Origin of the sequence: Georgenia subflava (assembly GCF_009193155.1) — a bacterium.
Classification (GTDB): domain Bacteria; phylum Actinomycetota; class Actinomycetes; order Actinomycetales; family Actinomycetaceae; genus Georgenia; species Georgenia subflava.
In genome coordinates, this window is sequence record NZ_VUKD01000006.1 from 1 (window position 1) to 55,639 (window position 55,639).

Annotated in this window: 55 protein-coding genes (1 of these 55 cut by a window edge); 32 read left to right on the forward strand and 23 right to left on the reverse strand. The window is 73.4% G+C overall.

Going from position 1 to position 55,639, the window contains the following annotated elements:
* Positions 1 to 450: 450 nt before the first annotated feature.
* Positions 451 to 828, forward strand: a complete 378-nt coding sequence (locus GD748_RS17315) for a VOC family protein (protein WP_152196500.1) — start codon at positions 451 to 453, stop codon at positions 826 to 828.
* Between the two features lie 82 nt (positions 829 to 910).
* Here GD748_RS17315 and GD748_RS17320 read toward each other — a convergent pair whose 3' ends face one another.
* Both GD748_RS17320 and GD748_RS17325 read right to left on the reverse strand, forming a co-directional pair.
* Positions 911 to 1,342 carry a type II toxin-antitoxin system VapC family toxin gene (locus GD748_RS17320; RefSeq protein ID WP_152196501.1) on the reverse strand — a complete coding sequence of 144 codons (432 nt, stop codon included), beginning with the start codon at positions 1,340 to 1,342 and terminating at the stop codon, positions 911 to 913.
* Positions 1,343 to 1,349: 7 nt separating this feature from the next.
* On the reverse strand, positions 1,350 to 1,607 hold the full coding sequence (locus GD748_RS17325) for an antitoxin (protein ID WP_152196502.1): 258 nt from the start codon (positions 1,605 to 1,607) through the stop codon (positions 1,350 to 1,352).
* Here GD748_RS17325 and GD748_RS17330 point away from each other — a divergent pair.
* Positions 1,600 to 2,112 (forward strand): hypothetical protein, encoded by a 513-nt coding sequence (locus GD748_RS17330; protein WP_152196503.1) that lies wholly within the window; start codon positions 1,600 to 1,602, stop codon positions 2,110 to 2,112. The two genes, GD748_RS17325 and GD748_RS17330, sit on opposite strands and share 8 nt — an antisense overlap.
* Positions 2,113 to 2,182: 70 nt before the next feature.
* On the opposite strand, the gene GD748_RS17335 is transcribed toward GD748_RS17330, so the two are convergent.
* Positions 2,183 to 3,046, reverse strand: a complete 864-nt coding sequence (locus tag GD748_RS17335) for an Fpg/Nei family DNA glycosylase (protein ID WP_152196504.1) — start codon at positions 3,044 to 3,046, stop codon at positions 2,183 to 2,185.
* Positions 3,047 to 3,128: 82 nt separating this feature from the next.
* Here GD748_RS17335 and GD748_RS17340 point away from each other — a divergent pair, with 82 nt between their 5' ends.
* The gene (locus tag GD748_RS17340; protein WP_152196505.1) at positions 3,129 to 4,931 is read left to right on the forward strand and encodes a proline--tRNA ligase; all 1,803 of its coding nucleotides are present in this window, start codon (positions 3,129 to 3,131) and stop codon (positions 4,929 to 4,931) included.
* 5 nt (positions 4,932 to 4,936) lie between these two features.
* On the opposite strand, the gene GD748_RS17345 is transcribed toward GD748_RS17340, so the two are convergent.
* On the reverse strand, positions 4,937 to 5,947 hold the full coding sequence (locus GD748_RS17345) for a DUF4439 domain-containing protein (protein ID WP_152196506.1): 1,011 nt from the start codon (positions 5,945 to 5,947) through the stop codon (positions 4,937 to 4,939).
* A 101-nt stretch (positions 5,948 to 6,048) separates the two neighbouring features.
* Here GD748_RS17345 and GD748_RS17350 point away from each other — a divergent pair, with 101 nt between their 5' ends.
* From GD748_RS17350 to GD748_RS17400, 10 genes are all read left to right on the forward strand, one after another.
* Complete coding sequence (locus tag GD748_RS17350; protein ID WP_152196507.1) at positions 6,049 to 6,534, forward strand: ribosome maturation factor RimP; 486 nt, start codon at positions 6,049 to 6,051, stop codon at positions 6,532 to 6,534.
* A 10-nt stretch (positions 6,535 to 6,544) separates the two neighbouring features.
* Positions 6,545 to 7,588, forward strand: a complete 1,044-nt coding sequence (nusA, locus tag GD748_RS17355; RefSeq protein WP_152196508.1) for a transcription termination factor NusA — start codon at positions 6,545 to 6,547, stop codon at positions 7,586 to 7,588.
* A 32-nt stretch (positions 7,589 to 7,620) separates the two neighbouring features.
* Positions 7,621 to 7,986, forward strand: coding sequence for a YlxR family protein (locus GD748_RS17360; RefSeq protein ID WP_152196509.1), 366 nt, complete (start codon positions 7,621 to 7,623; stop codon positions 7,984 to 7,986).
* Between the two features lie 70 nt (positions 7,987 to 8,056).
* Complete coding sequence (gene infB / locus GD748_RS17370; RefSeq protein ID WP_152196510.1) at positions 8,057 to 10,936, forward strand: translation initiation factor IF-2; 2,880 nt, start codon at positions 8,057 to 8,059, stop codon at positions 10,934 to 10,936.
* Between the two features lie 90 nt (positions 10,937 to 11,026).
* Positions 11,027 to 11,551: a 30S ribosome-binding factor RbfA gene (gene rbfA / locus GD748_RS17375; RefSeq protein ID WP_152196511.1), complete on the forward strand. Its 525-nt coding sequence runs from the start codon at positions 11,027 to 11,029 to the stop codon at positions 11,549 to 11,551.
* Positions 11,548 to 12,570, forward strand: a complete 1,023-nt coding sequence (truB, locus tag GD748_RS17380; protein ID WP_152196512.1) for a tRNA pseudouridine(55) synthase TruB — start codon at positions 11,548 to 11,550, stop codon at positions 12,568 to 12,570. The genes rbfA and truB overlap by 4 nt, the downstream gene beginning before the upstream one ends.
* Before the next feature lie 76 nt (positions 12,571 to 12,646).
* Entirely contained in the window at positions 12,647 to 13,645 is a 999-nt protein-coding gene (locus GD748_RS17385; RefSeq protein ID WP_152196513.1) for a bifunctional riboflavin kinase/FAD synthetase, read from the forward strand.
* 203 nt (positions 13,646 to 13,848) lie between these two features.
* Complete coding sequence (gene rpsO, locus GD748_RS17390; protein WP_152196514.1) at positions 13,849 to 14,118, forward strand: 30S ribosomal protein S15; 270 nt, start codon at positions 13,849 to 13,851, stop codon at positions 14,116 to 14,118.
* A gap of 227 nt (positions 14,119 to 14,345) precedes the next feature.
* Positions 14,346 to 16,691: a polyribonucleotide nucleotidyltransferase gene (locus GD748_RS17395; RefSeq protein WP_152196515.1), complete on the forward strand. Its 2,346-nt coding sequence runs from the start codon at positions 14,346 to 14,348 to the stop codon at positions 16,689 to 16,691.
* Between the two features lie 2 nt (positions 16,692 to 16,693).
* On the forward strand, positions 16,694 to 18,109 hold the full coding sequence (locus tag GD748_RS17400; RefSeq protein ID WP_152196516.1) for a M16 family metallopeptidase: 1,416 nt from the start codon (positions 16,694 to 16,696) through the stop codon (positions 18,107 to 18,109).
* A 270-nt stretch (positions 18,110 to 18,379) separates the two neighbouring features.
* On the opposite strand, the gene GD748_RS17405 is transcribed toward GD748_RS17400, so the two are convergent.
* The 3 genes from GD748_RS17405 to GD748_RS17415 are packed head-to-tail and all read right to left on the reverse strand — an operon-like array spanning position 18,380 to position 19,677.
* Entirely contained in the window at positions 18,380 to 18,994 is a 615-nt protein-coding gene (locus GD748_RS17405; protein WP_152196517.1) for an alpha/beta hydrolase family protein, read from the reverse strand.
* Between the two features lie 30 nt (positions 18,995 to 19,024).
* Positions 19,025 to 19,435, reverse strand: a complete 411-nt coding sequence (locus GD748_RS17410; RefSeq protein WP_152196518.1) for a PIN domain-containing protein — start codon at positions 19,433 to 19,435, stop codon at positions 19,025 to 19,027.
* Complete coding sequence (locus GD748_RS17415) at positions 19,432 to 19,677, reverse strand: AbrB/MazE/SpoVT family DNA-binding domain-containing protein (RefSeq protein ID WP_152196519.1); 246 nt, start codon at positions 19,675 to 19,677, stop codon at positions 19,432 to 19,434. Before GD748_RS17415 ends, GD748_RS17410 begins: the two co-directional genes overlap by 4 nt.
* A gap of 81 nt (positions 19,678 to 19,758) precedes the next feature.
* On the opposite strand from GD748_RS17415, the gene dapB reads away from it, so the two are divergent.
* Complete coding sequence (dapB, locus tag GD748_RS17420; RefSeq protein WP_152196520.1) at positions 19,759 to 20,526, forward strand: 4-hydroxy-tetrahydrodipicolinate reductase; 768 nt, start codon at positions 19,759 to 19,761, stop codon at positions 20,524 to 20,526.
* 95 nt (positions 20,527 to 20,621) lie between these two features.
* Here dapB and GD748_RS17425 read toward each other — a convergent pair whose 3' ends face one another.
* Positions 20,622 to 21,488 carry a GNAT family N-acetyltransferase gene (locus GD748_RS17425; RefSeq protein ID WP_152196521.1) on the reverse strand — a complete coding sequence of 289 codons (867 nt, stop codon included), beginning with the start codon at positions 21,486 to 21,488 and terminating at the stop codon, positions 20,622 to 20,624.
* A 71-nt stretch (positions 21,489 to 21,559) separates the two neighbouring features.
* Here GD748_RS17425 and dapA point away from each other — a divergent pair, with 71 nt between their 5' ends.
* The 3 genes from dapA to GD748_RS17440 all read left to right on the forward strand — a co-directional run bounded on the left by dapA (position 21,560) and on the right by GD748_RS17440 (position 24,640).
* Positions 21,560 to 22,477 carry a 4-hydroxy-tetrahydrodipicolinate synthase gene (gene dapA / locus GD748_RS17430; protein ID WP_152196522.1) on the forward strand — a complete coding sequence of 306 codons (918 nt, stop codon included), beginning with the start codon at positions 21,560 to 21,562 and terminating at the stop codon, positions 22,475 to 22,477.
* A gap of 84 nt (positions 22,478 to 22,561) precedes the next feature.
* Positions 22,562 to 24,247, forward strand: coding sequence for a ribonuclease J (locus GD748_RS17435; protein WP_152196523.1), 1,686 nt, complete (start codon positions 22,562 to 22,564; stop codon positions 24,245 to 24,247).
* Between the two features lie 15 nt (positions 24,248 to 24,262).
* Positions 24,263 to 24,640, forward strand: coding sequence for a DUF5655 domain-containing protein (locus GD748_RS17440; RefSeq protein WP_226921565.1), 378 nt, complete (start codon positions 24,263 to 24,265; stop codon positions 24,638 to 24,640).
* A 150-nt stretch (positions 24,641 to 24,790) separates the two neighbouring features.
* On the opposite strand, the gene GD748_RS17445 is transcribed toward GD748_RS17440, so the two are convergent.
* Entirely contained in the window at positions 24,791 to 25,408 is a 618-nt protein-coding gene (locus GD748_RS17445; RefSeq protein WP_152196525.1) for a TetR-like C-terminal domain-containing protein, read from the reverse strand.
* Between the two features lie 76 nt (positions 25,409 to 25,484).
* Between GD748_RS17445 and GD748_RS17450 the strand changes: the two genes are divergently transcribed.
* Both GD748_RS17450 and GD748_RS17455 read left to right on the forward strand, forming a co-directional pair.
* Positions 25,485 to 25,895 carry a hypothetical protein gene (locus GD748_RS17450; RefSeq protein WP_152196526.1) on the forward strand — a complete coding sequence of 137 codons (411 nt, stop codon included), beginning with the start codon at positions 25,485 to 25,487 and terminating at the stop codon, positions 25,893 to 25,895.
* A 366-nt stretch (positions 25,896 to 26,261) separates the two neighbouring features.
* Complete coding sequence (locus GD748_RS17455; RefSeq protein WP_226921568.1) at positions 26,262 to 28,835, forward strand: DNA translocase FtsK; 2,574 nt, start codon at positions 26,262 to 26,264, stop codon at positions 28,833 to 28,835.
* Between the two features lie 3 nt (positions 28,836 to 28,838).
* Here GD748_RS17455 and GD748_RS17460 read toward each other — a convergent pair whose 3' ends face one another.
* Positions 28,839 to 30,152 carry a CapA family protein gene (locus tag GD748_RS17460; protein WP_152196528.1) on the reverse strand — a complete coding sequence of 438 codons (1,314 nt, stop codon included), beginning with the start codon at positions 30,150 to 30,152 and terminating at the stop codon, positions 28,839 to 28,841.
* Between the two features lie 116 nt (positions 30,153 to 30,268).
* Here GD748_RS17460 and pgsA point away from each other — a divergent pair, with 116 nt between their 5' ends.
* The 3 genes from pgsA to GD748_RS17475 all read left to right on the forward strand — a co-directional run bounded on the left by pgsA (position 30,269) and on the right by GD748_RS17475 (position 31,940).
* Positions 30,269 to 30,913 (forward strand): CDP-diacylglycerol--glycerol-3-phosphate 3-phosphatidyltransferase, encoded by a 645-nt coding sequence (gene pgsA / locus GD748_RS17465; RefSeq protein WP_226921570.1) that lies wholly within the window; start codon positions 30,269 to 30,271, stop codon positions 30,911 to 30,913.
* 17 nt (positions 30,914 to 30,930) lie between these two features.
* Positions 30,931 to 31,482: a CinA family protein gene (locus GD748_RS17470; RefSeq protein ID WP_319593323.1), complete on the forward strand. Its 552-nt coding sequence runs from the start codon at positions 30,931 to 30,933 to the stop codon at positions 31,480 to 31,482.
* 152 nt (positions 31,483 to 31,634) lie between these two features.
* A complete protein-coding gene (locus GD748_RS17475; protein ID WP_152196529.1) occupies positions 31,635 to 31,940 on the forward strand; it encodes a helix-turn-helix domain-containing protein in 306 nt (101 codons plus the stop codon).
* An 89-nt stretch (positions 31,941 to 32,029) separates the two neighbouring features.
* Here GD748_RS17475 and GD748_RS17480 read toward each other — a convergent pair whose 3' ends face one another.
* The 4 genes from GD748_RS17480 to GD748_RS17495 form a co-directional block, all read right to left on the reverse strand.
* Positions 32,030 to 32,833: an Fpg/Nei family DNA glycosylase gene (locus GD748_RS17480; RefSeq protein ID WP_152196530.1), complete on the reverse strand. Its 804-nt coding sequence runs from the start codon at positions 32,831 to 32,833 to the stop codon at positions 32,030 to 32,032.
* A complete protein-coding gene (locus GD748_RS17485; protein WP_226921572.1) occupies positions 32,826 to 34,088 on the reverse strand; it encodes an MFS transporter in 1,263 nt (420 codons plus the stop codon). The genes GD748_RS17480 and GD748_RS17485 overlap by 8 nt, the downstream gene beginning before the upstream one ends.
* Entirely contained in the window at positions 34,085 to 34,648 is a 564-nt protein-coding gene (locus tag GD748_RS17490; RefSeq protein ID WP_226921573.1) for a winged helix-turn-helix domain-containing protein, read from the reverse strand. The genes GD748_RS17485 and GD748_RS17490 overlap by 4 nt, the downstream gene beginning before the upstream one ends.
* 79 nt (positions 34,649 to 34,727) lie before the next feature.
* Positions 34,728 to 35,126: a DUF5997 family protein gene (locus GD748_RS17495; protein WP_152196531.1), complete on the reverse strand. Its 399-nt coding sequence runs from the start codon at positions 35,124 to 35,126 to the stop codon at positions 34,728 to 34,730.
* Between the two features lie 164 nt (positions 35,127 to 35,290).
* Here GD748_RS17495 and GD748_RS17500 point away from each other — a divergent pair, with 164 nt between their 5' ends.
* Positions 35,291 to 35,998, forward strand: a complete 708-nt coding sequence (locus tag GD748_RS17500; protein WP_152196532.1) for a LysR family substrate-binding domain-containing protein — start codon at positions 35,291 to 35,293, stop codon at positions 35,996 to 35,998.
* Positions 35,999 to 36,138: 140 nt separating this feature from the next.
* Here GD748_RS17500 and GD748_RS17505 read toward each other — a convergent pair whose 3' ends face one another.
* Complete coding sequence (locus GD748_RS17505) at positions 36,139 to 36,441, reverse strand: hypothetical protein (protein ID WP_152196533.1); 303 nt, start codon at positions 36,439 to 36,441, stop codon at positions 36,139 to 36,141.
* Positions 36,442 to 36,533: 92 nt separating this feature from the next.
* Here GD748_RS17505 and GD748_RS17510 point away from each other — a divergent pair, with 92 nt between their 5' ends.
* A complete protein-coding gene (locus GD748_RS17510) occupies positions 36,534 to 36,839 on the forward strand; it encodes a hypothetical protein (RefSeq protein ID WP_152196534.1) in 306 nt (101 codons plus the stop codon).
* 65 nt (positions 36,840 to 36,904) lie between these two features.
* Here the strand turns inward: GD748_RS17510 and GD748_RS17515 are convergent, their stop codons facing one another.
* Complete coding sequence (locus tag GD748_RS17515; RefSeq protein WP_152196618.1) at positions 36,905 to 41,755, reverse strand: ATP-dependent helicase; 4,851 nt, start codon at positions 41,753 to 41,755, stop codon at positions 36,905 to 36,907.
* Positions 41,756 to 41,834: 79 nt separating this feature from the next.
* On the opposite strand from GD748_RS17515, the gene GD748_RS17520 reads away from it, so the two are divergent.
* The 3 genes from GD748_RS17520 (at position 41,835) to GD748_RS17530 (ending at position 44,208) form a co-directional block, all read left to right on the forward strand.
* A complete protein-coding gene (locus GD748_RS17520; RefSeq protein ID WP_152196535.1) occupies positions 41,835 to 42,077 on the forward strand; it encodes a DUF3046 domain-containing protein in 243 nt (80 codons plus the stop codon).
* A gap of 449 nt (positions 42,078 to 42,526) precedes the next feature.
* Positions 42,527 to 43,585 (forward strand): recombinase RecA, encoded by a 1,059-nt coding sequence (gene recA / locus GD748_RS17525; protein WP_152196536.1) that lies wholly within the window; start codon positions 42,527 to 42,529, stop codon positions 43,583 to 43,585.
* An 8-nt stretch (positions 43,586 to 43,593) separates the two neighbouring features.
* Positions 43,594 to 44,208 carry a regulatory protein RecX gene (locus GD748_RS17530; RefSeq protein WP_152196537.1) on the forward strand — a complete coding sequence of 205 codons (615 nt, stop codon included), beginning with the start codon at positions 43,594 to 43,596 and terminating at the stop codon, positions 44,206 to 44,208.
* Between the two features lie 91 nt (positions 44,209 to 44,299).
* Here the strand turns inward: GD748_RS17530 and GD748_RS17535 are convergent, their stop codons facing one another.
* From GD748_RS17535 to GD748_RS17550, 4 genes are all read right to left on the reverse strand, one after another.
* Entirely contained in the window at positions 44,300 to 45,157 is an 858-nt protein-coding gene (locus GD748_RS17535) for an amino acid ABC transporter permease (RefSeq protein WP_152196538.1), read from the reverse strand.
* Positions 45,154 to 45,837: an amino acid ABC transporter permease gene (locus tag GD748_RS17540; RefSeq protein ID WP_152196619.1), complete on the reverse strand. Its 684-nt coding sequence runs from the start codon at positions 45,835 to 45,837 to the stop codon at positions 45,154 to 45,156. Before GD748_RS17540 ends, GD748_RS17535 begins: the two co-directional genes overlap by 4 nt.
* Before the next feature lie 104 nt (positions 45,838 to 45,941).
* Entirely contained in the window at positions 45,942 to 46,811 is an 870-nt protein-coding gene (locus tag GD748_RS17545) for a glutamate ABC transporter substrate-binding protein (RefSeq protein WP_152196539.1), read from the reverse strand.
* Between the two features lie 71 nt (positions 46,812 to 46,882).
* On the reverse strand, positions 46,883 to 47,686 hold the full coding sequence (locus GD748_RS17550) for an amino acid ABC transporter ATP-binding protein (RefSeq protein WP_152196540.1): 804 nt from the start codon (positions 47,684 to 47,686) through the stop codon (positions 46,883 to 46,885).
* Between the two features lie 221 nt (positions 47,687 to 47,907).
* Here GD748_RS17550 and miaB point away from each other — a divergent pair, with 221 nt between their 5' ends.
* Positions 47,908 to 49,470 carry a tRNA (N6-isopentenyl adenosine(37)-C2)-methylthiotransferase MiaB gene (miaB, locus tag GD748_RS17555; RefSeq protein WP_152196541.1) on the forward strand — a complete coding sequence of 521 codons (1,563 nt, stop codon included), beginning with the start codon at positions 47,908 to 47,910 and terminating at the stop codon, positions 49,468 to 49,470.
* 51 nt (positions 49,471 to 49,521) lie between these two features.
* Here the strand turns inward: miaB and GD748_RS17560 are convergent, their stop codons facing one another.
* A complete protein-coding gene (locus GD748_RS17560; RefSeq protein ID WP_152196542.1) occupies positions 49,522 to 50,085 on the reverse strand; it encodes a type III secretion system chaperone family protein in 564 nt (187 codons plus the stop codon).
* Positions 50,082 to 50,618, reverse strand: coding sequence for a type III secretion system chaperone family protein (locus GD748_RS17565; protein WP_152196543.1), 537 nt, complete (start codon positions 50,616 to 50,618; stop codon positions 50,082 to 50,084). The genes GD748_RS17560 and GD748_RS17565 overlap by 4 nt, the downstream gene beginning before the upstream one ends.
* A gap of 110 nt (positions 50,619 to 50,728) precedes the next feature.
* Here GD748_RS17565 and miaA point away from each other — a divergent pair, with 110 nt between their 5' ends.
* Positions 50,729 to 51,613, forward strand: a complete 885-nt coding sequence (gene miaA, locus GD748_RS17570) for a tRNA (adenosine(37)-N6)-dimethylallyltransferase MiaA (protein ID WP_152815436.1) — start codon at positions 50,729 to 50,731, stop codon at positions 51,611 to 51,613.
* Positions 51,610 to 52,533, forward strand: a complete 924-nt coding sequence (gene dapF, locus GD748_RS17575; RefSeq protein WP_152196544.1) for a diaminopimelate epimerase — start codon at positions 51,610 to 51,612, stop codon at positions 52,531 to 52,533. The genes miaA and dapF overlap by 4 nt, the downstream gene beginning before the upstream one ends.
* 67 nt (positions 52,534 to 52,600) lie before the next feature.
* On the opposite strand, the gene GD748_RS17580 is transcribed toward dapF, so the two are convergent.
* A complete protein-coding gene (locus GD748_RS17580) occupies positions 52,601 to 53,218 on the reverse strand; it encodes a class I SAM-dependent methyltransferase (RefSeq protein WP_152196545.1) in 618 nt (205 codons plus the stop codon).
* 243 nt (positions 53,219 to 53,461) lie between these two features.
* Here GD748_RS17580 and hflX point away from each other — a divergent pair, with 243 nt between their 5' ends.
* Both hflX and GD748_RS17590 read left to right on the forward strand, forming a co-directional pair.
* Positions 53,462 to 55,036 (forward strand): GTPase HflX, encoded by a 1,575-nt coding sequence (gene hflX, locus GD748_RS17585; RefSeq protein ID WP_152196546.1) that lies wholly within the window; start codon positions 53,462 to 53,464, stop codon positions 55,034 to 55,036.
* Positions 55,036 to 55,639: the start of an ATP-dependent DNA helicase gene (locus GD748_RS17590; RefSeq protein ID WP_152196547.1), read on the forward strand. Its footprint extends 1,427 nt past the window's final position; 604 of the gene's 2,031 nt are visible here — the first part of the coding sequence; the start codon lies at positions 55,036 to 55,038; its stop codon lies beyond the right edge, outside the window. Before hflX ends, GD748_RS17590 begins: the two co-directional genes overlap by 1 nt.

Here is a 55,639-nt window from a genome sequence, read left to right on the forward strand (position 1 = left end):
GCGGCCGTCATAGTGATTGATCCCGTCCCGGTCGAACCTGCGAACCCCATCATGCCGCCCCTTCGCTCACTAACACTTTCACGCGAGGGGAACACCGGCGAAGGGATGACCGAGCAGCCCCCCGGGGCCTGCACACCCGCCCACAAACGGCGCTGATGAGCGAAACTGACACAACCCCCGGAACCACCAACACCTGGGAGCACACACCCGTTGAGCTTCTCCGCTGGTTGAACATCGTGGCCCGGCACGGCGCCGGCCTCAAGGCCCTACGGCCGCTGCGCGGTCGCGCTCCGCGCGAGCCTTGACCCCGACGCCTCAACCGAGCACACCCAAAACCCAGCCGGACAAGCAAAAAACAAGCCCAAGCAGACTCACCACACCCCCTTGACTCACCACCGCTCCTTCAGGGATGTCGCTCGGCGATGGGACGACCAGCGAGGAGGCGAGTCGATGAGTGACGAGGCGCGGACCGACGTCGTGGCGTGGTTCGACATCCCGGTGACCGATCTCGACCGTGCCACCGCCTTCTACGGGGCGATCCTGCAGGCCGAGCTCACCCGCTACAGCGCGCCGGGCATCGAGGGCGCGTTGTTCCCCACCACCGGGCTGAGCGGGACACTGCTCAAGGGCGAGGGCTTCGTGCCCAGCCACGCCGGCTCCGTGGTGTACCTCGACGGCGGAGACGATCTCAGCACGGTTCTGGACCGGGTCGAGGCGGCGGGCGGGACGGTGCTGCTCCCCAAGCGCGAGATCGGTGGCGGTCGCGGCTACTTCGCCTACTTCCAGGACACGGAGGGCAACCGGATCGGCCTGCACTCCGCCGGCTGAGCCCACGCTGAGCCATGTGCACACGGCTCACCGAGCCTGCTGAGTTCACCCCGACCTCGAGCCCACCGTATGGGGAGTTGTGTCACGTCGTGGCCAGCAGGGTGTGCGGCACGGTCGGGAACCGGGCGAAGTCGTGGTCGAGCGTCGCCACCGTGGCGCTGTGTTCGGCGGCGAGCGCAGCGATCACGGCGTCGGGGACGAGATCGCCGACCGCGCTGCCCTCGTCGCACAGCTGCCGAAGGAGTGTGAGGTGTCGGGGGCCGGGGTCCAGCCGCAGACAATGGGGCTGTGCGAGTACCGCATCGATGAATGCGAATGCCTCGGGACGAGGCGTCGGGACTGCGAATATCCGACGATTCGTAGCCAGGCGCAGGAACGATGCCCACACGCCGGTCGGGACACCGAAGGCCTGTTCGCGGGCAAGGACCTCGTCGAACCAGCGACGTACCGCCTGATGCTGAGGGTGGTCGTCGCGGTGCGCGGCGAGGACGACATTCACGTCGAACAGCAGCACGGGTACCTCACCGCAACGCGTCGAGCTCGACGCCGTCGTCGAGCGCCTCGTGAAGAGCCCGGCTGGAGGTCAGGTCGATACCCGGACGCGGCCCGGTGCCACCGCGGAACACGGGGACCGGTGGAGGCGCCGCGCCGGGCTCGGTATCGGTCAGCTCTCGGCGCAGCGCGGCGTCGACTATGGCTCCGAGCGTGACGCCGCGCTCGTGGGCGCGACGTTTCGCTGCAAGGAGCAGCTCGTCCGATATCGTGACCGTGGTGCGCATGATGACCAGATTAGTGCATCACCCGCATCACGGCTCGGCCGATCTCGCCCGACCAGGTGGCAGCGACGTGCAGGTTCGCTGCGGAGGTTGTGACGATGTGATGAAGTCACCGACATGTGGTTGCCCCGCACATATACCGTCGGCGGGAACTAGTCGATCAACAAGGCAGGCGGACGGGATGAACAGTGCGAGACGGCTCGTGACAGGCGGCCTCATCGGCGCGGTCCTGACTGTGCCTCTGACGGGATGCAGTGACCGTGGTGACCTGTCCATCAGCAACGACAGCCCCGACGACGTGACCGTTGTGACAGGAGACGAAGAGGTCACCGTCGACGCCGGGGGCGGAGTCGCCCTGCTCGACTACGGCTGCACGCCCGGTGATGTCACCGTCAGGTTCGCCTCGCGCCCTGAGGTAGTGCTGCCCGGGCCGGTGTGCCCGGACCAGCGGATCGTCGTCGGCGACGGTACGGCCGCCTTGGAACCCGTCCCCGCGAACGCCACCTGAGCGATCGGCGGGCGACTACCGCGGGAGGGAGCATGGCGCGGCCCTCGGCGCTCGGCCCACCTGCACCTGCTCAGCGGAGGAGCTTGGACATCCGCCGGTCGGCGAGTATCTTGCCGCCGGTCTGGCAGGTCGGGCAGTACTGCAGGGAGGAGTCCGCGAACGAGACCTCCCGCACGGTGTCCCCGCACACCGGGCAGGCCTGCCCGGCGCGGCCGTGCACCTTCATGCTGCGACGCTTGGAGTCCTTGAGCTCGGCGGCCGGGCGGCCCGACGCCTGCTCGGCGGCGGAGGCGAGCACCGCCCCGATCGCCTCGTGCAGGCGGGTGACGGCGTCGTCGTCGAAGGAGCGGCTCAGCGCGAACGGGCTCAGCCGGGCGGCGTGCAGGATCTCGTCGGAGTAGGCGTTGCCGATGCCGGCGATGACCGACTGGTCCCGCAGCAGTCCCTTGACCTGCTGGTTCTTCCCCTCCAGCAGCTCACGCAGCCGCTCGATGCTCAGGTCGGCGGGCTCGACCCCCAGCGTCGCGATCGCCGTCACCTCCTCGGGCCGGGCGACCACGTGCACGGCGAGACGCTTGCGGGTGCCCGCCTCGGTGAGGTCGAACCCGGCTCCGTCGTCGAGCCGCACGCGCAGCGCGATCGGCGAGCGGCCCGGCCGGAGCACCGTCTTCGGCACCGCGTCGTACCACCTCAGCCAGCCCGCCTTGGCCAGATGGAAGACCAGGTGGAGGTCGCCGTCGTCGGAAGTGGTCAGGTCCAGCCACTTGCCGTGCCGGGCCACGGCGGTCACGGACCGGCCGGTGAGCTCGGTGGGCGCGGGGGAGTAGGTCTTCAGCGCGCTGATCGCCCCCACCTCGACCGCTGCGACGGTGCGGCCGACGGCGCGGTCGCGCAGGAACTGGACGAGGCCCTCGACCTCCGGCATCTCCGGCACGCCACCATGGTGGCAGCACCGCGGCGCCCCCGCGTCCGGACCAGGTCCGGGACCGAGCGCGCGTCTCGGTAGGCTGGCCCGCGTGCTGATGAAGATGTCGTCCCTGTTCCTGCGGACCCTGCGAGAGGACCCGGTCGACGCCGAGGTCGCGAGCCACCGCCTCCTCGTGCGCGCCGGCTACATCCGGCGGGCCGCCCCGGGGATCTACACCTGGCTGCCGCTGGGCCTGAAGGTGCTGGCCAAGGTCGAGGCGATCGTCCGCGAGGAGATGGACGCCATCGGCGGCCAGGAGGTGCACTTCCCCGCGCTGCTGCCCCGCGAGCCGTACGAGGCCACCGGACGCTGGAGCGAGTACGGGCCGAACCTCTTCCGGCTCAAGGACCGCAAGGAGGCCGACTACCTCCTCGCGCCCACCCACGAGGAGATGTTCACCCTCCTGGTGAAGGACATGTACTCCTCCTACAAGGAGCTGCCGCTCGCGCTCTACCAGATCCAGACCAAGTACCGGGACGAGGCCAGGCCGCGTGCGGGCCTGATCCGCGGTCGCGAGTTCGTCATGAAGGACGCCTACTCCTTCGACGTCGACGACGCCGGTCTGGAGCGTTCCTACGGCCTGCAGCGTCAGGCCTACCGACGCATCTTCGAGCGCCTCGGCCTCGAGTACGTCATCGTCCGCGCCATGAGCGGGGCGATGGGCGGCTCCATGAGCGAGGAGTTCCTGCACCCGACGGCGATCGGGGAGGACACCTTCGTGCGCTCGCCGGGCGGCTACGCCGCCAACGTCGAGGCCGTGACGACGCCCGCGCCCGAGCCCGTCGACCACGCCGACCTCCCGCCGGCCGCGGTGCTCGACACCCCTGACACCCCCACCATCGACACCCTGGTCGAGGTGGCGAACCGGCTGCACCCCCGGCCCGGGCGTCCCTGGACCGCGGCGGACACCCTCAAGAACGTCGTCCTGGCGCTGACCCATCCGGACGACACCCGCGAGATCATCGTCGTCGGGCTGCCCGGGGACCGCGACGTCGACCTCAAGCGGCTGCAGGCCGCCGTCGAGCCCGCCGTCGTCGAGCCCGCCACCGAGGCGGACCTCAAGACCCGACCCGAGCTCGTCAAGGGCTACATCGGTCCCGCCGTGCTCGGCCCCAACGGCGCCCCGCGGGACGAGGCCGGCGACGGCGCCGCCGGTGCTGTCAGGTACCTCCTGGACCCGCGCGTCGCCCCGGGCACCGCCTGGGTGACGGGCGCCGACGCCGAGGGCAAGCACGTCTTCGGGCTCGTGGCCGGCCGGGACTTCACCGCCGACGGGACCATCGAGGCCGCCGAGGTGCGCGCGGGCGACCCTGCGCCGGACGGCTCCGGCCCGCTGGAGCTCGCCCGCGGCATCGAGATCGGTCACGTCTTCGCCCTCGGCCGCAAGTACGCCGAGGCGCTAGACCTGAAGGTGCTGGACGCCAACGGCAAGGCGGTCACGGTGACCATGGGCTCCTACGGCATCGGCGTCACCCGCGCGGTGGCGGCCCTGGCCGAGGCCAACAACGACGACAGGGGCCTGGTGTGGCCCATGCGGGTGGCTCCGGCCCAGGTGCACGTGCTCGCCACCGGCAAGGGCGAGGAGATCTTCGACACCGCCGAGCGGCTCTCCCGCGAGCTCGAGGCCGCCGGTGTGGAGGTGCTCTACGACGACCGGCCCAAGGTCTCCGCGGGCGTGAAGTTCGCCGACTCCGAGCTCCTCGGCATCCCGCTCAGCCTCGTCGTCGGGCGCGGCCTGGCCGACGGCGTGGTCGAGGTGCGCCGGCGGGCCAGCGGCGAACGCGAGGAGATCGCCCCCGACCTGGCGGTCGCCCGCGTGCGCGAGCTCGTCGACGAGGCGCTCGCCGGCTGAACCGCTCAGGCGGCGGCCAGGCCCGGCAGCGCGCGGAGGGTGCCGCCCCACGCCTCGACCTCGGCCGCGGCGTGCGCGGCGGCGTCCAGCAGAGCCGCGCGCGCGTCGGGCGCCGCCACGCCCAGGCTGAAGAGCCAGTGCTCGAGCAGGCGCTCCTCGGCGTCGACGGCCGCCGCCTGCTCGGCCGAGAGCCCGGCTGCCGCGTCCGGCCCCGGCAGGTCGTAGAAGCCGAGGCGGACGTCCGGCGCACCGGCGGCGACCGCCGCGTCGACGAGCGACCGGAGCTGGATCGCGCGGGTGGTCGCCCGCTCGCGCGCGGCGCCCTCGGTGCGGGCCGCGACCGTCTCGAACGCGTAGCGCGCCTGGTCCAGCACGAGGAGCGTCGGCCCGTCGACGCCGCGGGCCAGCAGGCCCTGGGGGTCCAGCGGCGCCGCCGTGCCGGCCGGCGGCTCGGTTCCCAGCACCGCGGCCAGCGCCGTGGCGGAGCGCGAGCGCGAGACGGCGACCGACGCGAGCAGGGCCGCCAGCTCGTCCGTGGGTGCCTGCAGCGCCCCGGAGCGGGCCTCGGCGGCACCGTCGGCCAGCAGCGTGAGGAGGTCTGCCGCGCCGGGCTCGGGCACGGGCGGTGTCGTGACGACGTCGCTGGTCTCGACGTCCTCCGGGGCGCCCTCGGGCCAGGCGACCCACACCCCGCCGAGGGCGCCGAGGTGCGCCCCGGCGTCGGCCGCGACCCGCTCCAGCAGCGCCGCCGTCGCCTCGTCCTCGCTCGTGATCTCCGCCACTGTCGCGGCGATCGTGGCCGCGTCCACGGCAGCCTCCTGCCGGAGCTCCTCGACGGCGTCCGGCGCCGGCTCCTCCGGCGGCGCCGAGTCCAGCCGCACCCCGCAGCCCGCCAGGACCGCGGCGGCGAGCAGCGCGACGGCCGCGCGGCGGGCGCGTCGGCCGCGGGCCCGGGCGGCGGGCCGGTCCGGAGCGGGCTGCGCCGGGACGCCGACGGCGGGTGCTGGAGTGCGCATCGCTGCCGATCCTGCCACGAGCCGCGGCGCGCGGAGGCCAGGCCCGGGTGAGTAGGGTGAGCCTGCCGAGCCCGACCCTCGTACCAGGAGCGACACCGAAGATGAGTGCCCACCGTCCCACCGACCTCGCAGCCCGGCTGCGCGGTGCGCTCGAGCCGGTCGTCGGCGGTGCGGACCTGTACCTCGAGGACGTCACCGTCGCCGCCGCCGGACGCCGCAAGGTCGTCCGCGTCGTTCTCGACCTGCCCGACGGGCCCGGCGGTGTGGACTCCGACAAGCTCGCGGACGCCTCCCGGCGGATCTCCGCGCTCCTGGATGACGTCGACCTCGTCGAGGGCGCGTACACCCTCGAGGTCTCCACCCCGGGCGCCGACCGCCGCCTCACCGAGCCGCGGCACTTCCGCCGTGCCGTGGGCCGGCTGGTGGCGCTGCGCACCACCGACGGCAGGTCGCGGACCGGCCGGCTGCGCGAGGCCGACGAGGCGGGCGTGGTGCTCGACGTCGACGGCAAGCGCGAGGAGGTCGCCCTCGCCGAGGTCGCCGACGCCCGTGTCGAGGTCGAGCTCAACCGTTCCGACCAGGCCTGAGGAGGACCAGATGGACATCGACATGACGGCCCTGCGCCTGATCGAGAGCGAGCGCGGCATCAGCCTGGACGTCCTGGTCCGGGCGATCGAGGAGGCGCTGCTGCTGGCCTACCACCGCACCCCCGGCGCGGTGGACAAGGCCCGGGTGGAGCTCGACCAGCGCACCGGCCGGGTCACCGTGCTGGCCACCGAGGTCGACGAGGAGGGCAACGAGGTCGGCGAGTTCGACGACACGCCGTCGGGCTTCGGGCGCATCGCCACCGCGACGGCTCGCTCAGTGATCGTCCAGCGGCTGCGCGACGCCGAGGACGACCAGGTGATGGGCAACTACCGGGACAAGGCCGGGGAGATCATCAGCGGCATCGTGCAGCAGGGCCGCGACCCGCGGACCGTGCTCGTCGACATCGGCGACATGGAGGCGGTGCTCCCCGCCCACGAGCAGGTGCCCACCGAGAAGTACGTCCACGGCGACCGGCTGCGCGCCTACGTCCTCGAGGTCACCCGCGGCATGAAGGGCCCTTCGGTCACCCTGTCCCGCACGCACCCCAACCTCGTGCGCAAGCTCTTCGCGCTCGAGGTGCCCGAGGTCGCCGACGGGACCGTCGAGATCGTCGCGCTCGCCCGCGAGGCGGGCCACCGCACCAAGATGGCCGTCCGCGCGACGGTGCCCGGCCTCAACGCCAAGGGCGCCTGCATCGGGCCCATGGGGCAGCGGGTGCGCGCCGTGATGGCCGAGCTCGCCGGGGAGAAGATCGACATCGTCGACTACTCCGACGACCCCGCGACGTTCGTCGCGCACGCCCTCTCGCCCTCGCGGGTCTCCAGCGTCGAGGTCGTCGACCTCGAGGGCCGGGCCGCCCGGGTGGTCGTGCCCGACTTCCAGCTCTCGCTGGCGATCGGCAAGGAGGGGCAGAACGCCCGCCTGGCCGCCCGGCTGACCGGATGGCGCATCGACATCCACTCCGACACCGAGGACGAGGCGGGCGCCGACGCGTCCGAGGTCACAGGTGTCGTCGCGGAGCCGGGGGAGCACCCCGGCGACGTGCCGGGGTAGAGTGTCCGGTGGGCACGCGCCCGGAATCCCACATGAGTCGACGCAGCAAGACACCTACGCCCTTCGCCGGGCCGGTTCGGACCTGCACGGGATGTCGCGGCCGGGCCCCGAGGTCCGCACTGGTCCGCCTCGTGCTGGACGGCGCCACGCAAGCCGTGGTGGTCGATCCGGCCCGGAGCGCTCCGGGGCGGGGCGCCTGGCTCCACCAGAGCCAGGAGTGCCTGGATCTCGCCGTGCGCCGTCGTACGCTCGGCCGGGCCCTGCGAGCAGCGGGGCCGGTGCGGCTGGACGGGGTTCAGGCGTGGTTCGACCAGCATGTCCGTCACGAGGCGTCAGATGCGCCCGGTGATCAATCATCGACGAAGAAAGCGGGTTGGAAGCCGATGGGCACCCGATGAGTACCCAGCGATGAGCTGCCAGCACTAAGAACGGTCCACCCTGTCCCGGGCGGGCCGAGACAGGAGAGTTGTGGCAAAGGTCCGCGTCCACGAGCTTGCGAAAGAGCTCGGCGTCGACAGCAAGACGGTGCTCGCGAAGCTTCGCGAGCAGGGTGAGTTCGTGAAGTCGGCATCGTCGACGATCGAGGCCCCGGTCATCCGTCGGCTGCGCGAGGCATTCCCCGCCGCCCCGGCGGAGGACTCCACGCCGAAGAAGCCCAGCGGCACGAGTGCCGCGAAGAAGAAGTCCGCCCCCACGCCCGGCCCGGCGGCCCCCGCGGCTGTCCCGGCCGCCCCGGCGGCACCCGAGGCGGCGGCCCCGGCCGCGCCTGAGGTGCCGGTCCAGGAGCCGGCTGCCGAGAAGCCGGCTGCCGAGACGCCCGCCGCCGAGAAGCCCGCCGCGACGGCACCGGCTCCCCGCGCACCGGAGGCACCGGCCCCGGCGGGGCAGGCACCCGCGGCCCGGGCGACCCCGGCCGCGCGTCCCGGCGCCCCCAAGCCCGGCGCGCGTCCCGCGCCGGCCGAGAAGCCGGCCGCCCGTCCCGGTGGCGCCCCGCGCCCCGGCTCGCCGCGGCCCGGCAACAACCCGTTCGCGCCGTCCCAGGGCATGCCCCGTCAGGGTGGCGGCCCGCGGCCGGGCAACAACCCCTTCGCCACCTCCCAGGGCATGCCCCGTCCCGGTGGCTCCGGCGGCCCCCGCCCCGGCGCCGGCGCGGGTCCGCGTCCGGGCGGGACAGGTGGTGCGGCAGGTCCGCGCCCCGCGCCGCGTCCGGGCGGCGCCCGCCCGAACCCGAACATGATGCCGGGCCAGAGCGCTGTGGCGCGTCCCGGCGCGGCCCCCGCCCGCGGTGGCGGTCGCGGCCGTCCCGGTGGCGGTCCCGGTGGTCCCGGCGGTGGCGGCGGCTTCGCCGGTCGTCCCGGTGGGGGCGGCGGCTTCGGCGGTCGCCCCGGTGGCGGTGGCCGAGGTGGCCGTGGCGGCACGCAGGGCGCCTTCGGGCGCGCCGGCGGCCGGCCCGTGCGCGGACGGAAGTCCAAGCGGGCGAAGCGCCAGGAGTTCGAGCAGCAGTCCGCGCCGTCGCTCGGCGGCGTGCAGGTCCCGCGCGGCGACGGCTCGACGGTCGTGCGCATCCGGGCCGGCGCGTCCCTGGCCGACTTCGCCGACCGCATCGACGCCAACCCCGCGTCGCTGGTGACGGTGCTGTTCCACCTCGGTGAGATGGCGACCGCCACGCAGTCCCTCGACGAGGACACCTTCGGTGCCCTCGGCGCCGAGCTCGGGTACGTCATCGAGATCGTCTCGCCGGAGGAGGAGGAGCGCGAGCTCCTCGGCAGCTTCGACATCGACCTCGAGGCCGAGGAGGCCGGCGAGACCGACGAGGACCTCAAGCCGCGGCCGCCGGTGGTGACCGTCATGGGTCACGTCGACCACGGCAAGACCAGGCTGCTCGACGCCATCCGCTCCACGGACGTCGTCGCCGGCGAGGCCGGCGGGATCACCCAGCACATCGGTGCCTACCAGGTGACCACGCAGCACGAGGAGACGGACCGTCCCATCACGTTCCTCGACACCCCCGGTCACGAGGCGTTCACCGCCATGCGTGCCCGTGGTGCCGAGGCGACGGACATCGCGATCCTCGTGGTGGCCGCTGACGACGGCGTGATGCCGCAGACCGTCGAGGCGCTCAACCACGCCCAGGCGGCCGGTGTGCCGATCGTCGTGGCCGTGAACAAGGTGGACAAGCCGGAGGCCAACCCGGCGAAGATCCGCCAGCAGCTCACCGAGTACAACCTCGTGGCCGAGGAGTACGGCGGCGACACCATGTTCGTCGACGTCTCCGCCAGGAACCGCACGGGGATCGACGAGCTGCTCGAGGCCGTCCTCCTCACCGCGGACGCGGCGCTGGACCTGCGTGCGAACCCCGACAAGGACGCACGCGGCGTCGCCATCGAGGCGAACCTCGACAAGGGCCGCGGCGCCGTCGCGACCGTGCTGGTCGAGTCCGGGACGCTGCACGTCGGCGACTCGATCGTGGCCGGGACCGCCCACGGGCGCGTGCGGGCCATGTTCGACGAGCACGGCGAGGCCCTCACCGCCGCCGGACCGGCCCGCCCGGTCCAGGTGCTCGGTCTGCAGTCGGTGCCGCGGGCCGGTGACACCTTCATCGTCGCCCCCGACGACCGCACCGCCCGGCAGATCGCCGACAAGCGGGAGGCCGCCGAGCGTGCCGCCACGCTGGCCAAGCGTCGCAAGCGCGTCAGCCTCGAGGACTTCACCAAGGCTCTCGAGGAGGGCAAGGTCGAGAACCTCAACCTCATCATCAAGGGTGACGTCTCCGGTGCCGTGGAGGCCCTGGAGGACGCGCTGCTCAAGATCGACGTGGGCGAGGAGGTCGCGCTGCGGATCATCCACCGTGGTGTGGGTGCCATCACGCAGAACGACGTCAACCTGGCGACCGTGGACAACGCGGTCATCATCGGCTTCAACGTGCGCCCCGCCGAGCGGGTCGCCGAGCTGGCCGACCGCGAGGGCGTGGACCTGAAGTTCTACTCGGTCATCTACGACGCGATCGACGACGTCGAGGCGGCGCTGAAGGGCATGCTCAAGCCCGAGTACGAGGAGGTCCAGCTCGGCACCGCGGAGATCCGCCAGGTGTTCCGGTCCTCCAAGTTCGGCAACATCGCCGGTTCGATCGTGCGCTCCGGCACGATCCGCCGCGGCACGAGCGCCCGGCTCCTGCGCGACGGCGTCGTGGTGGGCGACAAGCTCACCATCGACTCGCTGCGCCGCGAGAAGGACGACGTCACGGAGGTCCGCGAGGGCTTCGAGTGCGGTATCGGGCTCGGCGCCAAGGACATCCAGGAAGGCGATGTCATCGAGACGTTCGAGATGCGCGAGAAGCCGCGCGCCTGACGTCCTCGGCACACCTCAGGCGGCTCCGTCGGCACGGACACAGTGCCCGCGGGGCCGCCTGCGGTCCCACCACCAGCAAGGAGACTCCCCATGGCCGACGCACCCCGCGCCCGCAAGCTCGCCGAGCGCATCCAGCAGATCGTCGCCCGCATGCTCGACACCCGGATCAAGGACCCGCGGCTCGGCTTCGTCACCGTCACCGACGTGCGCGTGACCGGTGACCTGCAGAACGCGACGATCTTCTACACGGTGCTCGGCTCGGAGGAGGAGCGCTCGGCGTCGGCCGCCGCGCTCGCGTCGGCCCGGGGCCTCATCCGCTCCGAGGTCGGCAAGCAGACCGGGATCCGGCTCACGCCGAACCTGGAGTTCGTGCTCGACGCCGTGCCCGAGACCGCCGCCAGCCTCGAGGAGGCGCTGCGCGCCGCGGCCGAGCGTGACGCCGAGCTCGCCCGGCTCGCGGCCACCGCCGTGCACGCCGGCGACGCCGACCCCTACCGCCGTCCGGACGAGGTCGACGACCTCGCCGAGGACGTCGAGGACGACGAGCTTGAGGACACCCTCGCCGCGTACTCCGCCGACGAGGACGAGGCCGACGACGGGGTCACCGGCCGGTGACCCCGTCCGGGTCGCCGCGGCCCGAGGTCCCGCGCGGCGCCGTCCCGGCCGCCGACGGCCTGCTCGTGGTCGACAAGCCCCAGGGCTGGACCAGCCACGACGTGGTCGCACGCACCCGCCGGCTCGCCGCGACCAAGAAGGTCGGCCACGCCGGCACGCTGGACCCGATGGCCACCGGCGTGCTCGTCCTCGGGGTCGGGCGCGCCACCCGGCTGCTGACCTACCTCGTCGGCGCCGACAAGGAGTACACCGCCACGGTCCGCCTGGGCGGGCGCACCATGACCGACGACGCCGAGGGCGAGGCCACCTCGACCCCGGGCGCCGGCGTGCTCCTCGACGCCGCCGGCCGGGTGGACAAGGACGCGCTCGAGGCGGCGCTGGCGACCCTGCGGGGCCCGATCGACCAGGCCCCGAGCGCCGTCTCCGCCATCAAGGTCGACGGGCAGCGCTCCTACGCCCGCGTGCGGGCCGGCGAGGACGTCGTCCTGCCCACCCGGCCCATCACGATCCACCGCCTCGAGGCCACGGCCGAGCCGCGCGTCGTGACCGGCGACGGCCCGCCGCTGGTCGACCTCGACGTCGTCGTGGGCTGCTCGTCGGGCACCTACGTCCGGGCCCTGGCCCGCGACCTCGGCGACGCGCTCGGCACCGGTGGCCACCTCACGGCCCTGCGTCGCACCGGCGTCGGGCCCTTCACCCTTGCCGACGCGCGCACCCTGGACGCGCTCGCCGCCGAGGTGCGCGCGGACGCCGGCTCCGCGGACCCGCGGGGCCTGCGCGTGATGAGCCTGACCGAGGCGGCGACCGCCTGCTTCCCGGTGCGCCGCCTGGGCGCGGACGAGACCGCCGACGTCCGGGTCGGCAAGTTCCTCGCCCCGACGGCGGACGCGGCCGGTCGCCGCGGCGGTCCGGGCGCCGAGGTCGTCACCGCGGCGCTGGCGCCCGACGGTCACGTCGTGGCGCTGCTGGCCGACCGCGGCGGACGCGCCCGCCCGGTGCTGGTGCTCGACCCGGCCTGACCACCCGTCCGGCGCCGCGCGCACCCGAGATAGGGTCGTCCACGCGCAGCGCGCTCACCGTCTCAGGAGGACCCACGTGCAGGTGTGGAACGGAGCCGACCAGGTTCCCGCCGACCTCGGCCCGACCGTGGCGACCCTCGGCATCTTCGACGGCGTGCACCGCGGCCACCAGGTGGTGCTCGCCGCGACGGTCTCCGAGGCGGAGGCAGCCGGGCTGACGTCGGTGGCGGTCACCTTCGACCCGCACCCGGCCACCGTCCACCGGCCCGAGCAGGACTTCGTCCTCATCGCCTCCCTGACCGACCGGCTCGAGCGCCTCGCCTCCACCGGGCTGGACGCCGTCCTCGTCCTCGACTACACCCTCGAGTTCGCCCAGGCCACGGCCGAGGAGTTCGCGCGGCGCTACCTGGTGGAGCTCCTCGGCGCCCACCTCGTGGTGGCGGGGGAGGACCTCCGCTTCGGGCGCGCCAACGCCGGCGACCGGCACACCATGGTCGAGCTCGGACGGAGCCTGGGCTTCGGCGTCGAGATCATCGAGGACATCGCCTGCCCGGACACCGGCCGCCGCTGGTCCTCGACCTGGGTCCGCGAGCTCCTCGCCGGCGGCGACGTGGCCGGGGCCGCGCACGTCCTGGGCCGGACCCACCGCGTGCGCGGCGTCGTCGTCCACGGCTTCAAGCGCGGCCGGGCGCTGGGCTACCCGACGGCGAACCTGCGCGCCGACGACCTCGGGCTCGTCCCCGCCGACGGGGTCTACGCCGGCTGGCTCATCCGGCCCGAGCACGCCCCCGACGACGGCACCTCCAAGCGTCTGCCCGCCGCCGTCTCGATCGGGACCAACCCGACGTTCCACGGCGTCGAGCGCACCGTGGAAGCCTACGTCCTCGGCCGCACCGACCTCGACCTGTACGACGAGGAGGTCGTGGTCGAGCTCGTCGAGCGCCTGCGCCCGATGGTCGACTTCGACGGCGTCCCGGCGCTGCTGGACCAGATGGCCGACGACGTCGCCCGCACCGCCGCGATCCTCGGCGTCCCGGCGCCGGCCCGTCCCGAGGTCAGCTTCCCGAGCGGCTGACCGCAGCCGTCCTGGACTTCTCGGTGCGACCCGCAGCTGCGCCACGGTCCGCGCCGGTCCGCGCGCAGCGGCTGTGGCGAAGGCCGCTCGCGCGGGATCCTGCGCGGCTGATACTCTTCCTCTTGCCGTCAAGCCGGCCACGGATGTGTCATGCCCGGGTGAACCAGCCCCGGTGCTCCGTGCAACGACCTACAGGAGAACCAATGGCCCTCGCTGCCGACGTCAAGCAGTCCATCATCGCTGAGTACGCCACCCACGAGGGTGACACCGGTTCGCCGGAGGTCCAGGCGGCGCTGCTCACCCAGCGCATCAAGGACCTCACCGAGCACTTCAAGACGCACAAGCACGACCACCACTCGCGCCGCGGCCTGATGCTCCTCATCGGCCAGCGCAAGCGCCTGCTCGGCTACCTCCAGGCGGAGGACATCGAGCGCTACCGCAGCCTCATCGCGCGGCTCGGCCTGCGCCGCTGAACCAAGGACCGGTCCGGACCCTCGGGTCCGGGCCGGTCGTGCATGTGCGGTTCGCCGGCCAGGCCCCGGACCGCCAGAACAACTGAACACCCACACCAACCCCGCACCGAGATGCACGACCGGTCCTCGGTAGTGGCCCCCGGAACGTCGGCCAGCGCCGGCCTCCGTGAGCCTCGATCGATGACCGCCGGGCCGACGGTGCGCCACGAACCAAGAGGAGGGCACCCATGGAGGGTCCCGAGATCAAGTTCGCCGAAGCCACGATCGACAACGGCAAGTTCGGCACCCGTACCGTCCGCTTCGAGACGGGGCGGCTGGCCCGTCAGGCCGCCGGCTCCGCCGTCGCCTACCTGGACGAGGAGACGATGGTGCTCTCGGCCACCACGGCCGGCAAGCACCCCAAGGAGCACTTCGACTTCTTCCCGCTGACCGTGGACGTCGAGGAGCGCCAGTACGCCGCGGGCAAGATCCCCGGCTCGTTCTTCCGCCGCGAGGGCCGCCCCTCGACCGAGGCGATCCTGGCCTGCCGCCTGATCGACCGCCCGCTGCGCCCGTCCTTCGTCAAGGGCCTGCGCAACGAGGTCCAGGTCGTCGAGACGGTCCTGGCCATCCACCCCGACGACTCCTACGACGTCCTGGCGATCAACGCCGCCTCGATGTCCACTCAGATCTCCGGCCTGCCGTTCTCCGGCCCGATCGGCGGCACCCGCATCGCGCTCATCGACGACCAGTGGGTCGCCTTCCCGCGCTACAGCGAGATCGAGAAGGCCGTGTTCTCCATGGTCGTGGCCGGCCGCGTGGTGGGCGACGACGTCGCCATCATGATGGTCGAGGCCGAGGCCACCGACAACGCCTGGACGCTCATCAAGGAGCACGGCGCCACCGCCCCCACCGAGGAGGTCGTGGCCCAGGGCCTCGAGGCCGCCAAGGTCTTCATCAAGGCGCTGTGCGACGCGCAGTCCGAGCTGGCCGCCACCACGTCCAAGCCGACGGCGGAGTTCCCCCGCTTCCTGGACTACCAGGACGACGTGTACGAGGCCGTCGAGGCCCACGTGCGCGACGAGCTCGCCCAGGCCATCACGATCGTCGGCAAGCAGGAGCGCGAGACCCGCCTGGAGGAGATCCGCCACGCGATGCTCGAGAAGCTCGGCGAGCAGTTCGCCGAGCGCGAGAAGGAGCTCTCCGCCGCGTACCGCTCCGCCACCAAGTCCGCCGTGCGTCGTCGCGTCCTGACCGACGGCGTGCGCATGGACGGCCGCGGCCTGAAGGACATCCGGACCCTCTCCGCCGAGGTCGAGGTCCTGCCCCGCGTGCACGGCTCGGCGCTCTTCGAGCGCGGCGAGACCCAGATCATGGGCGTCACCACGCTGAACATGCTCCGGATGGAGCAGCAGCTCGACACCCTGAGCCCGGTGACGCGCAAGCGCTACATGCACAACTACAACTTCCCGCCCTACTCGACCGGTGAGACCGGCCGCGTGGGCTCGCCCAAGCGCCGCGAGATCGGCCACGGCGCCCTGGCCGAGCGTGCGCTCGTGCCCGTGCTGCCCACCCGCGAGGAGTTCCCGTACGCGATCCGTCAGGTCTCCGAGGCCCTCGGCTCCAACGGCTCCACGTCGATGGGCTCGGTCTGCGCCTCGACCCTGTCGATGCTCAACGCCGGCGTGCCGCTGCGCGCGCCCGTCGCGGGCATCGCCATGGGCCTGATGTCCGACACCGTGGACGGTGAGACCCGCTTCGCGGCGCTCACCGACATCCTCGGTGCGGAGGACGCCTTCGGCGACATGGACTTCAAGGTGGCCGGAACCCGCGAGTTCGTCACCGCGATCCAGCTCGACACCAAGCTCGACGGCCTGCCCGCCTCGGTGCTCACCGGTGCGCTGACCCAGGCCCGCGACGCGCGCCTGTACATCCTCGACGTGATGAACGAGGCCATCGACACCCCGGACGAGATGGCTCCGACCGCCCCGCGCGTCATCACCGTCAAGGTCCCCGTGGACAAGATCGGCGAGGTCATCGGGCCCAAGGGCAAGATGATCAACCAGATCCAGGAGGACACCGGCGCCGACATCTCCATCGAGGACGACGGCACCGTCTACATCGGCGCCACCGACGGTCCGTCCGCCGAGGCGGCCCGCCAGGCCGTCAACGCGATCGCCAACCCGACGATGCCCGAGGTCGGCGAGCGGTTCGTCGGCACGGTCGTCAAGACCACCTCCTTCGGTGCGTTCGTCTCCCTCAGCCCGGGCAAGGACGGCCTGCTGCACATCTCGCAGATCCGTCGCCTGGTGGGCGGCAAGCGTGTGGAGAACGTCGAGGACGTCCTCGGCGTCGGCCAGAAGGTCCAGGTCGAGCTCGCCGAGATCGACCCGCGCGGCAAGCTCTCCCTGCACGCGGTCGTCGAGGACGAGGAGGGCGGCGAGGCCGCTGCCGAGTCCGAGGAGCGCCCCGCGCGCGAGGAGCGCGAGGAGCGTCGTGAGGGTGGCCGCGACGGCGGTCGCCGTCGTGAGCGCACCCGCACCCGCAAGGGCGGCTCGGACGAGGGCGACGCCGCCGCCGGGGCCGACGCCTGAGGATGCCGCATTCGCTGAACCTGGGCCCGGCCGGCGCCCCGGGCACCGAGATCCGAACCGAGCAGGACGGCAGCGTCATCCGGCGCTCCGTCCTGCCCGGCGGGATCCGGGTCCTGACCGAGGCGATGCCGGCCCAGCGCTCGACGGCGGTGGGCGCCTGGGTGGCCGTCGGCTCGCGTGACGAGTCCGACGGCCACCACGGGTCCACCCACTTCCTCGAGCACCTGCTGTTCAAGGGCACCCCCAGCCGGTCCGCGCTGGACATCGCCGAGGCGTTCGACGCCGTCGGCGGCGAGGCCAACGCGGCCACCGGCAAGGAGCACACCGCGTACTACGCCCGGGTGCTCGACGTCGACCTGCCCATGGCCGTCGACGTCATCCTCGACATGGTCACCTCCTCCGTCATCGACGCCGACGAGCTCGAGACCGAGCGCGGCGTGATCCTCGAGGAGCTCGCGATGAATGACGACGACCCGGTCGACGTCGCCCACGAGCGCTTCACCCGCGCCGTGCTCGGCGAGCACCCCCTCGGCCGCCCCATCGGCGGCACCCCGGAGACCATCCGGGCCGTACCGCGCGACGCGGTCCTCGCGCACTACCGCGAGACCTACGTCCCCAGCGAGCTGGTGGTGACGGCCGCCGGCAGCGTGGACCACGACGAGCTGTGCGCACGCGTCCTCGAGGGCGTGCGGCGCGGCGGCTGGCAGCTCGAGGCCGACGGCGTCCCGGCCGAGCGCCGGATCGGCGCCGTCCAGGCACGCGCCCGTGGCGTCACGGTGCCCGGCTCGGGTGCCGTCGTCGTCCCCGGCCCCGAGTCCGCGCTGCTGCCGTCGACGGGCTCCGCCCTGACCGTCAACCGTCCCACCGAGCAGGCCAACGTGCTGCTCGGCGGACCGGGGATCGCCGCAGGTGACGACCGCCGCTACATCCTCTCGGTCCTGACGACGGTCCTCGGCGGCGGGATGAGCTCGCGCCTGTTCCAGGAGGTCCGTGAGAAGCGTGGCCTCGCCTACTCGACCTACGCCTTCGCGTCCTCCTACGCCGAGGCGGGCACCTTCGGGCTGTACGCCGGCTGTGCGCCCGGCAACGTCCCCCAGGTGGTCGAGCTGCTGAGGGCCGAGTGGGGACGTCTCGCCACCGACGGCATCACCGTCGAGGAGCTCGAGCGCGGCGTCGGCCAGCTCCGCGGCAACATGGTGCTCGGCCTCGAGGACAACGGCTCACGCATGTCCCGCCTCGGGCGTGCCGAGATCGTCCACGGCGAGCTGACCAGCCTCGACGAGCTCATCGCCCGCATCTCCGAGGTGACCGCGGAGCAGGTGCGCGAGCTCGCCGCCGAGCTCGCGGCGGCGCCGCGCTCGCTCGTGGTCGTCGGGCCGTTCCAGGACGACGTCGCCGGCGCGCTGCTGAGCGCCTGAGCCGGGCCGCGGCCACGGGGGGCCGGGCCGGCCGTCTACGGCACGTCACGGCTACGGAGCCGAGCCGGCCGACTGCGACACGTCGCGGCTACGTGGGCTGAGCCCGCTGTGTGCGACACGTCACGGCTACGGAGCCGAGCCGGCCCACTGCGACACGTCGCGGCTACTGGGACCGGGCCGGCCGTCTGCGACGCGTCGCGACGAGTTCGCTCGGATGGTCGCTATAGCAGCCAGATCAGCGACCTCGGCGTCCCTCGAGACGGCGGCCGGTCAGCGCGGCAGGACGACGTCGAGCCACTCCGTCAGGGCCGACCGGAGCGACGGGAGGTCCTGGCTGAGTGAGTGGTCGCCCTCGACGACCACCACCGTCCGGCCAGGTCCACCGGGCGGCATGCCGAAGGGGTCCTTCGCGCCCTGCACCACGAGCGTCGGGACGCCCGCGCCGTCGAGCTCGGGCAGCCGGCTGGGCCTTTCCGCCCTGCCCGGCGGCTGCAGTGGGAACGCGAGGCACACGACCGCGACGGCGCCCACGGCGCCAGCCGTGCGGCACGCGACCCGCGCCCCCGACGAGCGGCCCCCGGTGACCAGCGGCAGACCCGCGAACGGGCCCGGGGTCAGGTGCCCGGCCACCGCCGTCCACGCGGCGTCGAGCTGGCGCGCCGGAGCCGGGGCGCGCCGGCCGGCCACGCGGTAGGGCTGTTCCACGAGCGCGACCGAGATCCCGAGCGCCTCGGCGACCTGCGCCGTCGCGACGAGGTCCTTCGCCCCCACGCCGCCCCCTGCGCCGTGGCCGAGCATCAGCGCGGCCCGGGCGCCCGTCACCTCGGTCAGATGTGCCCGTGCCGGCCCGTGCGGCGTGCTCAGCTCGACGGTACGGGCGTCCATGGGGCGAGGATACGGCGACCACCTGTGCCGTCACAGCATCGTGTACTCCACACCGACCGAGTCATAGGTCCCGCGTGCACGACGGTCCCGGGTGAGGAGACGGAGGCGGTGGTGACGTGCGGTGACGGCAACCAGAGCGTCGTAGGCCGCGCCGCCCGTGAGGCGGGAGCGTCCGAGCTCGGTGACCAACGCACGGTAGGTGCTGTCGGGGACGCCGACCGCCCTCACAGCGAGTCGGGAGAGGACGTTCGCGGCGTCCTCCGGCGAGATGCGGTGCGGAGCCGGGAGGCGGGTGAGGACGCTGTAGGACTCGATGACTACGTGGGCGGGGACGACATCCACACCGCCGGCGATCGCGTGCCGTGCCGCTTCGTGCTCGCGGTGCCACGAGATGAGGGCGGGCACCAGCACACTGGTGTCACAGGTGATTCCGGCGGTCACCGGCGCGTGGACTCGAGCGTGTCACGGACCTGCTCGTCGGTGAGGGCCGGGAGATCGTCGGTCGGTACGAGGCGGGGCATGCCCTCGTCCCCGGCGACGGTCACCTCGGCGGGCGGCAGGTCGATCTCGATCCGTCCGTCCGTGAACACCACGTCTATCACCCGTCCAGCTGTGAGACCCATCGCGTCTCGCAGCGCCTTCGGGACCACGATGCGGCCCGCAGCGTCGATGGTGGTACGCATGGTAGAAATCTACCATCTGTCGCCGACGGTCAAGGCTCGGTCGCGACGACGTCCCGCGGGTGGATCGCCTACGGTCGTCGCATGACGGCAGTGAGAGTGGCAGTGATCGGCGCCGACGGGCGCATGGGCTCGACCGTCTGCGCGGCGGTGGAGGGCGCGGACGACCTCGAGCTCGTCGAGCGTCTCGACGCGGGCGACGATGTCGCCGCCCTGGCGGGCTCGGGCGCACAGGTTGCCGTGGACTTCACCGTGCCGAGCGTGACCGAGGCCAACGTGCACGCGCTCATCGACGCCGGTGTGCATGCCGTCGTCGGCACCACCGGGTGGACCGAGGAGTCCTTGGCCCGGGTGCGCGAGCACCTCGCGGAGGCCGGCGCCACGCGGGAGCAGGGCCTGGGCGTGCTGATCGCCCCGAACTTCGCGCTCTCCGCCGTGCTGGCGATGAGCTTCGCCCGGCGGGCAGCGAGGTTCTTCGAGTCCGCCGAGGTGGTCGAGCTGCACCACCCGGACAAGGTGGACGCCCCCTCGGGCACCGCGGTGACGACAGCCCGGCACATCGCCGAGGGCCGCGCCGAGGCCGGGCTCGGCCCGGTGCCGGATGCGACCGAGAGCCAGGTCGACGGTGCCCGCGGCGCGATCATCGACGGGGTCCACGTGCACGCCGTACGGCTGCGCGGCCTCGTCGCGCACGAGGAGATCCTGCTCGGCAACCCGGGGGAGCAGCTGACGATCCGCACCGACTCCTTCGACCGGACGAGCTTCATGCCCGGGGTGCTGCTCGCGGTGCGCGAGGTCGTCCACCGTCCCGGCCTGACGTTCGGGCTGGACCAGGTGCTCGACCTCGGCTGACACCACTGCCGCACCAGGTGCTCGCGCCCTGCGTGCAGAGCGGTCGGGCCGGCGGACCGCGGCCGGTCGGCCGCGTCGTGACCGACGGAGAGCGTTCAGATCTCGGCGTACCAGCAGGTCTCGACGAGCTCGTGGCCGCCGACGTCGAGGGTTCGACGCAGCCCGGCCGGGGCGAACCCGGCCTGGCTGAGGAACCGGGTCCGGGCGTCGTCGCCCTGCACCGCCCAGGTCTGCACCCGGCGGACGCCCTGGTCGCGCAGCAGGTCGACGCAGGCGGCGAGGAGGCGGGAGCCGTGCCCGCGCCGCCCGAAGGCCGCGGGCACCTCGAGCGCCAGGATCTCTCCGACGGACCCCGCGTCGTCGGCGCCGGCGGTGCCGGGCGACGTCGTGCCGGGCTGGACGGCGTCGGCCGCACCCGGCTCTCCACCGTCGGTGGTGCCGGGCGCTCCGCCGTCGTCGATCGCGCCGGTCGCTCCGCCGTCGGGCTCGGCGGCCCGGACGTCGACGGCCACCTCGGCCGGGGCGATCGCCGCGAACCCGACCACCTGCGCCCCGGCGAGCGCGGTGAGCACGCGGTGCTGCGGCGAGGGAGCCGCCGTGATCGCCGAGGACCACGACCGGCCCAGCTCGACCGGGTCGATCATCGACGCGACGACCGGGTCGAGCTCCGCCCCGGTGCCGGCCGCGAGGGAGGCGCGCAGGGTGCGGGCGTGCAGGTTCCCGAGCTCGGCGGCGTCCTCGGCCACCGCCGGCCGCACCGACAGGTCGGCCGACGGACGCAGCGGGTCGCCGTGGCCGTGCCCGGCGTGCGGGTCCGCGTGGTCGTGCCCGGCGTGCGGGTCGCCGTGGTCGTGGCCCGCGTGGGGGTCGATGCCCCCGGGCGAGGAGCCGGGACCGGCGCCGGTACCCCGCATGAGGGAGCCGAGCACGTCGTCGGGGTCGAGGTCGTCCGCGGAGGTCACCGGTCCAGGTTAACCGCCAGGATGTGGGACGCCTGACTGCTTCCCGGCGGCGACGGCGCTACCTTCTGGTCATGACCCAGCCAGCCACGCCGCGCGTCCCGTCGCGCACCTTCGGCTCCGTCGCGACAGCGATGGTGACGCCCTTCCACGAGGACGGCTCGATCGACGTCGACACCGGCGTCGCGGTGGCGGTCAAGCTCGTGGACGACGGCTGCGACGCCCTCGTCCTGCACGGCACCACCGGGGAGTCCCCGACGACCCACCAGCCGGAGAAGGACGCTCTCGTCCGGGCCGTCGTCGACGCCGTGGGGGACCGGGCGATGATCATCGGCGGCGCCGGCTCCAACGACACCGCGCACGCGGTCCGGATCGCCAAGGGTGCCCAGCGTTCCGGCGCCCAGGGCCTGCTCGTCGTCTCGCCGTACTACAACCGGCCCTCGCAGGAGGGTGTCTACCAGCACATCAAGGCGGTCGCGGACGCCGTGGACCTCCCGGTGGTCCTCTACGACATCCCCGGGCGCACCGGTGTGGCGATCGGGGACGAGACGCTCGACCGGCTCGCGGAGCACCCCCGCATCAAGGCGGTCAAGGACGCGACCGGCAACGTACCCGCCGGGTTCGAGCGGATGGCGCGCACCGGGCTGGAGTTCTACTCCGGCGACGACGCGCTGAACTTCGACTGGCTCGCCCACGGCGCGTCCGGCGTCATCTCCGTCGTCGGGCACGTGGTCGCCGGCGACTACGCCGAGATGGTGCGCGCGGTCGACGCCGGCGACCTGCCCGGCGCGCGCGACGTCGCCGCCCGGCTGCGCCCCGTCGTCGCCGGGATGATGGGCGGCGGCCAGGGGGCGGTGATGGCGAAGCACGCGCTCCACCTCCAGGGCGTCATCCCGTGCCCGGTGGTGCGGCTGCCACTGGTCCGGCCCGCCGACGCGGAGCTCGACGCGCTCGCCACGATGCTCCGCGAGGAGGGGCTGCTCCCGGCCTGACCGCCGGCCGGCCCGGCGAGGGCACGGCGTCCCACGACGGCGGCCCTGGGAGCCGTCGTCGGCACCGCCTGGCAAGATGGGTCCGTGAGCCATCCCCATCCTGAGCTGTCCGCGCCCGGCCCGATCCCGCAGGGAGGCCTCCGGATCGTCCCGCTCGGCGGGCTCGGCGAGGTCGGCCGGAACATGACCGTCTTCGAGCACGCCGGCAGGCTGCTCATCGTCGACTGCGGCGTGCTCTTCCCCGAGGACCACCAGCCCGGCGTCGACCTGATCCTGCCGGACTTCGAGTACATCGCCGACCGCCTCGACGACATCGAGGCGATCGTCCTGACCCACGGGCACGAGGACCACATCGGTGGCGTGCCGTACCTGCTGCGGCTGCGTGGCGACATCCCGCTGGTGGGCTCCCAGCTGACGCTCGCCTTCATCGAGGCGAAGCTCAAGGAGCACCGCATCACCCCCGTCACGCTGGCCGTGCGCGAGGGGCAGACCGAGCAGCTCGGGCCCTTCGGGCTGGAGTTCGTGGCCGTGAACCACTCCATCCCGGACGCTCTCGCCGTCATGATCCGCACCGGCGCGGGCAACGTCCTGCACACCGGTGACTTCAAGATGGACCAGCTCCCGCTGGACAACCGGATCACCGACCTGCGCGCCTTCGCCCGACTCGGCGAGGAGGGCGTGGACCTGTTCATGACCGACTCCACCAACGCCGAGGTGCCCGGCTTCACCGCCCACGAGCGCAACATCGGCACGGTCCTGGACAACGTCTTCGCCCAGGCCGAGGGGCAGATCGTCGTCGCCTCTTTCGCCTCGCACGTCCACCGCTTCCAGCAGGTGCTCGACGCCGCCTCGCTGCACGAGCGCAAGGTCGCCCTGGTGGGTCGGTCCATGGTGCGCAACATGGGCATCGCCGCCGACCTCGGCTACCTCAAGGTCCCGCCGAACACCCTCATCGACGTCAAGCGGATCGACGACTACCCGCCGTCGGAGACGGTCCTCATGGCCACCGGGTCCCAGGGCGAGCCGATGGCGGCGCTGAGCCGGATCGCCAACCGGGACCACCGGGTGGCGGTCGGCCCCGGCGACACCGTGATCTTCGCGAGCTCGCTCATCCCCGGGAACGAGAACTCCGTCTACCGCGTGATCAACGGGCTCATGCGCCTCGGCGCCAAGGTGGTCCACCAGGGCAACGCCAAGGTGCACGTCTCCGGCCACGCGAGCGCCGGCGAGCTGCTGTACTGCTACAACATCGTCCGGCCCAGGAACGTCATGCCCGTGCACGGCGAGATCCGCCACCTCGTGGCCAACGGGGCGCTCGCGGTCGCGACCGGCGTGCCGGCCGAGCGGGTGGTGCTCGCCGAGGACGGCGTCGTGGTCGACCTCGTGGACGGCAAGGCGCGCATCGCCGGCGCCGTGCCCTGCGGCTACGTCTACGTCGACGGCTCCTCGGTCGGGGAGATCACCGACGCCGAGCTCAAGGACCGCCGCATCCTGGGCGAGGAGGGGTTCATCTCCATCTTCGCCGTCGTGGACACCGCGACCGGCAAGGTCCTCACCGGGCCGCACATCCAGGCCCGCGGCATGGCCGAGGACGACTCGGTCTTCGACGCGATCCTGCCCGACGTCAGCCAGTCCCTGGCCGAGGTGGTCGGTCGCGGCAACGCCGACATCCACCAGATGCAGCAGGCCATGCGCCGGGTCGTCGGGCGCTGGGCCGCCAAGCGGCTGCGCCGCAGCCCGATGATCATCCCGACGGTCGTCGAGGCCTGAGGGCTGACGAACATCGTGAGCGCCCAGGTCTGGACGGTCGAGGACCACCTCCGCGAGCAGCCCGAGGAGCACGTCGCGCTGTACCGGCGGCTGGAGTCGGTGATCCGGTCGTTCGGCGAGGTCTCGCTGTCGGTGTCGAAGTCCACGATCACCTTCAAGGGGTCGCGCCGGGGCTTCGCCGGCGGACGTCCCACGCGCCACGGTGTGGAGGGATACTTCGACCTCACGCGTCCGCTCACGGGGGACGCGCGGATCCGCCGCGTCACGCCCTACCAGCGCAACCTGCACGTCCATCACTACCGGCTCCGCGAGGACGCAGACCTCGACGAGACGTTCGCCGGCTGGCTGCGGGAGGCCTACGACGTCGGCTGCGGTGCGCACCTGAGGACGTAGCGGCCGAGCCGTGGCGGCTCAGCGCCGTGGCCGGGTCCTTGCGCGCTCGCGTCGCGCGGCCGAACGGGACAGGTGATCCCTCGCCGGGGGCGCAACGGCCGCGGCCGGATCTCGCCGGGGCACCGCCGCACGGCGCGTGCCCACCGACCGTCACAGCCGCACGGCGCGCAGGGCCTGGACGTAGCGGGTCTCGAGCTCGCCCGGGGTGCCCGGCAGCAGCCCGGCCAGCTCGAGGCTGACCAGGCCGTGCGCGTGCGACCACAGCCGCAGCGCGACCTCCTCGGCCGCCGCGGGCCCGGCCCCGGGCCGGACGCGGGCGACGGCGTCACGCAGCACGAGGAACGTCGGCCGGGCGACGGCCGGCCGCGCACCCCCGTCGTCGACGTCCGCGCGGCGGGCGCGGTCGGTGGTCGATTCGTTCCGGCCCGCCGCCGACGGCGGCGCGAACATCACGCGGTAGAAGTGCGGGTTCGCCAGGGCGCTGGTCCGGTAGGCCACACCGAGGGCGAGCAGGTCCGCCAGGGCGTCGTCGGAACGCGGCACTGCGGCCAGGTGGCCGGCGAAACGCCGGAACCCCTCGGCCACCACCTCCTGGACCAGGGCTTCCCGGCTGCCGAAGAGGGAGTACACGGCCGCCGTCGTCGTGCCGGCAGCGGCGGCCACCGCCCGGACGGACAGCGAGTCAGGACCGCCGGCCGCGATCGCCTCCGAGGCGTGCTCGAGGAGTCGGCGGCGGACGGTCTCGTCGTGGGTGCGCGGGCGGGCCATCCGGGAATCGTACGGCCTTGACGACGGTTATCGCACACTGTTAGATAACGGTGTTAGATAACTCGGAGGTGTCCTCATGATCGAGCTGTCCAGTGCCGCGCAGACCACTGCCGGCATCGTCGTCCTCGCCGCGATCACCGTCGCCAGCGGTGGCCACTTCATGACCCGCGTCGTGCGCGGGAAGCAGCCCGCGACGGAGTTCCAGACCTCGTTCTTCCGGGCCGGGCACGCCCACGCCGGCGTGCTGATCATCCTCGGCCTCGTCTCGCTGATGCTGACCGAGGTCACCGCGCTGACCGGCGGGTGGGCCTGGCTCGCGCGCACGGGAGTGCTCGTCGCCGCGATCGTCATGCCCGCCGGGTTCTTCCTCTCCGCCGTCGGGTCCGGGCGCACCCGGCCGAACAGGCTCGTCGTGCTGCTGTGGGTCGGAGCGGCCTTCCTGGTCGCGGGGCTCGGCACGCTCGGGGTGGGGCTGCTGACCGCCTGACGCGCCCGATACCTGCAGCCGCGTTCTCATACCTGCGGTTCCGGCAGCAGGTGTCGGCGCAACGAGCAGGTATCGGCGTCGCCGACAGGTGCCCGGGGGCCAGCGGCCGTGCCGCGGACCGGCTGCGACGGTCGGCCGACCCGCCCGGGCGGCGCGGCGATGGTGCCGGATCGGCGCGCCGGGGCTAGTTTGGGCACCATCATGGCTACCCGTACGACTTCCCCCGGACGGTCGGCCTCGACAGCACGAGGGTCCAAGGCACGCGGCTCCCGGAGCGGTGCAGGACCCCGTGGTGGCGGGCGGTCGACGAGACAGTCGCGCCCGCAGCGCCGGTCGCTCCCGGTCCGCATGGCGCGTGGCCTCTGGATGGGAGGGGCACACCTGGTGGGCGGTACCGCACGCAGCGTCGGATCCGGCGCGAAGGATCTCGACCCCGCGCTGCGGCGCGACGGGCTCGCCTTCCTGCTCCTGGGACTGGCGATCGTCATCGCCCTCCGCGAGTGGTTCGGCCTCTCCGGCATCGCCGGTGACGTCATCCACCACGTGGCCGCCGGCGTCGTGGGCGTCCTGGGCGTCCTGATGCCGCTCGCGCTGGTCGCGATGGCCGTACGGCTGATGCGCCACCCCGAGCGGGCGCAGGCCAACGCACGAGTGTCCATCGGTCTCCTCGCCGTCACGGCCGCGGTCTGCGGGCTCATCCACATCGGCTCCGGGCTGCCGTCGCCGCGCACGAGCTTCGCTGCGGTGGAGAGCGCCGGCGGCCTGCTCGGGTGGCTGCTCGGTGCTCCGCTGACGCTCCTGCTCTCCGAGTGGGGCGCCGTGCCGATCCTGGTGCTGCTGGCGCTCTTCGGCCTGCTGGTCGTCACCGCCACGCCGGTCGCCGCCGTCCCGCAGAAGCTCGGCAGCGCCGGGAACTGGCTGCTCGGGCGCGGGCCGGCCGAGACGGCCGAGGAGCCGACCGCCGAGCTGGTGGCCGCCGACGGCACGCACCGCCCGCCGGCCCCGCGCCGGCGGAAGAAGCAGCGCGCCACCGACGGCGAGGCCGTGGTCCCGGGGGAGTATGCCGCCGACGAGGCCTTCACCGCCGCCGCCGAGCTGGAACCGGCCGACGAGGCCGCGACGACGGCGATGCCCGGCAAGGGACGCGGGCGCCGGCGCACCGCGGGCACCGCGGCCACGGCCCCCACGGCCGACTCCGCCGGAGCGGACAAGGCCAAGGACGAGCTGACCGCGCCGCCCACCTCGCCGCTGCCGGCACGTGCCGAGCAGCTCGAGCTGGCGCCGGACGTCATCTACACGTTGCCCTCGGACGAGGTACTCACCAAGGGTGCCCCGCACAAGGTCCGTTCCGCCGCGAACGACCGCGTGGTGGAGTCCCTCACGACCGTCCTCACCGAGTTCTCGGTCGACGCCAAGGTCACCGGCTTCTCCCGCGGCCCGACAGTGACGCGATACGAGCTCGAGCTGGGCCCGGGCGTCAAGGTCGAGCGCATCACGGCGCTGAGCAAGAACATCGCCTACGCCGTCGCGAGCGCCGACGTCCGCATCCTCTCGCCGATCCCCGGCAAGTCAGCGATCGGCGTCGAGATCCCCAACGCCGACCGTGAGACCGTCTCGCTCGGTGACGTGCTGCGCTCGTCGGTGGCGCGCCGCACCGAGCACCCGCTGGTGGTCGGCGTCGGCAAGGACGTCGAGGGCGGCTACGTCGTCGCGAACCTCGCGAAGATGCCCCACCTGCTGGTCGCGGGTGCCACCGGCGCCGGAAAGTCGAGCTTCGTGAACTCGATGATCACCTCGATCATGATGCGGTCCACCCCGGAGGAGGTCCGGATGGTGCTGGTCGACCCCAAGCGGGTCGAGCTGACCATCTACGAGGGCATCCCGCACCTGATCACCCCGATCATCACGAACCCGAAGAAGGCGGCCGAGGCGCTGGAGTGGGTCGTGCGGGAGATGGACGCCCGCTACGACGACCTCTCGGCCTTCGGGTTCAAGCACATCGACGACTTCAACGCGGGCGTGCGCGCCGGGAAGGTCAAGCCGCTGCCGGGGTCGGAGCGGACCATCTCGCCCTACCCGTACCTGCTGGTGATCGTGGACGAGCTCGCCGACCTGATGATGGTGGCCCCGCGCGACGTGGAGGCGTCCATCCAGCGCATCACCCAGCTGGCCCGTGCGGCCGGCATCCACCTCGTGCTGGCCACCCAGCGACCCTCGGTGGACGTCGTCACCGGCCTCATCAAGGCCAACGTCCCGTCGCGCCTGGCGTTCGCGACCTCCTCCCTCGCGGACTCGCGCGTGGTCCTGGACCAGCCCGGCGCCGAGAAGCTGATCGGCCAGGGCGACGCGCTGTTCCTGCCGATGGGCTCCGCCAAGCCCATGCGCGTGCAGGGCGCCTGGGTGACCGAGTCCGAGATCCACGCCGTCGTCGACCACGTCAAGGCCCAGCTGCAGCCGACGTACCGCGAGGACGTCATCGCGCCGGTCGCCAAGAAGCAGGTCGACGAGGACATCGGTGACGACCTCGACCTCCTGCTGCAGGCCGCCGAGCTGGTGGTGACCACCCAGTTCGGCTCCACCTCGATGCTCCAGCGCAAGCTCCGGGTCGGCTTCGCCAAGGCCGGCCGCCTCATGGACCTCCTCGAGTCCCGCGAGATCGTCGGCCCCTCCGAGGGGTCGAAGGCCCGCGACGTCCTGGTCCAGCCCGACGACCTCCCCGCGACGCTGGCGATGCTGCGCGGCGAGGCCCCGGCAGGCGACCCGTACGACCAGGACGACGACGACGGCGAGCCGGTCTACGACGTCGAGGCCGAGCCCGTGGCCGCCGTCGAGGACCGCTACGCCGACGGCGTCGAGGGGCACCTCCCGCCCGCCGCGGCCACGTTCGACGACGGCGCGGACGACAGCGACGAGGACGCCTGGGAGCTCACCGGACGATAGCGCTCAGCGCTCGCGGGGCAGCACCTGCGGCGCGGGGCCGGTCGGCTGCGGCGGCTCGACGCGGTGCTGCTCGGCGCCCATGACCTCCTGGACCCGGGCGGCGCGCTGCTGGATGGTCGCCGGGTCGAGAGTCAGCCACTCCGGCCGGTCGCCGGCGACCAGGTCGTGCAGCGGGTAGATGTGCTGGTCGCCGACCCGGTCCACGGTCGAGGCCGTCCACTCCAGGTCGGTCACCCGCGCCGGGCCCTCGGCCGGTGCCGTCACGGTCGCCGTGACGAGCAGCCCGGTGGCCGTCTCCATGGTGCAGCACTTCGAGTCCTGGTTGGAGATGAAGTTCCCCATCGACCACACGAGCCACATCCCGTCGCCGTCGGGCCCGCCGGGCAGCTTCTCGATGGGCTGCGGCACGTGCGAGTGGTTGCCGAAGACGAGGTCGATCTCGCCGGACTCCGCCAGCGCGGCGCCGATCTCCAGCTGCTCGTCGACGGGGGAGTGGACGTACTCCAGGCCCCAGTGCACGTTGGCGACGACGATGTCCGCGCCGGCCTCGCGCGCGGCACGCGCCTGCGCCACCAGGGCGTCGACGTCGACCTTGGTCACCGCCCACGGCGAGCTGGCCGGGGCGGGCAGCCCGTTGTCGATCGTGGTGGCCGCGAGTTGGGCGACGACGATCTCGCGGCCCTCCCGCTCGAGGGTGTACATCTGCGGCTGCTCGGCCTCGAGCGGGCTCCGGGCGGTGCCGACGTGGCCGAGACCGGCGGCGTCGAGGACGTCGAGGGTGTGGAAGACGCCGTCGAGCCCGCGGTCCATGGAGTGGTTGGTGGCGGTGGCGCAGCCGTCCCAGCCGAGCGCGGCGAGCGAGCTGACCAGTCCCTCGGGAGCGCCGAACACCGGGTACGCGCTGACCGCCTCGCCGGGCGGGGCGACGGGGACCTCGAGGTTGCACAGCGCGAGGTCGGCGCCGGCGACCCAGTCCTGCACGCCGGCCAGCAGCGGGAGGTAGTCGTAGGTGCCGTCGGCCTGCTCGGCGTTGAGGTTGACCGTCGCGTGGGGCAGGACGTCGCCCGCGGAGAGGATGGTGAAGGTCACGTCCGGCACCGGGGTGGGCGGGGCCTCCGGCTCCGCGGTCGTCGCCTGCGTCGTCGGCACCGGCGACTGGGGGACCGGCGCCGCACCGACCCCGGCGAGCGGCTGGGTGCCGACCGCGAGCCCGACCCCCACGGCAGCCACCATCGCGACGCCGGCGAGTGCCGCCACGGGGGCGACGGGCGAGCGGCGGGGGGTCTTGCGCCCGTGCCGGGGCGACTGCGTGGCCATGTGCGAAGCGTAGAACGCGGACGGCGCCCGGCGGCGCCACGTCCGGGCCGGCTCGCGCGGCGGGCTGCCGTGGCGATGTGCGCCCTGAGGTCCTCCGGTGGTCATAAGGTGGGGCGGTGACGACCGACCCTGCAACGACGCCGGCCAGACCTCCCGCCGAGGTTCCGCTGTGGAACGTGGCCAACGTCCTGACGATGCTGCGCATCGCGATGGTCCCCGTCTTCGCCGTCCTCTTCCTGCAGGACACCACCGCCACCCGGTTGTGGGCGACGGTGGTCTTCGCGCTCGCCGCGGCCACCGACAAGCTCGACGGCTCCCTCGCCCGGAGCCGGGGGCTGGTGACGAACTTCGGCAAGCTCGCCGACCCGATCGCCGACAAGGCGCTCGTGATCACCGCGCTCGTCCTGCTCTCGATCGACGGGCTGCTGCCGTGGTGGGTCACCATCGTGATCATCGTCCGCGAGCTCGGGATCACGGTGCTGCGGTTCTTCATGGTGCGCCGCGCCGTGATCGCGGCGAGCAAGGGCGGCAAGCTCAAGACGACGCTCCAGATCACCTTCATCCTGCTGCTCCTCGTCCCGTGGTCGGGCCTGGTCTCCAACGGGCTCGTCGACGCGATCTCCGTCATCACCTGGATCGTCGTCCTGCTGACCGTCGCGGTCACCGTCATCACCGGGCTGGACTACGTGCTGCAGGCGTGGCGCATCGCCGCACGGTCCGACGACGGTCCCGCCTCCGCCGGCGGGGAGCCGGCGCGCTGACCCCCGCCGGGCGGGTGGTGGCCGCGCTGCGCCGTCAGGGCGGCAGCCTGGCCGTCGCCGAGTCGCTCACCGGCGGGGCGCTGAGCGGGGCCCTCGTGACGGTGCCCGGGGTCTCGGCCGTCCTGCGGGGCGGCATCGTCGCGTACGCGACCGACCTCAAGGAGCAGCTGCTCGGCGTCGACGGCGAGCTCCTGGCCGCGCACGGACCGGTGCACCCCGAGGTCGCCCGTCAGATGGCCGCCGGCGCCGCGGACCGCCTCGGCGCGGACCACGCGATCGCCACCACCGGGGTCGCCGGTCCCGGCGCCGCCGACGGTGCGCCGGCGGGCACCGTCTGGGTCGCCGCGCTCGGCCCGGGCGGGCACCGGGTGCGTGGGCTGCTGCTGGCCGGCGACCGGGCGCTCGTGCGACGGGCGAGCGTCGCCGCAGCGCTCGCGCTGCTCGGCTCCCTGCTGTCCGACGAGCTCCAGCGACGCCCGCCGACCCGGCGAGGAGCTGACGCGTCCGACAGCTCCGGGTCCGGCGACGGGCGGGAACAAGGGCCGGGCGCCGGGCGTTGGACCAGGTGATGATGACGAACAGGTATACCTATCGCGGCGCCGGGCAGCAGCTCCGGCGCCCCCAGGGTCGTCCGGACTCGCCGTCCGGACAGCGCTCGACCCGTGCTGCAGGGTACGGTAGTAAGACATCGCCCAGCCGGGCAGGGGAGGAGGGCAGCACGATGATCCTGCTTCGACGCGAGATCGGTGACGTGCTCCGTGACGCCCGCCAGCGCCAGGGACGCACCCTGCGCGAGGTGTCGTCGGCCGCCCGCGTGTCCCTCGGCTACCTCAGCGAGGTCGAGCGCGGCCAGAAGGAAGCCTCCTCCGAGCTGCTCGCCTCCATCTGCGAGGCGCTGAACGTGCCCATGAGCTTCGTGCTGCGCGCCGTCTCCGACCGGATCGCGGTCAGCGAGGGCGTGCACGTGCCGGACACGGTGCCCGACGAGCTGGTGCACCGCACCGAGCTGCTCAGCACGGTCGGCTGACCGCCGGGGCGCCAGCCCGCCGTCCGACGAGCCCCGGGGAATCCCCCGGGGCTCGTGGCGTGTCCGGGCCGCGCCAGGGCAGGAACGGCTCAGCCGCCGGCCTGGCAGCGCGGGCAGAAGAAGACCCGACGGGTGGTCGGTGCACGGCCGACCTCGCCGCGAGCCACCGGAGCCCCGCAGCGGGGGCAGGGGCGACGGTCCCTGCCGTACACGTTGGTCGGCCGCCGCGGGTCGTCGGTGGTGGTCCCCGGCTGCCGCGCCGCGACGGAACGGAGCAGGAGCGAGCGGGCCGTGCGTACGAGGTCTGCCGCCGACTGCCCGAGGCTCCCGGCCGGCGCCCACGGGGAGATCCGGTGCGCCCACAACGTCTCGGTCATGAAGATCGTGCCCAGCCCGGCGACCACCCGCTGGTCCAGCAGGACCTCCCCGATGCCGCGCCCACCCTGCGCGAGGATCCTGTCCGTCGCCGCCGCGACGTCGAGATCGGCGCCGAGGACGTCCGGGCCGAGGTGCCCGAGCAGCCGGTCCTCTTCCGCGGTCGGCACCAGGTCCATGAGCCCCAGCTCGAGCCCGAGGCAGGTCCACCGCTCGGTGGCGAGCACCGCACGCACCTGCGGCGAGCGGTCCGCCCTGCTCGGGCCTGCAGGGGCCAGGTCGGCGGTCCGCACCAGGCGCCACCGGCCCTCCATGCGCAGGTGCGTGTGCAGGGTCCGCCCGTCCGCCAGCCGGGTGAGCAGGTGCTTGCCGTAGGTCGCGTTGGCGACGACGCCGACGCCGGCCAGGTCGACCCCGCCGAGGTCCGGCCAGCGGAGCTCGCCGCGCACGAGCACCTGTCCGGCGAGGGCGGCGTCGAGGCGCCGGGCGACCCGGACGACGCTGTCGCCCTCAGGCACTCCGGGCCCCCTCGAGGCGGGCGGCCGCTCGATCCTGCCGCCAGGCGGGCAGGTACAGCGGCGCGGCGAGCGCCAGGACGGCACCGCCGACGCCGATCGCCAGCCCTACCGATGTGCCGTCCGCCAGCGCGGTGAGGACCACCAGGCCGATTGCGGCGGCCGGCTGCATGACCATGGAGTTCAGCGAGACCACCGTGGCCCGCTGGGGTCCGGTGACACGGCGGTGCAGCAGCGTCATGTGCGCGGTGCCCGAGGTCCCGTGGACCAGGTAGCACGCGAGGTACGCCGCCAGCATGGCCGCGACCCCGCCGAAGAGCCCGATGCCGACCACTGTCGCCCCCTGGACGATGCGCAGCAGCGCCGCGGTCGGGGCGAACCCGAGCCGCCGGCCGAGCCAGGGCAGGACGGCGGAGCCCGCCGCCGACGCCAGCCATGCGGCGGCGGTCGCCGGACCTGTGATCGCGGCGGCCGCGTCGGCGTCGCCGACGAGCTCGGCGAGGCGCACGGGCATCAGACTCTCGAAGGTCACGATGCCGAAGCCCCAGAACAGCTCGACGGCGACCAGTGCCAGCAGCACCTTGTCCCGGCGCAGCAGGCCGACGCCGTCGGCGATCGCCCGCGGTGTGTCCGCCGCCGCCCGCCACGTGTTGCGCAGACCCGTGGCACGAGGTGTCTCGGCCATCAGGAGGACGATGCCGACGAGCCCGGCGACCTGCAGCAGCAGGGACGCGACGACCGGTACGGCCAGCGCGTCCAGGGCGGGGAACGGATCCAGGGCCACCAGACCACCGCTGGCGAGCGCACCGCCGCCGATCGCCAGGCCGACGACGACGCCGTGCCCGCTCAGGCCCTTGTCGATGGCTGCCCGCGGGTCGGCCGCGAGGGCGGCGTCGACGTACCAGGCCTCGAGCGGCCCGCTGTCCAGGGCGCGGAAGGCGCCCTGGAGGGCGAAGGCGAGCGCGAAGACCGGTGCGGACCCGGCGACCAGGAGCAGCGAGGTGGACACCAGCCCGACCGCGGCGGCGACGATGAGCACACGCCGCCGACCGACGGAGTCGGCGAGCCCACCGGTGGGCAGCTCGAGAGCCAGGACCACCAGGCCCTGGAGCGAGGCGGCAAGGCCCACGTCGGTCAGTGCCAGTCCCCGCTCGAGCGGCAGCAGCATGATGACGGGGACGATCAGCCCGACCGGGAACCAGCGCAGGGCGCTCAGGACCAGGAACCGGCGGGTCGCCGACCGGACCGTCAGGGTCACGGTTCGCCGCCGACGTCGGGGTAGGCCTGCAGGAAGACGAAGACCCGACGGGCGTCAGGCCGTGGGGGCTCGGCCCGGTAGCGCTCGACGACGGCGTCGAGCTCGTGGGTGAGCTCGGCGAGCTGCGCGGGGGACAGGTCGAGGAAGTAGTCGGACATCCCGGCGGCATCGCGCCACGGGAGCGGCCACTCCTGCTTCGCGCCGTGCCAGGCGTCGGCCCGCTGCTGGAACTGGCGCAGGCCCTCAGCCTGGAGCCAGTCGTTCGCCGCCTCGCTGTCCGGGTCCCCGGCGACGTCGGAGGAGAACCAGGAGTGGCGCTCGTGGGCGGCGCCCCACAGGCGCTCGCGGCCCGTGCCACCCGCGGTGTCCTCGACCAGGCCGACCTCGGCCAGGCGACGTAGGTGATAGCTCGTGGCGCCGGAGTTCGTGCCCAGGGTCCGGGCGAGCCGGGTGGCCGTGGCCGGTCCGTCGAGCCGCAGCGCGCTGAGGAGCCGGCTCCGCAGCGGGTGCGCCAGCACGGTCATCGCACGGGCGTCGAGACGGGTCTGGTTCTGCTCCACGGTATGCACAATAGTTGTGCACAGTTTCTGTGTAAACCGGGCGACCGGTTGCCCGGAGATTCGCTCGTGCTGCGAGGGGTCAGCTGCGCGGCGAGCCCTGCGCGTCTGCCTGCTTCCGGGCCGCCTTGATGCGCGCGTCCTCCGCGCGCACCTGGGCCTGCGTCGCACGCTCCGCCTCGAGCCAGGCGGGCATGTCTGCCAGCAGCGCCTTGATCTCCTCGGTGGTGAGCGGGTCCGTGACACCGCCGCGGGCCAGCCCGGACACGGACACGTTGAGCCGGCGGGCAACCTCCTGGCGGGGGTGCGGGCCGTTGCGGCGCAGGTCGGCCAACCACTGCGGCGGGTCGGCCTGGAGCTCGTCGAGCTCGGTCCGGCTGACCGGCCCGTCCTGGAACTCGGCCGGGGTCGCAGACAGCAGCACACCCAGCTTTCGGGCGGCGGTCTGCGGCTTCATGGTCTGCGGCTTGGGGGAGCTCATGGTCGAAGCGTAGGCCGTCGGCTCGCGCACCGTTCTCGGCAGGCGGCGACCGTTGCTCGGTCACCACCTGGTGACGGAGCACGGGCTCGCCCGCCAGGCGGCGAGCCGTAGCCTGGTGGCCAGGCACCGCCTACCCGGCAGCTGGTGACGACGAGAGGACCGACATGGCCGAGCCCTTCCGCGTCGGTTTCGTACCGGGCGTCACCCCGGACAAGTGGCGGCGGATCTGGACCGAGCGCATGCCCGGCAACGCGCTCGAGCTCACGCCCGTCGACGTGTCGCTGCAGACCCGGGTGCTCCACGAGGGTCAGGCAGAGATGTGCCTCGTCCGCCTCCCCATCGAGCGGGAGGGGCTGCACGTGATACCGCTCTACCGCGAGGTGCCCGTCGTCGTGGTGTCCAAGGAGCACCCGGTGGCGGCCTTCGACGAGGTGGACGTGTCCGACCTCGCCGACGAGCACCTGCTGCAGGAGCCCGAGGACGTGCCGGAGTGGGCCGCGGTCGCCCGCGAGCTCCGGGACGGAGGGCGGGACGAGGAGCCCGCCATGACCGTCGAGCAGGCGATCGAGGTGGCCGCCTCCGGGGCCGGCATCGTGATCGTGCCGCTCTCCCTGGCCCGCCTCTACCACCGCAAGGACGTGACCCACCGGCCGGTGACCGGTGTCGCCGAGTCGCAGATCGGACTCGCGTGGCGCGTCGACGACGACGACCCCAGGGTCGAGGCCTTCATCGGCATCGTCCGTGGCCGGACCGCGCGCAGCTCCCGCGGCGGCCAGCCGGAGCCACAGTCGCCGGCGAACCGCTCCGCCTCACGGACGCCGCCACGTGGGCCGAGGCCGCCGCGACGAGCATCGCGGCGCCGCCATCGATGACGAGGCGCGGCGTCGATGACGAGGCACGGCGTCGATGACGAGGCACGGCGTCGATGACGATCCACGGCGTCGATGACGATCCACGGCGTCGATGACGAGGCGCGGCCGAGGTGCGGCGGCAGGCGCCGTGGATGCCGTAGTCAGCTCTGCGCGGAGGCTCTCGACAGCCCTCTGTTGTGGTTGAGCTGGACGACGAGCGTGCCGGTGAAGGCCGTGAGGACGACCAGGACCGTCCAGTAGCCGATGTCCACGCCGGCGACGGTCGAGCCGAGCACGGCGAGACCGGCACCGCCGACACGCAGCATGATCGCCCGGCGAGGTCGGCGGGGCGGGTCCGACCACACCGGCCACCGCGTGCCGGCGTTGGCACGTGAGAGCTCGACCGCAGAGCGCGTGAGCAGCACGGCGCCCAGCAGCATGATGGCGATACCCCCGACCAGCATCCAACCTCCTCCGTCGTGACGAAGACTACGAGACCCGACGGACGATAGGGTCCCGTGAACGTCGCCGACCGGCGACGACCCAGGAGGTCACGATGAGGTTTCCGCCGAGGCTGTCGTCCGGTCAGATGTGGTGGGTCGGACTAGGCGTCCTCCTGCTGTCTCTCGTCCTCAACTATGTACTTAATACGCAGTTGAGTCGCCTGTACGACTCGGTCGGTGCCGTGACGTTGGCGAGTTCCATCTTTCCCTACGTGAGCGGGCTCGTTCAGATCCTTCAGCTCGTCGGTGCCGGGATGGTCGCCGCCTCGTTCGTCGTGCGCCGCCTAGAGACCCGCGAGGTCGGCGGGACGACCTTCGGGGACGAGGTGCCGGAGAACTGGACGGACGGCCGGCGCTAGCCGCACGACACGCTCGCGCGGAGCGGTCGGGGTGCCCGCCGACCGGAGGCAAGGCGGTGCGGGGCTCAGTGGTGGGACGGCGGCGGCCGGTGCAGCCGGAGGCCGCGGGGGGTCGGTCCGAAGCCCGCCGCCCGCAGCGCCTCGGCCGGCGCGCCCTGCGCCTCCAGGGCGGGGACGCCGTCGACACGGCTGAGCGTCACGGTCCCGAGAGTGCCGTCGCCGGCCACCTCGGCCAGCGCCGCGGCGGCGAGGTCGAGCGCCGCTCGGTCGCCGGTGAAGGAGAGCAGCGTGCGACCGCCCTTCTCGACGTAGAGCACGAGCTCGCCGTCCACGAGCACGACGACCGAGCCGGCCTTCCTGCCGGGGCGGTGCCCCTCCCCGGCGCTCGTGGCGGGCCAGGCCACCGCCGCCCCGTACGGGTTCGCCGGGTCCGTCGCCGCCAGCAGGTGCACGCGCGGCGACGAGCGGGACGGGTCAGCACGTCGGGCAGCGAGGTCCGCGGCGTCCGCCCGCAGCCGGTCGACGACCTCGGGGAGCGCGAACTGTGCGGCGCCGAGTCCCTCGACGAAGTAGCCGCGCCGTACCTGCCCGGCCTCCTCGAGGCGGCGGAGCACCTGGTAGGCGGCGCCGAAGCCGCCGGGCACCGCCTCCAGCCCGGCCGCCCCGCGCACCAGCACGCCGTGCCGCTCCAGCAGTGCCGCAGTCACCGCCGCCGTACGAGCGGTGCGTTCGGCCACCCCGTCCCCGGCCTGCGCGCCGGGATGGACGAGCGACCAGCGGCCGACGGCGGAGGGCAGGTTCGCGACGGAGCGGGGGCGGGCGCCGGCGAGCGCGGTACGGGAGAGCGCCCCGCGCCGCAGCCCGCCGGGGCGCATCGAGCGGGGCCGGGCCGACGGGCGCGCCGAGGCGTGGGCGGGTCGGCCGCCGCCGAGCCGGGCGCGTACCGGCGCGAGCGTGTCGTTGGTGACGTAACCGGCCCAGACGAGCTCCCACAGGGCCTCCAGCACCTCGGTCGGCGGGGCGCTGGCGGCCCGCCCCGCCTCGTCGAGCTCGTCGGGCGGGACGAGGTCACGGAAGAACCGGCCGCCACCGGCCGCCAGGACGTCGAGCAGGTGGTTGTGCAGCGTGCCGAGCTCGAACGGGTCGCGGGGCGGGGACAGCTCGTCGACCGCGTCGGCCGGCAGGAGCGCGATCAGCCCGTCCACGCCTGGCAGCGTGCCCGCTCCGGCCCACACCACCTCGCCCGCGGCGGTCAGCTCGTCGAGCAGGCCCGGCTGGTAGTCGCGGACTCGGGCGGGCAGCACCAGCGACTCCAGGGCCGACGCCGGCAGGAGGGCTCCCGCCAGCTGGTCGACGACCGTCAGCACCGCGTCCGCCCCGCGCAGGTCCGACCTCCTCCCGTGCGGGGCGACGTGGAGCCAGCGTGGGAGGAACAGCCCGAGCGTGCGCGCCGGGACGGGCTCGACCTCGCTTCGCAGGTGCGCCAGCGACCTGCGCCGGATCCGGCGCATGACCTCGGCGTCGCAGTACTCCACCGCCGGCGTCGCCGCTGCGCCGGCGTCGTCCGGGTCGCCGGCCGGCGGTGTCGGGCTGAGGCGGCCCTGCACCAGCAGCCCGGTGCGGACGAGGTCCGCCAGGACGGCGTGGACCGCCCCGACCGCCAGGCCGAGCCGGTCCGCGAGCTGCTGGGCGGTGAACGGACCGTGCGTGCGGGCGTGCCGGCGCACCAGGTCGCCGAGCGGGTCCGGGACCGCCTCCAGCACCGCCTCGGGCAGGCCGACCGGCAGCGCCACCCCGAGCGCGTCGCGCAGCCGCGCCGCGTCCTCGGTCACCGCCCACTGCTCGACGCCGGCCACCCGGACGGGGAGGACGCGACGCTGTGCCACCAGCTGGTCCAGCCACCCGGGCACGAGCTCGGGCGAGACGGCACGATCGGCCAGCTCCGCCGTCGTGACCGGGCCGAGACGGCGCACGAGGTCCACCAGACCTTCGGCGTCGCGGACCTGCGCGTTCTCCGTGCGCAGCCCGACCGCGGCCGCGACCTCCGCCACCGCCTCCGGGTCGAGGAGGTCCGCCAGGTCCCCGAGGTCGGAGCCGACCAGCTCGGCGAGCAGGGCCGAGTCCAGGCTCAGCGCCGCCGCACGGCGCTCGGCCAGCGGCGCGTCGTCGTCGTAGAGGAACTGCGCGACGTACCCCATGAGCAGGGAGCGGGCAAAGGGCGACGGCGCGCTGGTGGCCACCTCCACGAGCCGGATCTCGCGATGCGCGATGCGGCGCATGAGCTCGGTCAGGGCGGGGACGTCGAAGTCGTCGCGCAGGCACTCGCGCACCGCCTCGAGCACCACCGGGAAGTCGGGGTAGGCCGAGGCGACGGAGAGCAGCTGGGCGCTGCGGTGCCGCTGCTGCCACAGCGGCTGGCGCCGGTCCGGCCGCCGTCGGGGCAGGAGCAGCGAGCGGGCCGCGGCCTCGCGGAAGCGGGCGGCGAAGTGCGCGGAGCCGGTGAGGGACTCGACCACGAGCCCGGAGACCTCGGCGGGGTCCAGCAGCAGGGCGTCGATGCCGAGCGGGCCCTCGGCGTCGCCGCTCGTGCCCTCGACGTCCGGCAGGCGCAGCACGATGCCGTCGTCGCTCGGGGCGGCATTGACGTCCATCCCGGTGACCTCGCGCAGCCGGGTGGCCAGCACCATCGCCCACGGCGCGTGGACGCGGGCGCCGAAGGGCGAGTGGATGACCACGCGCCAGTCGCCGAGCTCGTCGCGGAACCGCTCGAGGACGATCGTGCGGTCGTCGGGCAGCCGGCCGGTGGCCTCGCGCTGCTGGTCGAGGTAGCCCAGGACGTTCTCGGTCGCCCAGGCGTCGAGCCCACCCGCGCTCAACCGCTGCGCCGCGGTGCCGTCCTCGATCCCGGCGAGCAGCTCGCGGGTGGTGGCGCCGAGGGCACGGCCGAGCTCGGCGGGCCGGCCGGGGGAGTCGCCCTTCCAGAACGGCAGGCGGCCGGGCTGGCCCGGGGCGGGACTGACCAGCACGCGGTCCGGGGTGATGTCCTCGATGCGCCAGGTGCTCGTGCCGAGCGTGAACGTGTCGCCCACGCGGGACTCGTAGACCATCTCCTCGTCGAGCTCGCCGACCCGCCGGCCGCCGCGCCCGCGGGTCCCCGACGTCGGCGAGTCGGACCCGGACGCGGGGGCGGTCGGCCCGCCGGCCAGGTAGACGCCGTACATGCCCCGGTCCGGGATCGTCCCGCCCGACGTCGTCGCCAGGCGCAGGGCGCCCGGCCGTGCGCTGAGGGTCCCGGCGCCGCGGTCCCACACGATGCGCGGGCGGAGCTCGGCGAAGTCCTCGCTCGGGTAGCGCCCGGCGAGCATGTCGAGCACCGCGGTCATCGCACGGTCGCCGAGGGTCGCGTACGGCGCCGACCGCCGCACCAGGGCGCCCAGCTCCTCGACCGTGAGGTCCTCGACGGCGAGCATCGCGACCACCTGCTGCGCCAGCACGTCCAGCGGGTTCGCCGGGATCTGCACCTCCTCGATGAGCCCGTCCTTCGCGCGCGTCGCCGTGACCGCGGCGGGCAGCAGGTCCCCGCGGTGGGTGGGGAGGACCACCCCGTGGGAGAGCGCGCCGACCTGGTGGCCGGCCCGGCCGATCCGCTGCAGGGCGGAGGCCACCGACGGCGGCGCACCCACCTGGATCACCAGGTCCACCGCCCCCATGTCGATGCCGAGCTCGAGGGACGAGGTCGAGACGACGGCGCGCAGCGTGCCCGACTTCAGCGCGGACTCCGTGCGCAGCCTCTCCTCGCGGCTCATCGACCCGTGGTGGGCCCGCGCGATCACGTCCTCGGTGGGCAGCGCGGTGCCCGACTGCCCCGGCACCGTGGCCGCCCACGAGCTGCCGGCGTCGTCGAGCACGGCGGCAGCGGCGCGCCCCTCGTGCCGGGCCTGCCACTCCTCGTTGACCCGGGCGGTGAGCCGCTCCGCCGACCGGCGCGAGTTCGTGAACACGATCGTCGAGCGGTGGGCGGCGACGAGGTCCACGACCCGCTCGGTCAGGTGCGGCCACACAGACGGCTGGCGCTGCTCGGGTGCGGCGCCGGTCGCGTCTCCCGACAGGTCGGGACCCTCGTCGCTCACCGCGTGCTCCACCGTGCGCAGCGGCGTCGCGGCCGGGTCGGAGAGGTCCTCCACCGGGACGACGACGTCGATCCGGAGCTCCTTGGTGCTCGCCGGCTCGACCACCCGCACCGGCCGGCCGCCGTCGGACAGGGGCCGGTGCCCGGCGAGGAAGGTCGCGACGGTGTCGACCGGCCGGACCGTGGCGGAGAGTCCCACCCGCTGCGCCGGGGCCGGCAGCAGCTCGTCGAGGCGCTCCAGGCTCAGCGCGAGGTGCGCGCCCCGCTTCGTCCCGGCGACGGCGTGGACCTCGTCGACGATGACGGTGCGCACGCCGCGCAGCCCCTCGCGGGCGGCCGAGGTCAGCACGAGGTAGAGCGACTCGGGCGTGGTGATCAGGATGTCCGGCGGACGAGTCGCCATACGACGGCGCTCGGAGGCCGGGGTGTCCCCGGTGCGGACCCCGACGCGCACGTCGTTGACCGCCGTGCCCAGCCGCGCCGCCGCCTGCGAGATGCCGACCAGGGGTGAGCGCAGGTTGCGCTCGACGTCCGCCGCCAGGGCCTTCAGCGGTGAGACGTACAGCACCCGGCAGCGTTCGGCGGGCTCGGGCACGTCGCCGGTGAGCATCTGGTCGATCGCCCACAGGAAGGCGGCGAGGGTCTTGCCCGAGCCGGTCGGTGCCACCACCAGGGCGTGCTCGCCGGAGGCGACGGCGTCCCACGCCCCGGTCTGTGCTGCCGTCGGGGACGCGAACGCGCCGTCGAACCACGCTCGGGTCGGTTCGGAGAACGGCACGTGCGTCATTGTGCCGAACACCACCCACAGCGACCTGCCGGCGGGCGCGGCGGTGGGAGCCGGGCGGCGTGCGTGGCACGCTGGAGGGGTGAAGCACTCGGAGTTCTGGCAGGTCGTGGAGGAGACCTTCGGCGCGGGCTACGGCCGCTCGGTCGCCGAGGACCTCGTGCTCGCCTCGGTCGGCGGCCGCACCGCGGTGCAGGCGCTCGCCGACGGCGTGGCGCCCCGGCACGTGTGGGACGCCGTCTGCGACGAGATGGACCTCGACGAGGCCACCCGCTGGCGGCACCGCATCGATCCCAAGGAGCGCCGCGGCCGCAAGGCACGGTGACGAGGCCGCCTCGGACCTGCCGCACGGCCCTGTCGGCGCACAGCGACAGCGCCGGAGGTGCGCGGTCCTGTCGGCGCGCCCGGACGTGCACGGTCCTCTCGGCGCACATGGGCGCGTCCGGAACGTCCGTCAGGATTGTCCTGCCGAATGTTCCGCGGGCATGGTCTGGCATTCCGCGGACGCCTGGGTGCCACGGTTCCGGCCGGCGCCCTCAGAGCCGCAGGTGTCTCCGGCGTGTCGCGCACCTCGAACACCCGTTCGGCGTAGTGTCGTCCCCAGGCGACGACGTCGACGGGTTTCCACAGTGCCAGCGGTGCCCTCGAACGGATGTCAGTGGTCGGGCATAGCGTCGCCAGCAGGTAGCCGTCCGGCGAGGGCGGGCCCTGCCACAGACCAGCCCTGACCCGAAGGGCCGCGACCCGCGGCCCGCTTGCCGAGAGGTGACTGACATGCCCGCTCCCGTAGCAGACCGCAGCAAGGCCCTGGAGGCCGCGCTCAGCCAGATCGACCGCCAGTTCGGCAAGGGGTCGATCATGCGCCTGGGGGACGACACCCGTCCCAAGGTCCAGGTGATCCCCACCGGTTCCGTGGCGCTGGACGTGGCCCTGGGCATCGGCGGGCTCCCGCGCGGCCGCGTGGTGGAGATCTACGGCCCGGAGTCCTCCGGAAAGACCACCGTGGCTCTGCACGCCGTCGCCAACGCCCAGAAGGCCGGGGGAATCGCCGCGTTCATCGACGCCGAGCACGCCCTGGACCCGGAGTACGCCAAGAAGCTCGGGGTGGACACCGACGCCCTCCTCGTCTCCCAGCCCGACACGGGTGAGCAGGCGCTGGAGATCATGGACATGCTGATCCGCTCCGGCGCGCTGGACATCGTGGTCATCGACTCCGTCGCCGCCCTGGTGCCCAAGGCCGAGATCGAGGGCGAGATGGGTGACTCCCACGTCGGTCTGCAGGCCCGGCTGATGTCCCAGGCGCTGCGCAAGATCACCGGTGCGCTCTCCGCCTCGGGCACCACCGCGATCTTCATCAACCAGCTGCGCGAGAAGATCGGCGTGTTCTTCGGCTCCCCGGAGACCACCACCGGCGGCAAGGCCCTGAAGTTCTACGCGTCGGTGCGCATGGACGTGCGCCGGATCGAGACCCTCAAGGACGCCGGCGACGCGATGGGCAACCGCACCCGCGTGAAGGTCGTCAAGAACAAGATGGCGCCGCCGTTCAAGCAGGCCGAGTTCGACATCCTCTACGGCCAGGGCATCTCGCGCGAGGGCGGGCTGATCGACCTCGGGGTGGAGAACGGCATCGTGCGCAAGTCCGGCGCCTGGTACACCTACGAGGGCGACCAGCTCGGCCAGGGCAAGGAGAAGTCGCGGCAGTTCCTCAAGGACAACCCCGAGCTCGCCGAGGAGATCGAGAAGAAGATCCTCACCAAGCTCGGCATCGGCGTGGCCCCGGTCGAGGCCGAGGCTCCCCAGGTGCCGGCCGGTGAGGTCCCGGTCGACTTCTGAGCGAGCCGATGAGCAACCCCGGCACTCCTCGGCGGCGCACCCGTCGGCGCGACGGTCTCGAGCCGCCGTCGACCGGTGCGGCCGCCGAGGATCCCGAACCGCCCACCGAGGAGGTCGCCCGGACCATCGCGCTGCGGCAGCTGACCGCCGCGCCGCGAAGCCGGGCCCAGCTCGAGGCCGCCATGGCCAAGAAGGACGTGCCCGAGGACGTCGCCGCCCGCGTCCTCGACCGCTTCACCGAGGTCGGGCTCGTCGACGACGTCGCCTACGCCGAGATGCTCGTGCGCACCCGGCACGCCGAGCGTGGCCTGGCCCGGCGGGCGCTGGCCGCCGAGCTGCGCAGGAAGGGCATCGGGCCCGAGGTCGCCCAGGTCGCCCTCGAGCAGGTCGACGGCGACGACGAGATCGCCGCCGCCCGCCGGCTGGCCGAGAAGAAGGCGCGCAGCACCACCGGGCTCGACCCGCAGGTCCGTCGTCGCCGCCTCGCCGGCATGCTCGCCCGCAAGGGCTTCCCGGGCGGCGTCGCCATGCGGGTCATCGACGAGGTCCTGGCGGCCGAGGGCGTCGACCCGTTCGGCACCGATGACGAGGGCGGCGGGGACTGGGGCGCCTGGAGCGGGTGAGCGTGGTGTCCGCGCTCCAGGGCGCACGTCGCGGCACCGCCAGGCGCGTCCCGGGTCGCGCCTGCTCAGGCGCGTCCCGGGTGGCGCCTGCTCAGTCGGCGTCGGCCACGAGGGTGCGGTCCATCTGCAGGGTGCTCCCGGCGGTGCGGCTGCTCAGGCGACGTGCCACCCGCTCGGCCACCGCGGTGAGCGTGTAGTTGATGACGATGAAGATGGCTGCCGCGACGATCAGCGCGGGCACGTAGTTCGCGAAGGTCGAGCCCACCAGCCGGGCGGAGCGCAGCAGCTCGCTGTACGTGATGATGTAGCCGAGCGCGGTGTCCTTGAGGATCACCACGAGCTGGCTGATCATCGAGGGCATCATCGCGATGAGCGCCTGCGGCACCTCGATCTGCCGCAGGCTCTTGGCCGGCGTCAGCCCGATCGCCAGACCGGCCTCCCGCTGACCGCGCGGCAGGTTGGACACGCCGGAGCGCACGAGCTCGGCGATGACCGAGCCGTTGTAGAGCGTGAGGCCGACGACGACGCCGTAGAACGCGGGCTCGCTGTTCCAGGGGCCCTGGGTGTAGGCGAACACGTTCCAGAAGAACAGCATCATGATGAGGACCGGGACGGCGCGGAAGAACTCGACCACGACTCCGCTGAACGCGCGGACCACCGCGAGCTGCGACAGCCGTCCGATGCCGAAGACCAGGCCGAAGATGTTCGCCGTGACGATGGCAATGAGCGCCGCCCGGACCGTGTTCCACAGGCCGACGAGGAGGTAGTCCACCCACACCGACTCGGTGAGGAAGGGGTTCCACTTGCCGGCCGTCAGCTGCCCCTTGCCGGCCAGCCCCGAGATCACCCAGGCGAGGACACCGACGACGATCAGCGCGCCGACGACATTCACGACGGCGATGCGGCGGCGGGTCTTCGGACCCGGTGCGTCGAACAGGACGGTGCTCATCGGGCGACCCCCAGTCGGCGGGACAGGAACGTGGTGATCAGCCCGATCGGGAGCACGATGACGACCCAGCCGATGGCGGTCACCAGGAAGATCGCGACCATGAGGTCGGGCCGGAACTCGATCATCGTGGCCATGATCGACGCGGACTGGACCACGCCGGCGGCCTGGGCGACGGTGGAGTTCTTCGTCAGCGCGATCAGCGTGTTGCCGAGCGGTGCGATGGCCCCGCGGATCGCCTGCGGCAGGATGATCATCCGCATCGACTGGCCGAAGCCGAGGCCGATCGCCCGGGCCGCCTCGGCCTGTCCGGCGGGGACTGTGTTCACGCCGGAGCGCAGCGACTCGCACACGAAGGCGGCGGTGTACACCGACAGCCCGAGCACGGCGAGCAGGAAGCTGTTCTCGGAGATGTCGACCCGGCCGGCCTCGTTGCGCGCCAGGATGACGTCGAGCTGGCCCCAGAGCCCGAGCGAGCAGGCCAGGATGATCAGCGTGAGCGGGGTGTTGCGCACGAGGTTGACGTACGCGGCGCCGACCCAGCGCAGGCTGGGGGCGGGTGAGACCCGCATGATCGCCAGGACGGTCCCGATGATGAACGCGAGGATCGCCGAGTACAGCGTCAGCCGGAGGTTGACGAGGAAGCCGCCGACGATGTCGTAGGTGGCGAACAGCTCCGACATGCCCTCGATGTACTGACCCACTCAGAGCTCCTTCGGGTGATCAGCGGGTGTGGACGCGAGCAGTCGCCCGGGGCCGGTGGTACCGGCCCCGGGCGAGGCGTGACTCAGGCGCAGGGCTGGGGCTCCGGCGGGTTGAGCTCCTCGTTCCAGGAGAAGTTGTCGCCGACGTTCTTGGCGATGAGCTCCTCCCACGTGCCGTCGTCGATCATCTCGGTGATCGCGGCGTTGACGTCCTCGCAGACGTCGTTGTCCTGCGGCAGGCCGACACCGTAGTTCTCCTCGGAGAACGGGTTGCCGACGACCTTGAACTGCCCTTCGTACTCGTCCTGCGCGGCGTAGCCGGCCAGGATGACGTCGTCGGTGGTCACCGCGTCCACGGTGCCCGCGCTGAGAAGCTCGACGCACTCGGAGTACGTCTGCGCCGGGTAGAGCTCGACGCCCTCGGAGTGCTCGTCCCGGATGCGCTCGGCGGAGGTCGAGCCCTCGACGGAGCAGAGGACCTTGCCGTCCAGGGTGTCCGGCCCGGTGATGTCGGAGTTGTCCGTGGCGACGAGGAGGTCCTGGCCGGCCACGAAGTACGGTCCGGCGAAGGCGACCCGCTCCTTGCGCTCGTCGGTGATGGAGTAGGTCGCGAAGATCATGTCCACCGAGCCGTTCTCCAGCAACGTCTCGCGCTGGGAGGAGACGGACTCGACGAACTCGATGTCCTCCTCGGCGTAGCCCAGCTTCTCGGCGACGTACTTGGCGACGTCGACGTCGAAGCCGGTGTACTCCGACCCCTCCTGCAGGCCCAGTCCTGGCTGGTCGAACTTGATACCGATCGTCAGGCCCTCGCCCGAGCCGCCGCCCTCGGTGGCGGAGTCGCCGCCGGCCGGCTCGTCGTCAGACGTGCCGGGCTCGCCGCCCGAGCAGGCCGCCAGGGTCAGGGCAGCCACGGCGGTGAGGGCCAGGCCTGCCTTGCGTGTGCCTCGCATGTCGTCTCCTTCAGGTCGGTCCCCGGGACGGGGATCGGTGGGTGATCCATCGTGCGCTTGGTGCGTGGTGGTCAGTGGCTGAGCAGCTTGGACAGGAAGTCCTGCGCCCGGTGGGACTTGGGGTTCGTGAAGAACTCCTCGGGGGTGGACTCCTCGACGATCTGACCGGCGTCCATGAACACCACCCGGTCGGCGGCCTTGCGGGCGAACCCCATCTCGTGGGTGACGACGACCATCGTCATCCCCTCCTTGGCCAGGGCGGTCATCACGTCGAGCACCTCGGTGATCATCTCCGGGTCCAGCGCGGAGGTCGGCTCGTCGAAGAGCATCACCTTGGGCTGCATCGCCAGCGCACGGGCGATCGCGACCCGCTGCTGCTGGCCGCCGGAGAGCTGGGCGGGGTGCTTGCCGGCCTGGTTGGCCACCCCCACCCGGTCGAGGAGCTCCATCGCCCGCTTCTTCGCGTCGGCGGACCTGACGCCCTTGGCCTTGATCGGGCCGAGGGTGACGTTCTCGAGGATCGACTTGTGGGCGAAGAGGTTGAAGGACTGGAACACCATGCCGACGTCGGCCCGCAGCCGGGCCAGCTCCTTGCCCTCCTCGGGCAGGTGGCTGCCGTCGATGGTGATGGTGCCGGAGTCGATCGGCTCGAGCCGGTTGATCGCGCGGCACAGGGTGGACTTGCCCGACCCGGAGGGGCCGATCACGACGACGACCTCGCCGCGCGAGACGGTCAGGTTGATGTCCTTCAGCACGTGCAGCTCACCGAAGTGCTTGTTCACGTCCGACAGCACCACGAGAGGCTCTCCCGGGGTGCCGGCGGTGCCCGACCTCGCCGTCACGGGTGTGAGGGAGGTCTCGTTCGCGTCCGTCATGGGGGCCAACCTAACGTGCCATCGAGGGGAGTACCCGCGGCCGCCGGTAACAGTGTGGACACAAAGGTCCACGTGACGGGCGTGCCCGGGCAGGTACGACGCACGGTCTCGCCGGCCGGACGGGTGGAGGTGGGCATCCTGCCGGGGCGCGACCAAGCAGGTGCCCCGGCGAAGGCTCCGCTAGATCGCCGGTCGCCCGGGCTGCATACAATTCAGCCACGATGTCTTCCACCGCCGCACCCGCCGTGCTCCCCGCCGTGGCCGCGCCCCGCACGTACCTCGTGCGCACGCTCGGCTGCCAGATGAACGTCCACGACTCCGAGCGCCTGGCCGGGCTGCTCGAGGAGCGCGGCTACCGGCCCGTCGCCGACGTTCCCGAGGCCGCCGCGCGGGCGACGGACGCCGGCGACGGCGGGGCCGACGTCGTGATCATCAACACCTGCTCGGTGCGCGAGAACGCCGCCACACGACTCTTCGGCAACCTCGGCCAGCTCGCCTCGGTCAAGCGCGAGCGCCCGGGCATGCAGATCGCCGTCGGCGGCTGCCTCGCCCAGCAGATGCGCGCGGGCATCGTGGACAAGGCGCCGTGGGTCGACGTGGTGCTGGGCACGCACAACCTCGACGTGCTGCCGGCGCTGCTCGAGCGCGCCCGGCACAACGCCGAGGCGCAGGTGGAGATCGAGGAGTCCCTCAAGGTCTTCCCGTCCACCCTGCCCACCCGGCGCGAGTCCGCCTACGCCGCCTTCGTGTCCATCTCCGTCGGCTGCAACAACACCTGCACCTTCTGCATCGTCCCCCACCTGCGTGGCAAGGAGCGCGACCGCCGCCCCGGTGACGTGCTGGCCGAGGTCCAGGCCGTCGTCGCCCAGGGCGCCGTCGAGGTCACGCTGCTCGGGCAGAACGTCAACAGCTACGGAGTCGGCTTCGGCGACCGCGGTGCCTTCGCGAAGCTGCTGCGCGCGTGCGGCAGCATCGACGGCCTGGAGCGGGTGCGATTCACCTCCCCGCACCCGGCGGCCTTCACCGACGACGTCATCGAGGCGATGGCCGAGACGGACAACGTCATGCCGAGCCTGCACATGCCGCTGCAGTCCGGTTCCGACACGGTCCTGCGCGCGATGCGCCGCTCGTACCGGCAGGCGAAGTACCTCGGCATCATCGACCGCGTCCGGGCCGCCATCCCCGACGCGGCGATCACCACGGACATCATCGTCGGGTTCCCGGGCGAGACGGAGGAGGACTTCCAGGCCACCCTCGACGTCGTCGAGGCCTCCCGCTTCTCGTCCGCGTTCACCTTCCAGTACTCCCCGCGCCCCGGCACGCCCGCGGCCGACCTGCCCCCCGTGCCGCAGGAGGTCGTCACCGAGCGCTACCAGCGCCTCGCCGAGCTCCAGCAGCGCATCTCCACCGAGGAGAACGAGGCCCAGGTCGGACGCACCGTCGAGGTGCTCATCGCGGAGGGGGAGGGTCGCAAGGACGGCGCCACCCATCGCGTGACCGGCCGTGCGGCGGACAACCGCCTCGTGCACGTCGCGCTGCCCGTCGGGCTGGCGGAGGACGACCGTCCTCGCCCCGGGGACATGGTCACCGCCGAGGTCACCCACGGCGCACCGCACCACCTCGTGGCCGACTCCGCCCTCACCGGCGGCGCCTTCGCGCTGCGCCGCACCCGCGCCGGGGACGCCTGGGCCCGACGGGAGGGCCTCGCCGACGACCCGCACGGCCACGGTGAGCCCGTGCCGGGCGGCCCGGTCACCCTCGGCATGCCGAGCCTGCGCCGCTGACGTCACCGGCAGCCGGCCAGGACCACCGGCTCGCCCAGCTCTCAGGCGACCTCAGATCTCGGGCGACGGCTCGCGCGGCGGCGGCATGGACCCGCCGAGCGCCCGGAAGAACTGCACCCCGGAGGAGAGCCCGGCCTCGACGAGCTCGACGAGCTGACGGTCCGTGGCCCCGGCTCCGACGTCGGCCATCACCTCGGTGCGCACCGTCCGCTCGTCGCCCTCGGTGACGGTGAAGACCGTTGGCCAGATGCGGTCACGGTTCCAGTCGTTGACCGCCTGGGCGACGGCGCTGCCCAGAGCCTCCGGCACGGTGCGTCCCCAGGTGCCGCAGACGCTGAGGTACTCCTGGCCCTCGCCGGTCAGGCGGAGCTGGAAGCGGTAGCCGTCCCACAGCCCCGTCAGCGACGCGTCGGGCTCGCTGCGGACCACGTAGCCGCGGCCCTCGACGACGTCGCGCAGCCGGCCGGGCGTGACGATCTCGGTGCGTTCCTGCCGACGGCGGGCGACCGCCGGCGGCCGGGCCGGCGGTGTGGCCGCCGGCGTCCGCAGCTCCGGGTGCGACTCCGGCGGCGGCACGGCCACCCGCCTGCCCCACCACCGGCTCAGCCAGCTCATCGTTCCTCCGGCGGCCGGGCGGCGGGGTCCGGGTAGGTGGCCTCGAGGTCGCGCATCACCCGCATGCCCTGGCCCACGCCGCGCTCGAGGAACCGGGCGAGCTGGCGGTCGCTCACCCCGGAGGTGAGCGGCGTCGACGTCTCGGCGACGACGGAGAGGAACCCGTCGTCGAGGACCCGGACGTAGGTCTTGGGGCCGATGAACTCACGGTTCCACCGGTCGATCATCTCGAGCACCTCGCCGAGCCGCTCGATAGCCAGGCGACGGTGCCACGTGCCGCGCACCTGTAGGACGGACTCGTCGGTACCGAGCAGGTAGACGTGGAAGACGGCCTGCGCCCACATCGCGCCCAGGTCGCCGGCGGCGTCGCGGAAGAGGGGGTAGCCCAGCTGGGTCAGCGCCTGGGCCACCCGGTCGCGGGTCAGCGGCCCGATCACGTCGCGTGCGGCGGCGGAGCCCTCCGCGCCACCGGCCGGTGCCCGCGCGGGCCCGACGGGGCGACGGCCCTCGTCGAATCCTCCGGGCACGCCCATGGATCGAGCGTAGCCGTGTGCGCGGCCGACGGTCGTGCGCTGACGCGGCGGGTAGGTTGGCCGCCGTGCAGGATCTCAGCCCCGCCGCCCAGGTGGTCGCCGTCGTCGGCATGACGGCCACCGGCAAGTCGGAGCTCTCGCTCGACCTCGCCGAGGCGCTCGGGGGTGCCACCGCCGCGGAGGTGATCAACGCCGACGCCATGCAGCTCTACCGGGGCATGGACGTCGGCACGGCGAAGCTCGCGCCCGCGGAGCGACGCGGCATCGCCCACCACCAGCTCGACGTCCTGGACGTCACGCAGGAGGCGAGCGTCTTCGCGTACCAGGAGGCGGCCCGGGCCGACGTCGCCGCGGTCCGTGGCAGGGGCCGGCTCCCGGTGCTCGTCGGCGGCTCCGGGCTCTACCTGCGCGCGGTGCTGGACCACCTCGACTTCCCCGGCACCGACCCGGCCGTGCGCGCCGAGCTCGAGGAGCGGGCGGCCAGGCTCGGCACCCGTCCGCTGCACGACGAGCTGGCCGCCAAGGACCCTGCCGCGGCGGCGCGGATCGAGCCCCGCAACACCCGGCGCGTGATCCGCGCGCTGGAGGTCATCGCCGTCACCGGCAAGCCCTTCTCCGCGCGCCTGCCCGAGCACGTCTACGCGCTGCCGGCCGTCCAGCTCGCCGTCGCCGTCGCCCGTCCCGAGCTCGACGCGCGCATCGCCGCGCGGACCGCGCGGATGATGGCCGACGGTCTCGTCGAGGAGACCGAGCACCTGCTCCGCCGGGGCCTGGCCGAGGGAGTCACCGCGCGGCGGGCGGTCGGCTACGCCCAGGCCCGCGAGGTGCTCGCCGGCCGGATGACCGAGGCCGAGGCGGAGGAGGCCATCACCGTCGCCACCCGCCAGCTCGCCCGGAGGCAGGAGAAGTGGTTCCGCCGCGACCCGCGGATCCACTGGCTGCCCGCGGACGCCCCGGACCTCGTGGGAGCCGCGCTGCGTACGCTGCAGCAATGACCGCAGCCACCACCTCCCGCTTCGGCGTCCTGACGGGTCGCTCCCTGGTCACCGGCCACGGCACCGAGAACGACTTCGTGCTCGTCCCGGACCCCGACGGCACCCTGGCGCTCACCGCGGCCGAGGTCGTGGCCGCCTGCGACCGGCACACCGGCATCGGCGCCGACGGCCTGATCCGGGTGGTGCGCTCGCGGGCGCTGCCCGAGGGCCAGGCCCTGCTCGCCGACGAGCCGGCGGCCGAGTGGTTCATGGACTACCGCAACGCCGACGGCTCACTCGCGGAGATGTGCGGCAACGGCGTCCGGGTGTTCGTCCACTACCTGCGCGAGGCCGGCCTCGTCGAGCTGCCCGACGGCGCGGGGATCGTCGTCGGCACGCGTGGCGGTGCCCGGCGCGTGACCGTCGCCGGCGAGCGGTACACCGTCGAGATGGGCACCTGGGCGATGCCCGGAGGCCTGCCGGCGGTGGAGGCCGGGTACGACGTCGTCGTGAGCGTCCCCGGTCTCGAGGAGCCACGTGCCGGGCTGCGCGTCACCCTGCCGAACCCGCACACGGTGGTCGCGCTGCCCGACGAGACGACGCTCGACGCCGCAGATCTCGCCCATGCCCCCACCTACGACCCCGTGCCGCCGGAGGGCACCAACCTCGAGCTGGTCGTGCCGCTCGGCGAGGACCGGCTGGACGGGGAGACGGTCGGGACCGTGCGCATGCGCGTCCTCGAGCGCGGCGTGGGGGAGACCCGCTCCTGCGGCACGGGGACCTGCGCGGCGGCCCTGGCCGTCCGGGCCTGGGCGGGGGCCGGCGCCCCCGACACCTGGCGCGTGCTGGTCCCCGGCGGCGAGGTGCTGGTGCGGGTCGCCGGCGACCAGGTCTCGTTGACCGGTCCCGCCGTCCTCACCGCGGACGTCACGCCGCGCTGACGCCGGGTCGGCCGGGGAAAGGGGCCGGCGCGGCCGCGGGACGGATCGGTTCGCGGACGCCGGCTCGTCAGCCGCCAGGGCGGACCGTCAGCACCCGGAAGCCCTTGGCGGACGCGGTGCGCTCGACGTCCGTCCCCAGCTCGGCGGCCAGCCACCGGTGCAGGGAGTCGGCCCCGAGGTTCTTCTGCACCACGAGGTGCGCCCGCCCCGACGGCGCGAGCCGCCCGAGCCAGGTCCGCAGCAGCTCGTGCAGGGCCGACTTGCCGATACGGATCGGCGGGTTCGACCAGATCTCGTCGATGCCGGCGGGCGGCAGCGCGGCCAGCGCCTCCTCGGGCGTCAGGACCTCGACGTTGTCCAGCCCCAACGCGGCGGCGTTGCGGGCGGTGAGATCCCGGGCCCGCGCGTTGACGTCCACCCCCAGCACGCGTGCCCCGGGCGAGGCCTGCGCCATCGCCAGGGTGAGCGGCCCCCAGCCGCAGCCGACGTCCACCAGCGTGCCGGTGCCCGGCGGGTCGGCGACGGCGTCGAGCAGCACCCGCGTGCCCTGGTCGAGCCGGTCGCCGGAGAAGACCCCCGCCGCGGCCTGGACGCTCACCTCCGGGCCGCGCAGGCGCACCCGCAGCGTCCGCAGCTGGTCGGGGGAGGCCGGCTCGGCGGAGAAGTAGTGGTCGGGCGACGTCACCGGGCCACGATACCGGCCACCTCAGCGCCGTCGTCGGTGCGGTCGGATCCCGTGGCAGTGCCGCCGTCGTCGGCCGTCGTCCGCCGTCGTCGGCACCGGCGGACCCTGTCGTCCGCACGGTCGGCGGCGCGTCCGCACGACCGCCGTCCACCGCCACCCCGGACGGGTCGCCAGGCAGTGGATAAGCGATGGCCCCGGCCCGCGCGCCATGGGATCGTTAGGGGTAGCCCACGGAAGGACACCATGACCCCCACAGACCGCCAGATCCCGCCCGCCGCGCAGCACGAGCCGGTGCCCGGCGACCAGGAGGCGGCCGAGGACGTCGTAGCGCGCATCCTCGCCCGGGCCGGCAGCTCGGTCCGGTCGACGGAGGGCACCGCCCTCCAGGCGGGAGGGGACGCCGGGCACGACCTGGACGGCGAGCAGCTCGACCGCGAGGAGCGTGCCGCGCTGCGCCGGGTCGGCGGGCTGTCCACCGAGCTCGAGGACGTCACCGAGGTCGAGTACAGGCAGCTGCGGCTCGAGCGCGTGGTCCTCGTCGGGATCTGGTCGACGGGCACCGCGGAGATGGCCGAGGTGTCCCTGCGCGAGCTCGCCGCCCTGGCCGAGACCGCCGGGTCGCAGGTCCTGGACGGGCTCCTCCAGCGGCGGGTCACGCCGGACCCGGGCACCTACCTCGGCTCGGGCAAGGCCGCGGAGCTCGCCGAGCTCGTCGCCTCCTCCGGCGCCGACACGGTCATCGTCGACGGCGAGCTGTCCCCCTCCCAGCGGCGCAGCCTGGAGGACATCGTCAAGGTCAAGGTCATCGACCGCACCGCCCTGATCCTCGACATCTTCGCCCAGCACGCCAAGTCCCGGGAGGGCAAGGCCCAGGTCGAGCTCGCGCAGCTCGAGTACCTCCTTCCCCGCCTGCGTGGCTGGGGCGAGTCGATGTCCCGGCAGGCCGGTGGCCGGGTCGCCGGCGGTGAGGGCATCGGCTCCCGCGGGCCCGGTGAGACGAAGATCGAGCTGGACCGACGCCGCATCCGCACCCGGATGGCCAAGCTGCGGCGCCAGATCAAGGAGATGGCACCGGCCCGGGAGACCAAGCGCGGCTCACGCCGCCAGAACAAGATCCCGTCCGTCGCCATCGCCGGCTACACCAACGCGGGGAAGTCGTCCTTGCTCAACCGGCTCACCGGGGCCGGGGTCCTCGTGCAGAACGCGCTCTTCGCCACGCTCGACCCGACCGTGCGCCGGGCCACGACGCCGGACGGACGCGCCTACACCCTGGCCGACACCGTCGGCTTCGTCCGCTCCCTGCCCACCGAGCTGGTCGAGGCGTTCCGCTCCACGCTCGAGGAGGTCGCCGAGGCAGATCTGCTCCTGCACGTGGTCGACGCCGCCCACCCCGACCCCGAGGGGCAGGTCCGGGCGGTGCGGGCCGTCATCGCCGACATCCCGGGCGGGGAGGACGTGCCCGAGCTCGTCGTGCTGAACAAGGCCGACCTCGCCGCACCCGAGGACCTCGCCGCCCTGCGCACCAGGTACCCGGGCGCCGTCGCCGTCTCGGCCCGCACGGGCGCCGGCGTGGAGGACCTGACCGAGCGCATCGCCGAGATGCTGCCCCGTCCCGAGGAGGAGGTCGACCTGGTCGTGCCCTACTCGCGCGGCGACCTCGTCTCCCGGGCGCACACCGACGGCGAGATCCTCGCCGAGGTGTACGTCGAGGGCGGCACCCGGCTGCACGCCCGGGTCGCCCCCGAGCTCGCCGCGGACCTGCGCGCGGCCACGACGGCCGGCGACAGCGTCGCGCCCGCGGCCCGCTCGGCCTCCTGATGGCCGCGCCCGACACCGCCACCCTCCTCGCCGACGCCGTCACCGCCCTGGGCGGCAGCCCTCGCGAGGGCCAGCAACGCATGGCCGAGGCGGTGACACGGGCCCTCGAGGAGGAGAAGCACCTCCTCGTGCAGGCGGGCACGGGCACGGGGAAGTCGCTGGCCTACCTCGTCCCCGTCCTCGCGCACGCCGTCAGCACCGGCAGACGGGCCGTCATCTCCACCGCCACCCTCGCGCTGCAGCGTCAGGTCCTCGTCCACGACGCACCCCGCGTCGCGGACGTGGTCGCGGCCCGCACCGGCAGCCGGCCCGACGTCGCGCTCCTCAAGGGCTGGCACAACTACCTGTGCAAGCACAAGGTCGCCGGCGGCTACCCGGCGGACGAGGAGCCGGGGCTCTTCTCCGCCTCCGCCGCGACCGGCGTGGACCCGGCGGCCCCCACGCCCGACGTGCCGCAGCCCGCCGCGGCGGCCGCCGGGGACCGTGGCTCTCTCGGGGAGCAGGTCCTGCGGCTGCGCGCGTGGGCGGAGGAGACGGACACCGGCGACCGTGACGATCTCGTCCCCGGCGTGAGCGAGCGCGCATGGCGTCAGGTGTCGGTGA

Bases quoted from the DNA above. Each gene is read 5' to 3' on its own strand.
- GD748_RS17565 (WP_152196543.1), bottom strand. From the start codon at position 50,618: ATGGGCGTGCCCGGAGGATTCGACGAGGGCCGTCGCCCCGTCGGGCCC.
- rbfA (WP_152196511.1), top strand. From the start codon at position 11,027: ATGGCCGACGCACCCCGCGCCCGCAAGCTCGCCGAGCGCATCCAGCAG.
- dapA (WP_152196522.1), top strand. From the start codon at position 21,560: ATGACCCAGCCAGCCACGCCGCGCGTCCCGTCGCGCACCTTCGGCTCC.
- GD748_RS17495 (WP_152196531.1), bottom strand. From the start codon at position 35,126: ATGAGCTCCCCCAAGCCGCAGACCATGAAGCCGCAGACCGCCGCCCGA.
- GD748_RS17315 (WP_152196500.1), top strand. From the start codon at position 451: ATGAGTGACGAGGCGCGGACCGACGTCGTGGCGTGGTTCGACATCCCG.
- GD748_RS17535 (WP_152196538.1), bottom strand. From the start codon at position 45,157: ATGAGCACCGTCCTGTTCGACGCACCGGGTCCGAAGACCCGCCGCCGC.
- GD748_RS17360 (WP_152196509.1), top strand. From the start codon at position 7,621: ATGAGTCGACGCAGCAAGACACCTACGCCCTTCGCCGGGCCGGTTCGG.
- miaB (WP_152196541.1), top strand. From the start codon at position 47,908: ATGTCTTCCACCGCCGCACCCGCCGTGCTCCCCGCCGTGGCCGCGCCC.
- GD748_RS17445 (WP_152196525.1), bottom strand. From the start codon at position 25,408: ATGGCCCGCCCGCGCACCCACGACGAGACCGTCCGCCGCCGACTCCTC.
- GD748_RS17405 (WP_152196517.1), bottom strand. From the start codon at position 18,994: ATGGACGCCCGTACCGTCGAGCTGAGCACGCCGCACGGGCCGGCACGG.
- dapF (WP_152196544.1), top strand. From the start codon at position 51,610: ATGACCGCAGCCACCACCTCCCGCTTCGGCGTCCTGACGGGTCGCTCC.
- GD748_RS17415 (WP_152196519.1), bottom strand. From the start codon at position 19,677: ATGCGTACCACCATCGACGCTGCGGGCCGCATCGTGGTCCCGAAGGCG.
- GD748_RS17560 (WP_152196542.1), bottom strand. From the start codon at position 50,085: ATGAGCTGGCTGAGCCGGTGGTGGGGCAGGCGGGTGGCCGTGCCGCCG.
- hflX (WP_152196546.1), top strand. From the start codon at position 53,462: ATGACCCCCACAGACCGCCAGATCCCGCCCGCCGCGCAGCACGAGCCG.
- GD748_RS17550 (WP_152196540.1), bottom strand. From the start codon at position 47,686: ATGACGGACGCGAACGAGACCTCCCTCACACCCGTGACGGCGAGGTCG.
- GD748_RS17545 (WP_152196539.1), bottom strand. From the start codon at position 46,811: ATGCGAGGCACACGCAAGGCAGGCCTGGCCCTCACCGCCGTGGCTGCC.
- GD748_RS17460 (WP_152196528.1), bottom strand. From the start codon at position 30,152: ATGGCCACGCAGTCGCCCCGGCACGGGCGCAAGACCCCCCGCCGCTCG.
- dapB (WP_152196520.1), top strand. From the start codon at position 19,759: ATGACGGCAGTGAGAGTGGCAGTGATCGGCGCCGACGGGCGCATGGGC.
- GD748_RS17450 (WP_152196526.1), top strand. From the start codon at position 25,485: ATGATCGAGCTGTCCAGTGCCGCGCAGACCACTGCCGGCATCGTCGTC.
- GD748_RS17510 (WP_152196534.1), top strand. From the start codon at position 36,534: ATGAGGTTTCCGCCGAGGCTGTCGTCCGGTCAGATGTGGTGGGTCGGA.
- GD748_RS17400 (WP_152196516.1), top strand. From the start codon at position 16,694: ATGCCGCATTCGCTGAACCTGGGCCCGGCCGGCGCCCCGGGCACCGAG.
- GD748_RS17350 (WP_152196507.1), top strand. From the start codon at position 6,049: ATGAGTGCCCACCGTCCCACCGACCTCGCAGCCCGGCTGCGCGGTGCG.
- GD748_RS17500 (WP_152196532.1), top strand. From the start codon at position 35,291: ATGGCCGAGCCCTTCCGCGTCGGTTTCGTACCGGGCGTCACCCCGGAC.
- GD748_RS17345 (WP_152196506.1), bottom strand. From the start codon at position 5,947: ATGCGCACTCCAGCACCCGCCGTCGGCGTCCCGGCGCAGCCCGCTCCG.
- GD748_RS17515 (WP_152196618.1), bottom strand. From the start codon at position 41,755: ATGACGCACGTGCCGTTCTCCGAACCGACCCGAGCGTGGTTCGACGGC.
- rpsO (WP_152196514.1), top strand. From the start codon at position 13,849: ATGGCCCTCGCTGCCGACGTCAAGCAGTCCATCATCGCTGAGTACGCC.
- GD748_RS17530 (WP_152196537.1), top strand. From the start codon at position 43,594: ATGAGCAACCCCGGCACTCCTCGGCGGCGCACCCGTCGGCGCGACGGT.
- GD748_RS17540 (WP_152196619.1), bottom strand. From the start codon at position 45,837: ATGTCGGAGCTGTTCGCCACCTACGACATCGTCGGCGGCTTCCTCGTC.
- GD748_RS17475 (WP_152196529.1), top strand. From the start codon at position 31,635: ATGATCCTGCTTCGACGCGAGATCGGTGACGTGCTCCGTGACGCCCGC.
- GD748_RS17395 (WP_152196515.1), top strand. From the start codon at position 14,346: ATGGAGGGTCCCGAGATCAAGTTCGCCGAAGCCACGATCGACAACGGC.
- recA (WP_152196536.1), top strand. From the start codon at position 42,527: ATGCCCGCTCCCGTAGCAGACCGCAGCAAGGCCCTGGAGGCCGCGCTC.
- nusA (WP_152196508.1), top strand. From the start codon at position 6,545: ATGGACATCGACATGACGGCCCTGCGCCTGATCGAGAGCGAGCGCGGC.
- miaA (WP_152815436.1), top strand. From the start codon at position 50,729: ATGACGGCCACCGGCAAGTCGGAGCTCTCGCTCGACCTCGCCGAGGCG.
- GD748_RS17505 (WP_152196533.1), bottom strand. From the start codon at position 36,441: ATGCTGGTCGGGGGTATCGCCATCATGCTGCTGGGCGCCGTGCTGCTC.
- GD748_RS17455 (WP_226921568.1), top strand. From the start codon at position 26,262: ATGGGAGGGGCACACCTGGTGGGCGGTACCGCACGCAGCGTCGGATCC.
- GD748_RS17325 (WP_152196502.1), bottom strand. From the start codon at position 1,607: ATGCGCACCACGGTCACGATATCGGACGAGCTGCTCCTTGCAGCGAAA.